This is a genomic window from Haemophilus sp. Marseille-P9675, from assembly GCF_916862695.1.
GTDB classification, from domain to species: domain Bacteria; phylum Pseudomonadota; class Gammaproteobacteria; order Enterobacterales; family Pasteurellaceae; genus Haemophilus; species Haemophilus haemolyticus_K.
Map to the genome: position 1 here is coordinate 57,672 of NZ_CAKASP010000005.1, position 46,049 is coordinate 103,720.

The 46,049-nt window shown below is 38.6% G+C and carries 55 protein-coding genes (1 of these 55 only partly in view); 49 read left to right on the forward strand and 6 right to left on the reverse strand.

Annotation, left to right across the window (positions count from 1 at the left end):
- The 7 genes from LIX50_RS07755 to LIX50_RS07785 form a co-directional block, all read left to right on the forward strand.
- A protein-coding gene (locus LIX50_RS07755) for an ESPR-type extended signal peptide-containing protein (protein WP_226385930.1) crosses the window boundary here: on the forward strand, positions 1-6,746 show its 3' portion. 1,447 nt of this gene lie to the left of the window's left edge; only the last 6,746 of its 8,193 coding nucleotides appear in the window; the start codon falls outside the window, past its left edge; the stop codon is at positions 6,744-6,746.
- Positions 6,747-6,874: 128 nt separating this feature from the next.
- A complete protein-coding gene (gene rmuC / locus LIX50_RS07760) occupies positions 6,875-8,449 on the forward strand; it encodes a DNA recombination protein RmuC (protein ID WP_048953167.1) in 1,575 nt (524 codons plus the stop codon).
- Positions 8,450-8,656: 207 nt separating this feature from the next.
- Positions 8,657-9,589 (forward strand): nucleoside hydrolase, encoded by a 933-nt coding sequence (locus LIX50_RS07765; protein ID WP_048953168.1) that lies wholly within the window; start codon positions 8,657-8,659, stop codon positions 9,587-9,589.
- A 43-nt stretch (positions 9,590-9,632) separates the two neighbouring features.
- On the forward strand, positions 9,633-10,880 hold the full coding sequence (locus LIX50_RS07770; RefSeq protein ID WP_048953169.1) for a NupC/NupG family nucleoside CNT transporter: 1,248 nt from the start codon (positions 9,633-9,635) through the stop codon (positions 10,878-10,880).
- Between the two features lie 82 nt (positions 10,881-10,962).
- On the forward strand, positions 10,963-11,886 hold the full coding sequence (gene rbsK / locus LIX50_RS07775) for a ribokinase (protein WP_048953170.1): 924 nt from the start codon (positions 10,963-10,965) through the stop codon (positions 11,884-11,886).
- 27 nt (positions 11,887-11,913) lie between these two features.
- Positions 11,914-12,918: a substrate-binding domain-containing protein gene (locus LIX50_RS07780; protein WP_048953171.1), complete on the forward strand. Its 1,005-nt coding sequence runs from the start codon at positions 11,914-11,916 to the stop codon at positions 12,916-12,918.
- A gap of 109 nt (positions 12,919-13,027) precedes the next feature.
- On the forward strand, positions 13,028-13,579 hold the full coding sequence (locus LIX50_RS07785; protein ID WP_048953172.1) for a TIGR00645 family protein: 552 nt from the start codon (positions 13,028-13,030) through the stop codon (positions 13,577-13,579).
- 127 nt (positions 13,580-13,706) lie between these two features.
- Here the strand turns inward: LIX50_RS07785 and LIX50_RS07790 are convergent, their stop codons facing one another.
- On the reverse strand, positions 13,707-15,131 hold the full coding sequence (locus tag LIX50_RS07790) for a surface lipoprotein assembly modifier (protein WP_048953173.1): 1,425 nt from the start codon (positions 15,129-15,131) through the stop codon (positions 13,707-13,709).
- A 92-nt stretch (positions 15,132-15,223) separates the two neighbouring features.
- Between LIX50_RS07790 and LIX50_RS07795 the strand changes: the two genes are divergently transcribed.
- Together LIX50_RS07795 and LIX50_RS07800 are read left to right on the forward strand one after the other, a co-directional pair.
- Positions 15,224-15,511 carry a type II toxin-antitoxin system RelB/DinJ family antitoxin gene (locus LIX50_RS07795; protein ID WP_048953174.1) on the forward strand — a complete coding sequence of 96 codons (288 nt, stop codon included), beginning with the start codon at positions 15,224-15,226 and terminating at the stop codon, positions 15,509-15,511.
- Positions 15,511-15,801, forward strand: a complete 291-nt coding sequence (locus tag LIX50_RS07800; protein WP_048953175.1) for a type II toxin-antitoxin system YafQ family toxin — start codon at positions 15,511-15,513, stop codon at positions 15,799-15,801. Before LIX50_RS07795 ends, LIX50_RS07800 begins: the two co-directional genes overlap by 1 nt.
- A gap of 116 nt (positions 15,802-15,917) precedes the next feature.
- Here the strand turns inward: LIX50_RS07800 and LIX50_RS07805 are convergent, their stop codons facing one another.
- The gene (locus tag LIX50_RS07805; RefSeq protein ID WP_215770813.1) at positions 15,918-17,429 is read right to left on the reverse strand and encodes a transferrin-binding protein-like solute binding protein; all 1,512 of its coding nucleotides are present in this window, start codon (positions 17,427-17,429) and stop codon (positions 15,918-15,920) included.
- A gap of 131 nt (positions 17,430-17,560) precedes the next feature.
- Here LIX50_RS07805 and LIX50_RS07810 point away from each other — a divergent pair, with 131 nt between their 5' ends.
- Complete coding sequence (locus tag LIX50_RS07810) at positions 17,561-17,971, forward strand: helix-turn-helix domain-containing protein (protein ID WP_048952540.1); 411 nt, start codon at positions 17,561-17,563, stop codon at positions 17,969-17,971.
- 228 nt (positions 17,972-18,199) lie between these two features.
- On the opposite strand, the gene LIX50_RS07815 is transcribed toward LIX50_RS07810, so the two are convergent.
- Entirely contained in the window at positions 18,200-19,402 is a 1,203-nt protein-coding gene (locus tag LIX50_RS07815; protein WP_048952541.1) for an aromatic amino acid transporter, read from the reverse strand.
- 185 nt (positions 19,403-19,587) lie between these two features.
- On the opposite strand from LIX50_RS07815, the gene LIX50_RS07820 reads away from it, so the two are divergent.
- Both LIX50_RS07820 and LIX50_RS07825 read left to right on the forward strand, forming a co-directional pair.
- Positions 19,588-20,451, forward strand: a complete 864-nt coding sequence (locus LIX50_RS07820) for a YicC/YloC family endoribonuclease (RefSeq protein WP_048952542.1) — start codon at positions 19,588-19,590, stop codon at positions 20,449-20,451.
- Between the two features lie 9 nt (positions 20,452-20,460).
- Positions 20,461-21,300, forward strand: a complete 840-nt coding sequence (locus tag LIX50_RS07825; protein ID WP_048952543.1) for a YgfZ/GcvT domain-containing protein — start codon at positions 20,461-20,463, stop codon at positions 21,298-21,300.
- A gap of 52 nt (positions 21,301-21,352) precedes the next feature.
- Here LIX50_RS07825 and trmL read toward each other — a convergent pair whose 3' ends face one another.
- The gene (trmL, locus tag LIX50_RS07830; RefSeq protein WP_048952544.1) at positions 21,353-21,835 is read right to left on the reverse strand and encodes a tRNA (uridine(34)/cytosine(34)/5-carboxymethylaminomethyluridine(34)-2'-O)-methyltransferase TrmL; all 483 of its coding nucleotides are present in this window, start codon (positions 21,833-21,835) and stop codon (positions 21,353-21,355) included.
- Positions 21,836-21,845: 10 nt separating this feature from the next.
- The gene (gene rsmD, locus LIX50_RS07835) at positions 21,846-22,427 is read right to left on the reverse strand and encodes a 16S rRNA (guanine(966)-N(2))-methyltransferase RsmD (protein WP_048952545.1); all 582 of its coding nucleotides are present in this window, start codon (positions 22,425-22,427) and stop codon (positions 21,846-21,848) included.
- 96 nt (positions 22,428-22,523) lie between these two features.
- On the opposite strand from rsmD, the gene ftsY reads away from it, so the two are divergent.
- The 31 genes from ftsY (at position 22,524) to rplQ (ending at position 39,517) form a co-directional block, all read left to right on the forward strand.
- Positions 22,524-23,870: a signal recognition particle-docking protein FtsY gene (gene ftsY, locus LIX50_RS07840; protein ID WP_048952546.1), complete on the forward strand. Its 1,347-nt coding sequence runs from the start codon at positions 22,524-22,526 to the stop codon at positions 23,868-23,870.
- A gap of 18 nt (positions 23,871-23,888) precedes the next feature.
- A complete protein-coding gene (gene ftsE, locus LIX50_RS07845; protein ID WP_005635730.1) occupies positions 23,889-24,545 on the forward strand; it encodes a cell division ATP-binding protein FtsE in 657 nt (218 codons plus the stop codon).
- 9 nt (positions 24,546-24,554) lie between these two features.
- Positions 24,555-25,487, forward strand: a complete 933-nt coding sequence (gene ftsX, locus LIX50_RS07850; RefSeq protein WP_048952547.1) for a permease-like cell division protein FtsX — start codon at positions 24,555-24,557, stop codon at positions 25,485-25,487.
- A gap of 319 nt (positions 25,488-25,806) precedes the next feature.
- Positions 25,807-26,118, forward strand: a complete 312-nt coding sequence (gene rpsJ, locus LIX50_RS07855) for a 30S ribosomal protein S10 (protein ID WP_001181005.1) — start codon at positions 25,807-25,809, stop codon at positions 26,116-26,118.
- Between the two features lie 16 nt (positions 26,119-26,134).
- Positions 26,135-26,761 carry a 50S ribosomal protein L3 gene (gene rplC, locus LIX50_RS07860; RefSeq protein ID WP_005632753.1) on the forward strand — a complete coding sequence of 209 codons (627 nt, stop codon included), beginning with the start codon at positions 26,135-26,137 and terminating at the stop codon, positions 26,759-26,761.
- Positions 26,762-26,776: 15 nt separating this feature from the next.
- Positions 26,777-27,379 (forward strand): 50S ribosomal protein L4, encoded by a 603-nt coding sequence (rplD, locus tag LIX50_RS07865; RefSeq protein WP_005625901.1) that lies wholly within the window; start codon positions 26,777-26,779, stop codon positions 27,377-27,379.
- Entirely contained in the window at positions 27,376-27,675 is a 300-nt protein-coding gene (gene rplW, locus LIX50_RS07870; RefSeq protein WP_005625900.1) for a 50S ribosomal protein L23, read from the forward strand. Before rplD ends, rplW begins: the two co-directional genes overlap by 4 nt.
- Positions 27,676-27,692: 17 nt before the next feature.
- Positions 27,693-28,514, forward strand: a complete 822-nt coding sequence (gene rplB / locus LIX50_RS07875; RefSeq protein WP_005625898.1) for a 50S ribosomal protein L2 — start codon at positions 27,693-27,695, stop codon at positions 28,512-28,514.
- 25 nt (positions 28,515-28,539) lie between these two features.
- Positions 28,540-28,815, forward strand: a complete 276-nt coding sequence (gene rpsS, locus LIX50_RS07880; RefSeq protein WP_005539416.1) for a 30S ribosomal protein S19 — start codon at positions 28,540-28,542, stop codon at positions 28,813-28,815.
- An 11-nt stretch (positions 28,816-28,826) separates the two neighbouring features.
- Positions 28,827-29,159 carry a 50S ribosomal protein L22 gene (gene rplV, locus LIX50_RS07885; RefSeq protein WP_005625897.1) on the forward strand — a complete coding sequence of 111 codons (333 nt, stop codon included), beginning with the start codon at positions 28,827-28,829 and terminating at the stop codon, positions 29,157-29,159.
- Positions 29,160-29,176: 17 nt separating this feature from the next.
- On the forward strand, positions 29,177-29,884 hold the full coding sequence (rpsC, locus tag LIX50_RS07890) for a 30S ribosomal protein S3 (RefSeq protein ID WP_005625894.1): 708 nt from the start codon (positions 29,177-29,179) through the stop codon (positions 29,882-29,884).
- 13 nt (positions 29,885-29,897) lie between these two features.
- Positions 29,898-30,308 carry a 50S ribosomal protein L16 gene (rplP, locus tag LIX50_RS07895; RefSeq protein ID WP_005625890.1) on the forward strand — a complete coding sequence of 137 codons (411 nt, stop codon included), beginning with the start codon at positions 29,898-29,900 and terminating at the stop codon, positions 30,306-30,308.
- Positions 30,308-30,499 carry a 50S ribosomal protein L29 gene (rpmC, locus tag LIX50_RS07900; RefSeq protein ID WP_005625888.1) on the forward strand — a complete coding sequence of 64 codons (192 nt, stop codon included), beginning with the start codon at positions 30,308-30,310 and terminating at the stop codon, positions 30,497-30,499. Before rplP ends, rpmC begins: the two co-directional genes overlap by 1 nt.
- On the forward strand, positions 30,499-30,756 hold the full coding sequence (rpsQ, locus tag LIX50_RS07905; protein ID WP_005625886.1) for a 30S ribosomal protein S17: 258 nt from the start codon (positions 30,499-30,501) through the stop codon (positions 30,754-30,756). Before rpmC ends, rpsQ begins: the two co-directional genes overlap by 1 nt.
- 232 nt (positions 30,757-30,988) lie before the next feature.
- The gene (gene rplN, locus LIX50_RS07910) at positions 30,989-31,360 is read left to right on the forward strand and encodes a 50S ribosomal protein L14 (RefSeq protein ID WP_005548786.1); all 372 of its coding nucleotides are present in this window, start codon (positions 30,989-30,991) and stop codon (positions 31,358-31,360) included.
- Between the two features lie 10 nt (positions 31,361-31,370).
- The gene (gene rplX / locus LIX50_RS07915) at positions 31,371-31,682 is read left to right on the forward strand and encodes a 50S ribosomal protein L24 (RefSeq protein ID WP_048952548.1); all 312 of its coding nucleotides are present in this window, start codon (positions 31,371-31,373) and stop codon (positions 31,680-31,682) included.
- A 17-nt stretch (positions 31,683-31,699) separates the two neighbouring features.
- Positions 31,700-32,239, forward strand: a complete 540-nt coding sequence (gene rplE / locus LIX50_RS07920; protein WP_005625881.1) for a 50S ribosomal protein L5 — start codon at positions 31,700-31,702, stop codon at positions 32,237-32,239.
- 11 nt (positions 32,240-32,250) lie between these two features.
- Positions 32,251-32,556 (forward strand): 30S ribosomal protein S14, encoded by a 306-nt coding sequence (gene rpsN / locus LIX50_RS07925; protein WP_005625879.1) that lies wholly within the window; start codon positions 32,251-32,253, stop codon positions 32,554-32,556.
- Between the two features lie 36 nt (positions 32,557-32,592).
- Positions 32,593-32,985 carry a 30S ribosomal protein S8 gene (rpsH, locus tag LIX50_RS07930; RefSeq protein WP_005625877.1) on the forward strand — a complete coding sequence of 131 codons (393 nt, stop codon included), beginning with the start codon at positions 32,593-32,595 and terminating at the stop codon, positions 32,983-32,985.
- Positions 32,986-33,000: 15 nt separating this feature from the next.
- Positions 33,001-33,534 (forward strand): 50S ribosomal protein L6, encoded by a 534-nt coding sequence (rplF, locus tag LIX50_RS07935; protein WP_009500767.1) that lies wholly within the window; start codon positions 33,001-33,003, stop codon positions 33,532-33,534.
- Between the two features lie 13 nt (positions 33,535-33,547).
- Positions 33,548-33,901, forward strand: coding sequence for a 50S ribosomal protein L18 (rplR, locus tag LIX50_RS07940; protein WP_005625873.1), 354 nt, complete (start codon positions 33,548-33,550; stop codon positions 33,899-33,901).
- 14 nt (positions 33,902-33,915) lie between these two features.
- Entirely contained in the window at positions 33,916-34,416 is a 501-nt protein-coding gene (gene rpsE, locus LIX50_RS07945; protein ID WP_005625871.1) for a 30S ribosomal protein S5, read from the forward strand.
- A 6-nt stretch (positions 34,417-34,422) separates the two neighbouring features.
- Entirely contained in the window at positions 34,423-34,602 is a 180-nt protein-coding gene (gene rpmD, locus LIX50_RS07950) for a 50S ribosomal protein L30 (RefSeq protein ID WP_005543631.1), read from the forward strand.
- A gap of 3 nt (positions 34,603-34,605) precedes the next feature.
- Positions 34,606-35,040 (forward strand): 50S ribosomal protein L15, encoded by a 435-nt coding sequence (gene rplO, locus LIX50_RS07955; RefSeq protein ID WP_048952549.1) that lies wholly within the window; start codon positions 34,606-34,608, stop codon positions 35,038-35,040.
- A 7-nt stretch (positions 35,041-35,047) separates the two neighbouring features.
- Positions 35,048-36,373, forward strand: a complete 1,326-nt coding sequence (gene secY, locus LIX50_RS07960) for a preprotein translocase subunit SecY (RefSeq protein WP_005625869.1) — start codon at positions 35,048-35,050, stop codon at positions 36,371-36,373.
- 28 nt (positions 36,374-36,401) lie between these two features.
- Positions 36,402-36,515, forward strand: a complete 114-nt coding sequence (gene rpmJ / locus LIX50_RS07965; RefSeq protein ID WP_005625868.1) for a 50S ribosomal protein L36 — start codon at positions 36,402-36,404, stop codon at positions 36,513-36,515.
- A gap of 141 nt (positions 36,516-36,656) precedes the next feature.
- Positions 36,657-37,013 carry a 30S ribosomal protein S13 gene (rpsM, locus tag LIX50_RS07970; RefSeq protein WP_005625867.1) on the forward strand — a complete coding sequence of 119 codons (357 nt, stop codon included), beginning with the start codon at positions 36,657-36,659 and terminating at the stop codon, positions 37,011-37,013.
- A 16-nt stretch (positions 37,014-37,029) separates the two neighbouring features.
- Positions 37,030-37,419 (forward strand): 30S ribosomal protein S11, encoded by a 390-nt coding sequence (rpsK, locus tag LIX50_RS07975; RefSeq protein WP_005543603.1) that lies wholly within the window; start codon positions 37,030-37,032, stop codon positions 37,417-37,419.
- Positions 37,420-37,448: 29 nt separating this feature from the next.
- Positions 37,449-38,069, forward strand: coding sequence for a 30S ribosomal protein S4 (gene rpsD / locus LIX50_RS07980; RefSeq protein ID WP_048952550.1), 621 nt, complete (start codon positions 37,449-37,451; stop codon positions 38,067-38,069).
- Positions 38,070-38,100: 31 nt separating this feature from the next.
- Positions 38,101-39,090, forward strand: a complete 990-nt coding sequence (locus tag LIX50_RS07985) for a DNA-directed RNA polymerase subunit alpha (RefSeq protein ID WP_005625865.1) — start codon at positions 38,101-38,103, stop codon at positions 39,088-39,090.
- Positions 39,091-39,130: 40 nt separating this feature from the next.
- Complete coding sequence (rplQ, locus tag LIX50_RS07990) at positions 39,131-39,517, forward strand: 50S ribosomal protein L17 (RefSeq protein WP_048952551.1); 387 nt, start codon at positions 39,131-39,133, stop codon at positions 39,515-39,517.
- A 139-nt stretch (positions 39,518-39,656) separates the two neighbouring features.
- Here rplQ and lpxH read toward each other — a convergent pair whose 3' ends face one another.
- Complete coding sequence (gene lpxH / locus LIX50_RS07995) at positions 39,657-40,367, reverse strand: UDP-2,3-diacylglucosamine diphosphatase (RefSeq protein WP_048952552.1); 711 nt, start codon at positions 40,365-40,367, stop codon at positions 39,657-39,659.
- A gap of 127 nt (positions 40,368-40,494) precedes the next feature.
- On the opposite strand from lpxH, the gene LIX50_RS08000 reads away from it, so the two are divergent.
- The 6 genes from LIX50_RS08000 (at position 40,495) to hemG (ending at position 45,885) form a co-directional block, all read left to right on the forward strand.
- Positions 40,495-41,217, forward strand: a complete 723-nt coding sequence (locus tag LIX50_RS08000) for a 1-acylglycerol-3-phosphate O-acyltransferase (protein ID WP_048952553.1) — start codon at positions 40,495-40,497, stop codon at positions 41,215-41,217.
- Position 41,218: 1 nt separating this feature from the next.
- The gene (locus LIX50_RS08005) at positions 41,219-42,628 is read left to right on the forward strand and encodes a multicopper oxidase domain-containing protein (protein WP_048952554.1); all 1,410 of its coding nucleotides are present in this window, start codon (positions 41,219-41,221) and stop codon (positions 42,626-42,628) included.
- A 70-nt stretch (positions 42,629-42,698) separates the two neighbouring features.
- Complete coding sequence (locus tag LIX50_RS08010) at positions 42,699-43,172, forward strand: hypothetical protein (protein ID WP_226385931.1); 474 nt, start codon at positions 42,699-42,701, stop codon at positions 43,170-43,172.
- 112 nt (positions 43,173-43,284) lie between these two features.
- Complete coding sequence (locus LIX50_RS08015) at positions 43,285-43,896, forward strand: YigZ family protein (RefSeq protein ID WP_048952556.1); 612 nt, start codon at positions 43,285-43,287, stop codon at positions 43,894-43,896.
- A 10-nt stretch (positions 43,897-43,906) separates the two neighbouring features.
- Positions 43,907-45,370: a TrkH family potassium uptake protein gene (locus LIX50_RS08020; RefSeq protein ID WP_048952557.1), complete on the forward strand. Its 1,464-nt coding sequence runs from the start codon at positions 43,907-43,909 to the stop codon at positions 45,368-45,370.
- On the forward strand, positions 45,370-45,885 hold the full coding sequence (gene hemG, locus LIX50_RS08025; RefSeq protein WP_048952558.1) for a menaquinone-dependent protoporphyrinogen IX dehydrogenase: 516 nt from the start codon (positions 45,370-45,372) through the stop codon (positions 45,883-45,885). Before LIX50_RS08020 ends, hemG begins: the two co-directional genes overlap by 1 nt.
- Positions 45,886-46,049: the final 164 nt, after the last annotated feature.

Consider the following 46,049-nt stretch of genomic DNA (forward strand, 5'->3'; position numbering starts at 1 on the left):
CTAGCGCAACTGTAAGCACAGCAGGCGGCGTAGCATTAGGTCAAGGTTCAAAATCTACTCGAGCTGCATTAGATGGTAAAAACATCACAATTACCTCACAAGGCAACATCGTATCATCAAATCATATTACTGATAAGGATAACAGCCCGGTGAGTGATGTTTATGCCCCAGTTAAATTAATCAATGACTCATCAATCTTAGAAAGAGTAAAAAATACTATTAAAGGTACTGCTGGTGCAGTCTCCCTAGGTAACGACAGCACTACTCGCCAACTCACCAATCTGGCACCAGGTAGTGCAGATTCTGATGCTGTCAACGTGGCGCAGTTAAAGGCTGTTGTGGGTGGTATCGTAAAATATAATGTAACCTCTCCAGATAAATCTATCACTATCGACTCAAAAGATGAAACCACAGATGGAGTTCGTAAAACAACCTTCAATGTAACCATGAACACAACTGCAGTCAAAGATGCAGCTGCATGGAAAATCAAGGCAAATAAAGAGACTGATAATCAAGCCACTAGCGTAAAAGGCGGGGATATAGTTACATTTAAAACCAAGGATGGTGGCAATAGTGGCGACACAATCAAAATAACTCGCAATGGGAAAGAATTAACCTTTGAAGCAAATTTTGCAACTATCCGCACACCGGGCACAGGCATGGTTAATGTTGACGATACAGTTAAAGACAACTGGCTTGCCAAAGCAAAAAATGTTGCTGAAGCCATCAATGCAAGCGGTTGGATTTTACAAGCAAACGGCAATAAAGTTGGTTTAATAAACCCTGGAAATAAAGTAAATATTGCTACAGATGCTAATAGTGGTATTACCATCACCCCGACAAATGAAAATGCCGATGGCGTATCTACCATCAAATTAAAAGCTAACGTAACAGGTCTTACCGCAGGGAACAATGTCACTATTTCAAGCAAAGATGGCAACTATACCATTAACGCAATAGACACCAACACGCAAGCAAGTGTATCGCCAAAAAGTGGTAGCCCTATTACGGTAACAAAAACAACCACCACTCCAAATTCTCCTGATTATGCAGTTGGATTGAATATTGATGATAAAACACTTGAAATCAAAGGTGGAAAATTAGCAGCTAGAACCCAAGCTCAAGCAATCGAATCTGTTGAGAAAAAAGATGTAGAGGACAATATTGCTGAAGTTGATGTTAAATCTGGAAGCACTAAAGGTGCCGCAAATGCCGTCTACACAGTGGCTGTAACAAAAAGTGCGGTAAAAGATGCTGCCGCATGGAATATTAAAGAAGGATCAGAAACGACTTCTACAGCTGTAAAAGGTGGCGATACCCTTACCCTAAGCGATACAAACACAATTGATGTTGTACACAATGGCAAAGATTTCACATTTAATGCCAAAACTGCAACTATACAAACAGAACAAAAACAAGCTATTACTAAAATTGATGTATCAAATGCAGGCATAACTACTAAAACAACTGGAGGTAACAATACCCCAACGGGACGTTTTGTTGTACCAACAGGAAATGATGCTGATAAACATGCCTTAGCTACTGCTTATGATGTGGCAGATAAAGTCAATCAAACAGGTTGGAATTTATACTCTAATGGACTGTCTCCGACTTTAATCAATCCCGGTGATTACGTCAACTTTAAGTCAGGTAAGGCTACTAAAGCAAATATTGTGACCGAAGCAAGTGAAGGGGCAACGATTAGCTATGATGTAAACGTAGATAACACCACAATAAAAATTGACTCTGATGGTAATAAGCTTGCTGCAAATACTGGGGACGTAGATTCGGTAACAAGCACAGAAGGTAATAGCAAAAAAGGACAAGTTGTAATTCATAAAAACCCACTAGAGCCGTCAAAAACTGATTCAGGTAAACTTGCTACTGTTGATACTGTAGTAAAAGCGGTTAATAACGCTACTTGGTATGCGAAAGCGGGTAATGATAAGGATGCTGAGGTATCTGAAGAGGATACCAAAGCAGATGAAACCGCTAACCAATCAGCTGCAATGAAAGCGGGTGAAACCCTAGGCTTAAAAGCAGGTAAAAACCTACGCGTGAAACGTGAAGGCACAAACTTTACCTTTGCCTTAAACAAGACGGTTGATTTAACCAAAGATGGTTCATTAACAATTGGTGGCACCACGATAACTGATGGTGGTGTAACCATTGCAGCTAAAGAGGATGGCAAATCTCCTGTTACTTTAACTGCTAACGGCTTAAACAACGGCGGCAACACAATAACCAATGTTGCAGAAGGTGTAAATGATACCGATGCTGTGAACCTTAAACAGTTGAAAGCCAATATCTCAACCGAATCTGTAGATGCGGCAACGTTAACTGGTGATACTAACATCGCTACTATTACAGTTGCGGATAATAAATCTACAGGTGATAAGAATGCTAAATATTTAGTTGGCGTATCTAAAAACACCGTTAAAGAAGCTGCACGCGAAGCCATCGATGTTAAAGGTGAGAGCTTTATTTCTGTATCAAATGAAACTAAAAATGGCACTGAAATCCACACCGTTAAAGCAACAACAGGTGAGGTATCTGTAGATACTAATACTGGCGCCGCTAACACCACTGATGCAACAGGCTTAACCACTAATAAAGCTGTGGCGGATGCAATCAATGCAAGCGGTTGGAAAATCTCTGAAGGCAGCACCTCAAAAGGCATTGTCAACCCAGGCAATGAAGTAAGCTTTGAGGGCGGTGAAGGCACAACGGTAACCGTTTCAGATGCGACTAATGGCAAACGTACTGTCGCCATCGCTTCAACCGTGAAGCCAAATGAAAAAGGCGTCATTGAAGAAGTCACTACGACAACAACAGGTGACAATGCGAAGAAAAAAGGTCAAGTTCAAGCGAAATCCGGTGATGAGAATAAAGTCACCACTGTTAAAAATGTTGCCAACATGATTAATGCCGCTACTTGGTATGCGAAAGCGGGTAATGATAAGGATGCTGAGGTATCTGAAGAGGATACCAAAGCAGATGAAACCGCTAACCAATCAGCTGCAATGAAAGCGGGTGAAACCCTAGGCTTAAAAGCAGGTAAAAACCTACGCGTGAAACGTGAAGGCACAAACTTTACCTTTGCCTTAAACAAGACGGTTGATTTAACCAAAGATGGTTCATTAACAATTGGTGGCACCACGATAACTGATGGTGGTGTAACCATTGCAGCTAAAGAGGATGGCAAATCTCCTGTTACTTTAACTGCTAACGGCTTAAACAACGGCGGCAACACAATAACCAATGTTGCAGAAGGTGTAAATGATACCGATGCTGTGAACCTTAAACAGTTGAAAGCCAATATCTCAACCGAATCTGTAGATGCGGCAACGTTAACTGGTGATACTAACATCGCTACTATTACAGTTGCGGATAATAAATCTACAGGTGATAAGAATGCTAAATATTTAGTTGGCGTATCTAAAAACACCGTTAAAGAAGCTGCACGCGAAGCCATCGATGTTAAAGGTGAGAGCTTTATTTCTGTATCAAATGAAACTAAAAATGGCACTGAAATCCACACCGTTAAAGCAACAACAGGTGAGGTATCTGTAGATACTAATACTGGCGCCGCTAACACCACTGATGCAACAGGCTTAACCACTAATAAAGCTGTGGCGGATGCAATCAATGCAAGCGGTTGGAAAATCTCTGAAGGCAGCACCTCAAAAGGCATTGTCAACCCAGGCAATGAAGTAAGCTTTGAGGGCGGTGAAGGCACAACGGTAACCGTTTCAGATGCGACTAATGGCAAACGTACTGTCGCCATCGCTTCAACCGTGAAGCCAAATGAAAAAGGCGTCATTGAAGAAGTCACTACGACAACAACAGGTGACAATGCGAAGAAAAAAGGTCAAGTTCAAGCGAAATCCGGTGATGAGAATAAAGTCACCACTGTTGGAAATGTGGCTAGTATGATTAACTCAGCCAAATGGTTCGCTAAAGCAAGCAACACTACTGACGAAGTGACTGATGACAATAAGACTGATGATGCAGAGANTTCAACCGTGAAGCCAAATGAAAAAGGCGTCATTGAAGAAGTCACTACGACAACAACAGGTGACAATGCGAAGAAAAAAGGTCAAGTTCAAGCGAAATCCGGTGATGAGAATAAAGTCACCACTGTTGGAAATGTGGCTAGTATGATTAACTCAGCCAAATGGTTCGCTAAAGCAAGCAACACTACTGACGAAGTGACTGATGACAATAAGACTGATGATGCAGAGAATGCGGACGGTCACGCAATGTCAGCAGGCGATAAGCTAACCCTGAAAGCAGGCAAAAACTTACGTGTGAAACGTGATGGTGCAGACTTTACCTTTGCCTTAAACAACACCGTTGATTTAACCAATGCAGGCTCATTAACGATTGGTGGCACCACCGTAACTAATGACGGCGTGACCATTAAAGCTAAAGAGGCGGGCAAAACCAACGTTACCTTGACCGCTAACGGCTTAGATAACGGCGGCAACAAAATCGTGAATGTGGCAGCTGGTAAGGATGAAACTGATGCAGTAAACGTGGCTCAGTTGAAATCAACTGAACGCCATATTACACCGACCACATACACTTATAATGACACAGATAAATCAGTTACACTGACTTATACCGATGGCAATGGAAAAGTTGTAGCAAACACTGAAGCTAAAATTGATTTAAGCGGCTTAGCAAACAAAATCAAAGATTATAGCTTTAAAACAAATGCAACAGGTTCAAACCTAGTGGGAACAGTAATAGACACCACAGTTGCATCAGGCAAATCAGTCAACTTTGCTGCAAGCGATAACTTGACTTTAAAACAAGACGTGAAAGACGGTAACGTGACTTACACTTACGGCTTGAAAAACCAAGTTGTTGTGGGAGAAAAAGGCACTCCTGGGGCTGATGGCAAACCGGGTAAAGACGGCGTTGATGGATCTATTGGCGTAAACGGTAAAGACGGTTCTGCTGTTGCAATCAACGGTAAAGACGGCTCTATCGGCTTAAATGGTAAAGATGGTAAAAACGGCTTAACCATTAAAGGTCAAGATGGCAAAGTGGGCGTGGATGGCAAAGATGGTGAAACACGTCTAGTTTACGTTGAGAAAGCTGACCCAACTAAACCGGGAAGCTCTGATAAAACTCACGAATTAGCAACGCTTGATGATGGTCAAAAATATGCTGGCGATAATTATGTGGCAGCAAAAGACAATCAAGCGGAAAGTAACGTGATTGCTAAAAAAGCAAATGAGCGTTTGGATATTGTAGGCGGTGCAAAAGGCAACTTAACTGAAGGCAATATTGGCGTGAATGCAAAAGATGGCAAATTACACGTTCAATTAGCTGAAAAAGTGAACTTAGGCGATAAAGGCTCGGTGACCATTGGTGATACTGTGGTGAATAATAATGGTATTACAATTAATTCATCTGCAGACCCGAATGGTGTGACAAATAAAACTGTTTCCTTAACCAACCAAGGCTTAAACAACGGTGGTAACAAAATCGTTAATGTAGCTGAAGGTACTAAAGACACTGATGCTGTAAATGTGAAACAGTTGAAAGACTTCAAATCTGAGGTTGCTGAGGGCGGATTAACTTTCGCAGGTAATAGTGGTGATGCTCATAAAGCGAAGTTAAACTCAACTGTTAATATTAAAGGCGGTGAAGGTAATACTGATGCTGACCAATTTGACAATGGTAAAAATGTAATGACCAAAGTAAATGGCAATACTGTTACTGTTTCCATTAAGAAAACACCTGAAGTTGAAGGCATCAACATCATTGATACAACCGGTAAGGTAAAGGTTAAATTAACTCAAACAGATGAAGGTTTAAAAGTATCTGATGGCAACAATAATGCAACACGTATTACCAATGTAAAAGCTGGTGAAAAAGATACTGATGCAGTAAACGTCAAACAATTAAACGCTGCGAAAACTGAAGTTACCGCAGGGGATAATATTGATGTGAGATCAAGTACAGGTGCTAATGGTCAAACTATCTATAAAGTGAGTGCTAATGATACTTCTGCAGCAGTTGAAGCTGGTTCTGATCACGTTAAAGTGACAAAAGCTGCTAATACGCATAAAGATGGTTCAACAACTGTGACTGACTATACCGTTGATCTTTCAGATAAAACGAAAGGTGATATTGGTAAAGGCGTTAAGGCATACGATAAAGTAACAAACGAAGGTTTAACCTTTAATGCAGATAAAGGTTCGACCGGTGTGAAAAAACTAGGTAGCAAAGTATCTGTCAATGGTGATGGTAAAAACATTACCACGACTGCAGATGAAAACGGTGTGAAAGTATCGATGAAAGATGATATTAAAGTAAACTCTGTCACAGCAAAAGAAGTGAAAGTAGGTGACGTTAATATCAACGAAAACGGTATCAACGCTGGCGGTAAACGTATTACCAATGTTGCTCCAGGTAAAGATGGCACCGATGCTGTGAATGTAAACCAATTGAAATATGTTGCAGGTAATATCAGCAATCAAATCAATAATGTTGATAAAGGCTTACGTGCAGGTATTGCGGGTGCTTTAGCATCAGGTGGGTTATATCATGTTACGACAGCAGGTAAATCTATGGTGTCTGTCGGTGCAGGTACATATCGTGGACAAAATGCGTTGGCGGTGGGTTACTCTCGCTTATCAGATAATGGTAAAGTTGGGGTTAAATTCACAGTAAACAGCAATTCACAAGGCCATGCAGGTGCAAGTGCAAGTGTTGGCTACCAATGGTAATTAACTTGTAAGTAAAATAAAAACCCGGCGAAAGTCGGGTTTTTTATTAATTGAGATTATCGCCCTCAATAGAAGGAGATAGACGGATTTCTATGTTACAATTCAAGCCTTAAATTAAAGGGGGAGTTATGTGGGATATGTCGTTATTATGGGTGATGGGTTTTGTTTCTATTGTCTTGATTTTACTGCTGATTTTGTTTCAGCAGAAATATGCTTTACTTCATAAAACGCTTCATAAAACCACAGAAGACTATAATCAACTGGCATCAAAATTTGATGGGATAAATAGCCTTAAAAATCAATTAGAACAGCAAATTATTAAAGCTCAAACAGAAAGCCAAGGGTTACAAATTCGCTTGAATGAACGAGATGAAAAAATTCATTATCTTACTCAAGAATTAGATGAGGAGCAGGCTCGTCATTCCGCCATCGCGGAGCAAATTACCGCATTAAAAGAACGCTTCGGAATCGCTTCTGCGCAAGCTGAAAGTTTGAATGCCCAGTTGCAACATAGCCAAAGTCAGTTATCTCGTAAAGAACAGGAGCAACAACATTTAATCGAAAAATTGACCGCACTTTCCCAAGAGTTAACAGGATTAAAAACAACGTTAGCAGAGAAAGAAAAACATTTTTCAGCGCAACAACAGAACTTTGAACAATCTAAGCAGCAGTTGGGTGTGGAATTTCAAAATCTAGCCAATCGGATTTTAGATGAAAAAAGTCGCTCATTTAGTCAATCAAATCAAACTGCCTTGGAAACGTTGCTCAAGCCTTTCCGAGAGCAAATTGAAGGTTTCCAAAAACGTGTCAATGAAATTCACTCTGAATCCGTAAAGGGTAATGCAGGCTTGGAAGCTGAAATTAAAAAAGTATTAGAAATCGGTCTGAATATGTCGCAAGAGGCGAGTAATTTAACTTCTGCGTTGAAAGGCGAAAATAAAACGTTAGGCAACTGGGGTGAAGTGCAATTAGAACGAGCGTTGCAACTAGCTGGGCTTGAAGAAAATGTGCATTATCGTGCTCAAGCACATTTTAAAGATGAACAAGGCGGGCGTAATTACCCTGATTTTGTGTTGAATTTACCTGATGAAAAACACTTAATTATAGACAGCAAAATGTCATTGGTTGCTTACGAAAGTGCGGTGAATTCTGAGGACGATTTTGAACGTGAACGTTTACTAAAAGAACATATATCCGCATTGAAAAGTCATATTAATGATCTGCATAAAAAAGATTACAGCAATCTTATTGGCATGCGTAGCCCGAATTTTGTTCTTATGTTTATTGCGGTAGAACCTGCGTATATTGAGGCTTTAAAATCTGATCCTACTTTATTTAATTACGGTTATGAACGTAATGTCATTATGGTTTCTCACACTACGTTAATGCCGATTTTACGTACCGTAGCAAACCTCTGGCGAATCGAACGCGGTAATGCCGAGGCAAAAGAAATCGCTGAAAAAGCGGGTGAAATTTATAACCAAATTTGCTTGGTCGCAGAACGTTTAAGTAAGCTCGGCAATACGCTTTCCACTGTCAGCAATCAATACAACAGCACAGTAACCGCACTTGTTGGTCAACAAGGCTTGGTGGGCAAAGTAGAACGATTTAAAACTCTTTCCGCAAAAGCGAATAAAACGATGCCCGATGTGGAGTTATTGAATAATCAGATCGATTTGGCTAGGTTGGATAAGTTGAACTAAGATAATTTCAAATAATTTATTCTCCGATTAAATGTGAATTTGGTCGGAGAATTTTTTATTTTATCTAATCAAAAAATTTTGTGATTAATATCTCAAATTTGAAATTTCTCAGTTGTTTTTCTGTTTTTGTTCTTTATATTTATCTTATCGAAACGTTTCGATATAGCGGTCAGCAGTTTATGACTATGAAAAATATAGGAGTAAAGAATGCGTAAAAAAATTATTTTAGATTGTGATCCTGGACATGATGATGCGATAGCTATGTTACTCGCTTATGGCAATCCAGAGATTGAACTACTTGCAGTCACTACTGTAGTAGGTAATCAAACATTGGAGAAAGTATCACGAAATGCTTTGGCAATTGCTGAAATTGCTCAAATGAAAAATGTTCCTTTCGCTAAGGGTGCAGACAGACCTATTGTTAGGGAAATTGAGGTCGCACCTAGTATTCATGGTGAATCAGGGTTAGATGGTCCAAAATTACCTGAATCTAATCGAACTTTCAATGAAAAGCATGCTGTGGAATTAATCATTGATCTTATTATGTCTCACCCAGAGAAAACAATTACTCTTGTCCCAACAGGAGGGCTGACGAATATTGCTTTAGCGGCAAGATTAGAACCGAAAATTATTGAGAGAGTAAAAGAAGTTGTATTAATGGGAGGCGGGTATCATACTGGAAATTGGAGTGCCGTAGCTGAGTTTAATATAAAAATTGATCCCGAAGCAGCACATATAGTATTTAATGCTGGATGGAAAGTGACTATGGTTGGATTAGATTTAACACATCAAGCATTAGCCACCCCTGATGTTGTTGAGCGTATCGCAAAAATTGATACTAAGCCTGCCGAATTTGTTGTCGAATTACTTGAATTTTTTGGAAAAATGTATAAACAAGCTCAAGGCTTTAATTATCCTCCAGTTCATGATCCTTGTGCTGTGGCTTATGTTATTGATCCAACATTAATAGAAACAGTAAGTGTACCAGTTAATATTGAATTAACGGGAACGCACACATTAGGCATGACAGTTGCAGATTTCCGTTATCCACCTAAACCTTGCAATACGCAAGTTGCTACAAAGTTAGATAAAGAACGATTTTGGAATTTAATTATTGATGCAATCAAACGATTAAATTAGCAATAAAGTTTATCTTTCCTTTTACTTTCAATGAGGTCAAATTATGGACGCATTTATTAGTATTTTAGGGATTTTTGTATTATTAGGCATAGCCTATCTCCTTTCCAATAATAGAAAAGCTATTCGTGTAAGAACGGTATTTGGTGCATTAGCAATTCAAATCGCTATTGGTGCATTTATTTTGTATGTACCTATTGGCAGAGACTCACTCTTGGGTATGTCTAATGCAGTAAGTAAAGTTATTGCTTACGCAAATGAGGGTATTTCATTTGTTTTTGGTGGATTGGCATCAGGTGAAAGTGTTGGTTTCATTTTTGCTATTAAGGTGCTTCCTGTCATAGTTTTTTTCTCTGCATTGATTTCCTTGCTTTATTATATAGGTGTAATGCAATGGGTCATCAAATTAATTGGAGGTGGATTGCAAAAAGTCTTGGGAACATCAAAAGCAGAGTCTATGTCTGCTGCAGCTAATATTTTTGTTGGACAAACAGAAGCGCCATTGGTTGTAAAACCCTATATTAGCAAAATGACGGAATCAGAGCTTTTTGCTATTATGTGTGGAGGACTAGCATCCATTTCAGGTTCTGTTTTAGCTGGATACGCTGGATTAGGTGTACCTTTAACCTACCTAATAGCAGCCTCTTTTATGGCTGCACCAGCGGGTTTATTATTCGCAAAAATATTATATCCACAAACTGAAAAATTTAACGACGAAATCGAAAATGTTGAATTAGATAAACCATCTAATGCGCTTGAAGCCATTGCTTCTGGTGCTGGTGCGGGAATGACTATGGCATTAAGTATTGGGGCTATGTTAGTTGCATTTATCGCTCTAATTGCACTTATTAACGGTATGTTAGGAGGCATTGGAGAATGGTTTAATCAACCAGAACTCTCTTTAGGTATAATTTTAGGTTGGATTTTTAAACCATTGGCATGGGTTATGGGAGTACCTTGGAGTGATGCTGAAGTAGCTGGTCATATGATAGGTATCAAATTAACCGTAAACGAATTTGTTGGTTATTCTGAATTTTCAACTTACCTAGGTATCAATCCACCAGTAGAACTTTCTGATAAAACAAAGGCTATCATTACTTTTGCTCTTTGTGGCTTTGCTAATTTTGGTTCTATAGCTGTATTAATTGGTGGGGTTGGTGGTATGGCTCCAAATCGTCGTGGAGATATTGCTCGGTTAGGAATTAAGGCTGTTATTGCTGGCTCTTTAGCTAATTTATTAAGCGCAACTATTGCAGGTTTTTTTATTGGCTTAAGTGGTGTCGCTTTAGCTTAAGTTTCAAAAGTGCGGTAAAAATAGCCGCACTTTAGGTTTATAATTGCTTGATATATGCCTACTTTTATAGTGGAGAATAATTATGAAAGGGAAGACTCTCACAATTCTCGGTAGTATCAATGCTGATCATGTTATTTCAGTGCCTTACTTTGCTAAACCCGGTGAAACACTAACAGGTCAAAATTATCAAATTTCCTATGGTGGCAAGGGGGCGAATCAAGCGGTGGCAGCTGCTCGCTTAGGGGCAAAGGTAGCGTTCATTAGTTGCATTGGATCAGATAGCATTGGCGAAACAATGAAAAATGTGTTTGTTAAGGAAGGGATTGATACAACCTATATTAATACCGTTCCACAGGAAATGACGGGAATGGCATTTATTCAAGTTGCCAAGTCTAGTGAGAACTGTATTGTACTGGCTAGCGGTGCAAATGCACATTTGGGGGAGATGGTTGTTCGTCAAAGTGAGGCGCAAATTGCACAATCGGATTGCTTATTAATGCAATTAGAAACCCCACTTTATGGTGTGGAGCTGGCTGCTCAAATCGCTAAGAAAAATGGTGTTCAGGTTGTGCTAAATCCTGCTCCAGCGCAGATTTTATCGGACGAATTATTGAGTTTGATTGATATTATTACACCAAATGAAACAGAAGCTGAAATCCTGACTGGGGTAGCAGTAACCGACGAGCAAAGTGCGGTGAAAGCTGCGAGTGTTTTTCACGATAAAGGCATTGAAACTGTGATGATTACCCTTGGTGCGAAAGGCGTGTTTGTCAGTCGAAAAGGTAAAAGCCGCATCATTAAGGGCTTTTGTGTGCAAGCAATAGATACTACCGCAGCTGGTGATACATTTAATGGCGGTTTTGTTACGGCTTTATTGGAAGAAAAATCCTTTGATGAAGCCATTCGTTTTGGGCAAGCTGCCGCTGCGATTAGTGTGACAAAAAAAGGGGCCCAATCCTCTATTCCAACGCGTCAGGAAACTTTAGATTTTCTTGAACACGCTTAAAGTGCAGTGAATTTTTGAGGTGTTTTTATGGCGACAATGAAAGATATTGCACGACTGGCGCAAGTTTCGACTTCCACAGTTTCGCATGTCATTAATGGATCGCGTTTTGTTAGCGATGAGATTCGTGAGAAAGTGATGCGTATTGTCGCTGAACTGAATTACACCCCCTCAGCTGTTGCACGAAGCCTTAAGGTGCGCGAAACCAAAACTATCGGGCTACTTGTCACCGCAACAAATAATCCATTCTTTGCGGAAGTGATGGCTGGCGTGGAGCAATATTGTCAGCAGCATCAATATAATCTTATTATTGCTACCACGGGTGGTGATGGCAAGCGTTTACAGCAAAATCTACAAACCTTAATACATAAACAAGTAGATGGTGTATTACTGATGTGTGGCGATAGTCGTTTTCAAGCGGATATGGAGCTTGAAGTATCTTTGCCTTTAGTTGTGATGGATTGGTGGTTTACTGAGTTAAATGCAGACAAAATTCTAGAGAACTCAGAATATGGCGGTTATCTTGCAACGAAATCTATGGTTGATGCTGGACACCAGAAAATTGGCATTATTACGGGTAATCTCAGAAAGTCAGTAGCTAAAAATCGTTTGCAGGGATATAAGAAAGCTTTGTCTGAAGCTAATATAGTTTTAAATCCTGATTGGATTGTAGAAAGTCATTTTGATTTTAAAGGAGGGATCGTTGGGGCGCAAAAACTGCTTTCGTTATCTGATAGACCGACCGCTATTTTTTGTTGTAGCGATACTATTGCCATTGGTGCCTATCAGGCAATTCAGAATCAAGGTTTACGTATTCCGCAAGATATTTCTATCATGGGATACGATGATATTGAATTAGCTCGTTATCTTTTTCCTTCTTTATCTACAATCAGTCAACCTAAAGCTGAATTAGGTAAGCTTGCTGTTGAGACTTTATTGCAACGTATACAAGAACCCAATGAAAATTACCGCACTTTAGTGTTAGAGCCGGCCTGTATTTTGAGAGAATCAGTTTCCTCCCCTTCAAATGTATAAATAAAATAACAATAACTCGATTTCTTTATTGCTATTTTCAAAAAAACTGCTATCTTCCTGCAGTTTTTTTATTTATTTAACCAACTATTTAATTTAGGAATAAAATCAGATGGAAGAAAATAAACCTGTTGATCTTTATGCGAAATATAACGAACAATCGAATATTATCGCGAAAATAATTTTTGGTAGTCGCTGGTTGCAAGTACCGATTTATTTGGGTTTGATTGTCACCCTTGCGATCTACTCTTATAAGTTCATTAAAGGCTTGTGGGCATTGGTGATTAATGTCAATGAGATGGATTCCAACACGATTATGTTGGGTGTGTTGAATTTGATTGATGTCGTGATGATAGCAAACTTGCTTGTGATGGTGACTATCGGTGGCTATGAAATTTTTGTATCCAAACTGCGTACGCGTAATCACCCCGATCAGCCTGAATGGATGAGCCATGTAAATGCGACGGTATTGAAGGTTAAACTTTCTATGTCTATTATCGGTATTTCATCTATCCATATGTTGCAAACCTTTGTGAACGCAAGTAATACACCAGAAAAAACGATGATGTGGCAATTATTGTTACATTTGGGCTTTTTGGTGTCGGCAATTGCTTTGGCTTATACGGATAAAATTTTGTATAGCACAAGCCATAAAACGCATTAAAAAATTTATCATGTGATAACATTATTCAAAATTCATCTGTTTAATTATAAAAATCTGCACCTGAATGGTTATTTAGTCCAACATTTAGGTGCAGATCAATCTGTAAACGGTTATTGGTATTCTGAACTTAAAAATCTTTTTCCACAGAAATAAACCATTCCCCACTTTTTCTTGAATAAAATTCTGGAATATTGCTATCAATTTTACGATAACGATAATTCAACTTCGGCACAAAACCTAACCATTGCAAACGGTTATTCCCAATCGACACATTCAAGCTATATTCTTTATCTTGGCGTTTTTTGGTTGGAAAATAAAAATTCTCCGCACGAAAATCTCGCTTCACATAACGTAAGCTAATATGGCTGACAAACTCTTTAAGTTTCCACACCGAACCGATATTTACCCCACGGCGAAGCGAAGATTCCGCTTTATCTTTGCTACGATCAACACTGCCTTCCACACCACTAAAAAGCAACCAATTCGGCTTGGCTTGATAACTTAACGTAAGTGAAACACCGTTCAGATAACCATTATGACGACGAGCGACAGAAGCATCGGCATAGCGTTTTTGTGTATGCGAAAACGATCCTGAAATTGCCCAGTAAGCGGTCAATTCTCGACGAAAATCTGCAACTGCCCCGTAATTTTTGCTATAACGTGGTGAACCGAGCCAGTTCTGTTCAAAAAATGGGGAAAACCCGACCGCTTGCAATGCCGAACGGTAACGATAGCCAAGCGAAGCATAAAGTGATTTTTCGCTGTAATCTTGGTTATCCCAATAATGCACGCCACTAAAGCGACCATTTGCTGTAACAAAATGATTACCGGATATGTTCAATTCTCGGTTTACGCCCACACCGTAGCGGAAGCCGTGTGCCTTTTGTGGTAAAGATTCCTCATCTTTTTTAAATCTCAATCCTCTCAATATAATATCTTGCTGAGAAGATGCGTTATTTACGTTATCGGTTTGGGTATATTGTAGCTCCATATCAGGCTGCCAGCTTTGCCGCTCCGCCATTGCCTGCATATAACGTTCGGTAAGCTGCTGCATTTGTGGTGAAAGTTCGGGTTTAGCATGTTCCAACTCTGCTTTCGCTTGGCGATATTGCTTGTTTTCAAACAACATCACACCCAAATCAAAACGCGGATAAGCCAACTCTGGCTTCTCGTCTAAAATCTGCTGATAAAGTGAAATTGCCTGTGCGTATTCTTTTTCTGCCCACAACATCGCTCCCATTGCGTAACGATAAAGCGTTTCATCATAATTCGCCTGCTGTTGATACAACGGCAGAATCTGCTTCAATAAATGCCATTGTTGCTTTACTACACCATAGTTAATCAACTTCTCGAGCTTGGTTTTGGTGCTGTCTGCATTAGAAAGAGCAAATGAAGATGTGGGTACACTCTCTGCTTTAGACTGTGTTTTTATTTGCGGCTCTGCCTGTTTTGGCAAAACGTTGTTCTCAAAGAATACAGGTTGAGGAGCGTGAAAGGTTTCCGCTTGTGTTGCAAGCGGTAGAATAATAATGAAATTTGCGAGTTTTTTCATAGTAAATTTATTCGTAAGTAAACATTGTTTTACAATGCAAGACATTCTATCTATAATAATTTGTACCGCATTGTTAGACCAAGGAGATAATTATGGCAATAACACAAAATGCATCTTTTAGCTTTCGTTTATCAGAAAATTTAAAACAAGAGGCATTTAATGTAATTGAACATTACGGTTTTACCCCTTCACAGGTGTTTAATTTATTCTTAACAGAAATTGCGAATACAAAAACGATTCCAGTAAATCTTTCTTATTTGAAACCAAATGCTGAAACATTACGTGCTATGCAAGAAGCTGAAAATGGTGATGTTGATATCATTAGTGAAGCAAATTTCGAAGCCAATATTATGGAAAATCTATTAAAATCAGTGAAATAATGGATATGGGATCAGTTAAAACATTAAAAGTAACTGCAACTAAAACATTTCAACGAGATATTAAAAAGCTCACAGCTAAGCAACAATTCTCAGTAGAAATGACCGAGGTTTTGTATCTTTTACAAAGAAATCGACCGCTTCCAAAAAAATACTTAGATCACTCACTACAAGGTGAAATGCAAGGTTATCGTGACTGCCATATTTTTAACGATCTTGTGCTGATTTACCAAATTATTGATGACGAAGAACTAAAGCTCATTCGTATCGGTTCACATTCGGAAATTTCCTAATAGTTAAATGCCGTTTAAATCCACTTTAAACGGCATTTTCTTGTAGGGGTAAATCGCATTTGCTCTAAAACATCGCTGGAATATCAGGGCGAATGTAATTCGCCCCTACAGAAAGGTTATTTTTGAATTTCACCGCGGGTGCCGCCAAAGCCAAACACATCTTTTCCATCAAAGGAAACCTTACCACCAATTTCTTCTGCATTTTTGCCGAAGAAATCTAATGAGTAAGAGCCTGATTTATAGCTTTGTGTTGCAGTAGATGAAATACCTGCTCCAGAAATAGAGCCTTGTGCTAGTGCAATATCATTTCCTAAGCCTGTAATACTGCCTGAACCTGTTCTATCTGCGAAGTTTACCTCGTAAGATAAGTTCCCTTCTTTTGGTGAATCTACAAAGTCGTATTTATCACGAGTGCTACCAAACCATTCTTCAGTGCCTACTTTTTTATACTCTTGTGCTAAAGTGCCATTAAAGGCTTTACCAGTATATGTTGCAGTACCTTCAGTTGGAATTGCGGAAATTTCTGTTTTTAATCCTTTTACATTAATATCAGTAACTCGGTTATCTGAGAAGATATAGCCAGTGTTATTATTGTAAGATACTTGTCCATTATAATCGCCAATAACGACAGAATATTTTTGGTTATAAACCATATTACGAGAAATATTCTCGTTTGTTAGTCTATTGCTAATGCTTTTAGAACCACTGCCATCTCTATGTGTAATACTTCCTTCAGGATATGAATGAGAAGAAATACCTTTTAGTTGATCAATTTCTCGCTGTAATTTTTCTGCTTTATCTTGTTCAACAGCATTATTTAAAGCCGATTGCCACTCTGATTTATCAGTATTTAAATTCGATCCTGCAAATTTTTGAGCTTTATCATCATCTAAACCGGCCTGTTTAGCTAAAGCGGTCAATTCTTCTGTTAATTTAGCAATTCTTGCTTCTTCGGCTTTACGAGCTTCTTCAGCTTTACGAGCTTCTTCGGCTTTACGAGCTTCTTCAGCTTTACGAGCTTCTTCGGCTTTACGAGCTTCTTCGGCTTTACGAGCTTCTTCAGCTTTACGAGCTTCTTCGGCTTTACGAGCTTCTTCAGCTTTACGAGCTTCTTCAGCTTTACGAGTTTCTTCGGCTTTACGAGCTTCTTCGGCTTTACGAGCTTCTTCAGCTTTACGAGCTTCTTCGGCTTTACGAGCTTCTTCAGCTTTACGAGCTTCTTCAGCTTTACGAGCTTCTTCGGCTTTACGAGCTTCTTCGGCTTTACGAGCTTCTTCAGCTTTACGAGCTTCTTCAGCTTTACGAGTTTCTTCGGCTTTACGAGCTTCTTCAGCTTTACGAGCTTCTTCAGCTTTACGAGCTTCTTCAGCTTTACGAGCTTCTTCAGCTTTACGAGCTTCTTCAGCTTTACGAGCTTCTTCAGCTTTGCGAGCTTCTTCAGCTTTACGAGCTTCTTCAGCTTTGCGAGTTTCTTCAGCTTTCTTAGCATCATTTACTTGCTGACGACTTTGTTCATTTTGAGCGGTTGGTTGATTGGTGTTTAGTGTGCTTGAATTGCCACCACTACTTCCACAGCCTGTTAATACAGCTAAAAGTGCTGTTGCAATAGTTACATTTTTTAATTTCATAGAGCCTCAATAAATAAAAGTAGGAGAAAAAATCCAAAACCATTATAATTTGGCAAAAATTATGTACAATAAACCAACAGTTACAGTTAGTTACCTAATTAAGATAACAGTTTACCTTGAGAGGGCAATGTATGAAAATTAATGAGAAAATCCGTCAGTTACGCGAACAACACCAGTTATCGCAAGAAAATATGGCGGATAAATTAGGGATGTCAGTAACGGGATATGGGAAAATTGAACGAGGTGAAGTGCGTTCAAATCTATCTCGTTTAGAACAGATCTCTGAAGTATTTAATATGGATATTTGTGAGTTGCTCTCTATGGGGGGAGCTGAAAAAGTGTATTTTAATAATACAGTAACTGAATCAAGCAACTCAAATAATTTTTTGTTTGCAATTGGAAATGAAAATTTAGAAAAAACTATTCAACAATTACAATTAATATTAAGCCATAAAGATGAATTATTGGTTCAAAAAGATAAAATTATAAATGGGTTAGAAAGAGAAATTGCGTTATTAAGAAAATTAAAAGAAAATCAATGATTTAGTTTTTTATAAAGATAAGTAGCAGCTTATGGTGTAATTTTATTTGTTCTTCGTTTTAATAGCTAATATAAAGTTTGATGATTTCGTTTATTTATTCAAATTCCTTGCCATAAAAATATTCTTCTTTTCAGTCCAAGATTATAAAAAATCTGTACCTCAATTAGTTATTTAGCCTAACTTTTGGGGTACAGATTAATTGAATGATGTTTTTTGATATTTATATTATTAACCCACAACAAATGGCAAGTAGCCCGCACGAATCGCAAATGGAATGGATGTAATGATTACGCCTAATACCAATACGATAATTAAAGTTAGATTTCCTCCCCATACTTTGTATGGCAAATTGGTGTGAGCTCGACGAGCTTTCCAAACAAGACTAACTGGCAATACTACGGCATAGAATGCAAACATTTGACCTGCGTAGCCTAGCGCTAAAATAAAACCTTCAGGATAGAAAAGCGCAAAGACGAGTGGTGGAATGAACGTCATTAAGCCAAGTGAGATACGCCCTGCAGAAATATTAAAGGATCGTTTTAATAAATCTTCGATACATTCCAACAATCCAAGCCCTACGCCTAAGAAAGAAGTAACCAGCGCCAACGTTGAGAATAATTTTACCGCACCTGCGATAATGTTACTGCCAGTGATAGCAAGCGTTGCTTTTACTAAGCCATTTAAGGTGGCATCTTCTTTTAAGATTTGTAAGAACTCATTTTGTGTGAGCAAGCCGTGCGTCGACATTTGCCACAAAATATAAGCGCAAAGGGTAATTGCTGAACCCGCCAAAATAGAAATGCGTAATGCTTTTACGTTGCCATCTAAGTATTTATTTAAACTTGGAATCGAGCCGTGGAAACCAAATGCCGTGAAAAAGACAGGGCTTGCAGAGATAATTAAAGCGTTATCAATTGGCGTCGCCATTAAGTTATCAAATTTGATTTCTGGCAACATTAAGCTTAACACCACGGCAAAGGCTGTAAGCATCACAAAAAATAACACGCGATTAATTTTATCTACGCTATGTGTGCCGATGACAATAAATGAACCAAAAATAACGGTAAATAATAAGATGCTAACTTTATCGCCAAAACTTTCTGGTAATAAATCTTTTAGTAGTGAACCGCCACCGCTGACATAAGCGGCAATTAATGCGTACAAGAAAATAATTAGCACTGCCGTGGCAATAATGCGTCCTGCTTTACCAAAATATTGTTCAGCGAGTGTACCGATACCCGCATCACTTTCCGCAGTTTGATAGAGCTCAACGAATAAAAGAGCGCTAAAAGTTAATAATGCCCAAAGCCCTAATAATAAGACTAAAGTAAAGCCGAATCCGATACCAGCGGAAGTGAGTGGCATTGCCAACATTCCCGCTCCAATCATCGTACCGGCAACGAGAAGTGTGCTGCCTACAGTTTTGTTCATTTTTGTTCCCTTATAGTGTAATGCAAAATTTACATTGATTGTATTTTAAAATTTACATCATGTAAATAACAGAATACAAAATATCTTTATTATTTACCGCACTTTTCTTTTCCCTTTCTGTGTTCATCTCGTTAAAATACTTAGCGAATCAACTAAGACAAAGCTAAGACAAAATAGGAGAGCTTATGATTTACAGTATGACCGCCTTTGCACGCCTTGAAGTGAAAAAAGATTGGGGCGATGCAGTATGGGAAATTCGTTCCGTCAATCAACGTTATTTAGAAAACTTTTTTCGTTTGCCAGAGCAATTCCGAGGATTAGAAAACACATTGCGTGAGAAACTTCGTCAAAATCTTACTCGCGGTAAAATTGAATGTTCTTTGCGCATTGAAACGAAAAAACAAACAAATGCAGAATTGAATTTAAATAAAGAGCTTGCGAATCAAGTGATTCAATCTTTGCAATGGATTAAAAGCCAAGCTGGAGAAGGTGAAATTAATTTGACAGACGTGTTGCGTTACCCTGGTGTGGTGGAAGCGCAAGAGCAAGACTTAGATTCGATTAGTCAAGATTTGTTGACAGCCTTTGATGATTTGCTGACAGATTTTATTGCAATGCGTGGTCGTGAAGGGGAAAAACTGAACGACATTATTCAACAACGCTTAGATGCCATTACGGTGGAAGCGGATAAAGTGCGGTCACAAATGCCGGCAGTTTTACAATGGCAACGTGAACGTTTATTGCAGCGTTTTGAAGATGCTCAAGTGAATCTTGATCCGCAACGTGTGGAACAAGAAATGATTTTATTGGCTCAACGCGTTGATGTAGCGGAAGAGCTCGATCGTTTACAAATGCATGTGAAAGAAACCACGAATATTTTGAAAAAAGGCGGTGCGGTTGGGCGTAAATTAGACTTTATGATGCAAGAATTGAATCGTGAATCGAATACGCTTGCGTCCAAATCCATTAATGCGGATATCACGGCTTCTGCGGTTGAGCTAAAAGTGCTTATCGAACAAATGCGTGAGCAAATTCAGAATTTAGAATAGGAAAGTAGAATGTCTCAATTTATTTCTCTTACTCAATATCAACTGATTGAGGCACATGGTGCGGATGCAGAAAAATATTTGCAAGGGCAGTTAACCACGGATGTTGTTCGATTAGCAAGTGGCGCAACAACACTTACAGCTCACTGCGATCCAAAAGGTAAAATGAATGCAATTTACCGTTTGTTTAAAGTAAGTAGTGAACAATTCTTTTTGCTGATTAAGAAAGATATATTGCCAAGTGGGCTAGATGCCTTGAAAAAATATGCGGTATTTTCAAAAGTTAGTTTTGATTTACGTGATTGGCAAATCATTGGCGTGATAGGTGAAAAATGTGGAAAAATTACACCGCACTTTTCATGGGAAATTGATGGGCAACGTTCAATTTTATTGAATGAAGCCGAATTACCAGTGAATTTTAATGGTAATGAAAAAATTTGGGATGTAGCCGATATTCAATCGGGATTGCCAAATTTAAGCTCACAAACGCAAAATGAATTTATCCCACAAGCGCTAAATTTACAGGTAATTGAGCAAGCCATTTCTTTTACTAAAGGTTGCTATATTGGGCAAGAAACCGTAGCTCGTGCGAAATATCGTGGTGCGAATAAACGCTCAATGTTTGTCTTTAAAGCTCAAACCCAGCAGGAAGTGGAAATTGGCAGTGAAATCGAAATGCAGATTGAATCTAATTGGCGAAAAACCGGCACGATTACAAGTGCGGTTAATTTAGATGGTGTTTTATGGTTGCAAGTTGTGATGAATAACGACACGACAGCTCAACAAAAATTTCGCTTACTAAATGGGGTAGCGCTAGAGTATGTCGTATTGCCTTACTCACTGGGTGAATAAGGCAGTTTAAAAAAACAGGTGATCGAGTTGATTTTATCGATCACCTATTTTTTTATTTGGCTTCAGGTAAATTGATTGCGCCTTCATAGCCTAATTGTCGCCAAGCTTCATAAACCGTTACTGCGACTGAATTAGACAAGTTCATACTGCGACTATTGGCTGTCATTGGAATACGGATTTTTTGTTCCATCGGCATTTCATTTAAAATTGACATTGGAATACCACGAGTTTCTGGGCCAAACATTAAATAATCACCAAGTTCAAACTTCACTTGGCTATGTGCTGGACTGCCTTTTGTTGTAAGTGCAAAGAGACGTTTGGGTTTTTCGCTTTCTAAAAAGGCTTCAAAAGTCTTGTGGCGTTTGATTTCCGCAAATTCGTGATAATCCAAACCTGAGCGGCGTAAGCGTTTATCATCCCAAGTGAAACCTAGCGGTTCAATTAAGTGCAAGCGAAATCCTGTATTGGCGCAAAGGCGGATAATATTGCCCGTATTTTGGGGAATTTCTGGTTCGTATAAAACAATATCTAACATAATTTTTTCTCTAATTTTGATATAAACGATAACTCACCATTCCTGTCGTTTTTTCTTTCAATAACGTCCAGTTTTGAGGTGTGATGAGTGGTTTATCTTTCTCTGTTTCTACGTAAATTAACGCATTGGGTTTTAGCCAATTATTTTCACAAAGCAAATTAATTGCTTGTTCTGCCAAATTAAAATGAAAGGGTGGATCTAAAAACACGATATCAAAGTGCGGTTGATTTTGTGGCTGTTTTAGAAAATCCAAACTACTTTGATTAATCACTGTAGCCTGTTCTGATGAGCATTTGAGCGTTTGCAAATTCTTTTTTAATTGATTGGCGACGGTTTTATCTAATTCTAAAAAAGTCACCTTTTTCGCTTGGCGAGAAAGTGCTTCAAAACCTAATGAACCACTTCCCGCAAAGCCATCTAAACATTCAGACTGATGGATATAAGGCATTAACCAATTAAAAAGCGTTTCTTTCACTCTATCGCCAGTCGGGCGTAAGCCTTCTGAATTTAATACTGGAAGTTTTCGCCCTCGCCATAGCCCAGCAATAATGCGAACCTCGCCCTTTGCATTTGGCGTTTGTATTTTTTTCATAAAGATTCGATTTTTATTGAAAATTGTGCTTAGTTTAGACGATTTTTTGCTAGAATAAACGACATTTTTATCGGATTACAGTTAAGAGAGCATTTTATGGCTGAAGAAAATAAAAAAGGCGGATTTTGGGCGTCGTTATTTGGGCGTAATAAAAAGCAAGATGAACCTAAAATTGAGCCGACAATTGAAGAAGAAAAGATTAAAGATATCGAGCCATCTATTGAAAAACTTGAAACTCATGATTTAGTTGAAGAACCGTCTGAATTAGAGGCAGTAGAAAGTGCGGTGGATTCTAAGCCGTTTTTAGCTGAAAGTATTGAGACGAATGAAATAGTTGAAGAAGAAAAAATACAGGAAATTTCAACCGAATTTGAGCCAGTCGAAGAAATCATCGAATTAAAAAATTTAGAAGATGATCTTCCGGTTACAGAAGCCGTGGTTGAATCTGAAATTGTTGAAGATATTAAAGATGAGCTTCAGCCTGTTGTTGAAATTGAAACTCGCGAAAACCCAAGTGAAGGGGGCTTTTTTAGTCGTTTAGTTAAGGGATTACTGAAAACCAAACAAAATATTGGCGCAGGTTTTCGTAGTTTTTTCTTAGGAAAGAAAATTGATGACGAGTTGTTTGAAGAATTAGAAGAACAACTTTTGATTGCGGATATTGGCGTGCCGACAACAAGTAAAATCATCAAAAATTTGACTGAACATGCAAGTCACAAAGAATTACAAGATGCTGAGCTTTTATATCAACAATTAAAAGCAGAAATGGCGGATATTCTTGAGCCAGTGGCACAGCCTCTTGTGATTGATACTACGAAGAAACCTTATGTTATTTTAATGGTGGGCGTAAATGGCGTAGGTAAAACGACGACAATTGGTAAGCTTGCACGTAAATTTCAGGCTGAAGGAAAATCGGTGATGCTTGCGGCGGGCGATACTTTCCGTGCGGCGGCTGTTGAGCAGCTTCAAGTTTGGGGAGAACGCAATCACATTCCAGTTGTTGCGCAAAGCACTGGCTCTGATTCTGCATCGGTGATTTTTGATGCGATGCAATCAGCGGCTGCACGCAATATTGATATTCTTATTGCGGATACAGCGGGTCGTCTACAAAATAAAAATAACTTAATGGACGAACTGAAAAAAATTGTTCGTGTTATGAAAAAATATGATGAAACTGCTCCACATGAAATTATGCTTACGCTGGATGCTGGGACAGGACAAAATGCTGTTAGCCAAGCGAAGTTATTTAATGAGGCTGTCGGTTTAACAGGGATCTCTCTAACTAAATTAGATGGCACGGCAAAAGGCGGCGTGATTTTTGCCATAGCCGATCAGTTTAAGTTGCCTATTCGCTATATCGGTGTAGGTGAGAAAATTGAAGATTTACGTGAGTTTAATGCCAAAGAATTTATTGAGGCATTATTCGTTCATGAAGAAGAATAAAAAGAATAAGGAAAAATTGTGATTAAGTTCTCAAATGTTTCTAAAGCCTATCATGGTGCAACGCAGCCCGCGTTACAAGGCTTGAATTTTCATCTTCCAGTGGGAAGTATGACTTACTTAGTTGGGCATTCAGGCGCAGGGAAAAGTACATTACTCAAGCTTATTATGGGGATGGAAAAAGCCAACGCGGGTCAAATTTGGTTTAACGGACACGATATTACTCGCTTGTCAAAATATGAAATTCCATTTTTGCGTCGCCAAATTGGTATGGTTCACCAAGATTATCGTTTATTAACAGATCGTACGGTGGTGGAAAATGTGGCATTGCCATTGATTATTGCAGGTATGCATCCAAAAGATGCGCATACACGTGCGATGGCATCTTTAGATCGTGTAGGGTTGCGTAATAAAGCGCACTATTTGCCACCACAAATTTCTGGAGGGGAGCAGCAACGCGTTGATATTGCACGTGCGATTGTGCATAAACCTCAACTCTTACTAGCGGATGAACCAACGGGTAATTTAGACGATGAACTTTCTTTAGGCATTTTTAATTTGTTTGAAGAATTTAATCGCCTCGGAATGACCGTGTTAATTGCTACTCACGACATTAATTTAATTCAACAAAAACCAAAACCTTGTCTTGTACTTGAACAAGGTTATTTACGTTATTAAGGAATAATCATGAGCCGACCAACGGATGCATCCTTTTTTGTTCAAATAGCCTATACTTTGCGTGCAGTATGGACGGATTTATGGCAACGTAAATTTGGCACGCTGCTCACGATTTTGGTGATTGCTGTATCTCTGACAATCCCAACCGTGAGCTATTTAATGTGGAAAAATTTACATTTAGCAACCACTCAATTTTATCCTGAAAGTGAATTGACGATTTATCTTCATAAGAATTTAAGTGAAGAAGATGCGAATTTAGTGGTAGAGAAAATCCGTCAACAAGATGGAGTGGAATCACTGAATTATGTCTCTCGCCAAGAAAGTTTAAAGGAATTTAAAAGCTGGTCTGGCTTTGGTGAAGAATTAGAAATTCTAGATGATAATCCATTACCTGCGGTCGTTATGGTAAAACCAACGAGCGACTTTAATGTTTCAGAAAAACGTGATGAGTTACGTACCAATTTAACTAAAATTAAAGGGGTACAAGAAGTTCGCTTGGATAACGACTGGATGGAAAAATTAACCGCACTTTCTTGGTTAATTGCCCATGTGGCAATTTTCTGTACTGTATTAATGACGATAGCGGTATTTTTGGTTATTGGTAACAGCATTCGCTCTGATGTGTACAGTAGCCGATCAAGTATTGATGTGATGAAATTGCTTGGTGCAACAGATCAATTTATTCTTCGTCCTTATCTTTATACAGGGATGATTTATGCGGTGTTAGGCGGGTTAGTTGCAGCAATTTTTAGTAGCTTTATTATCAGCTATTTTACTTCTGCAGTGAAATATGTAACGGATATTTTTGCCGTTCAATTCAGTTTGAATGGATTAGGCGTTGGCGAATTTGTATTCTTATTAGTGTGCTGTTTAATTATGGGATATGTTGGTGCGTGGATTGTAGCAAAACGACATATTACGCTATTAGATAACCATCATTAATTTTAATATGTGAAGTGCGGTGATTTTTCTAAGTGTTTTTCGATGAGAAAATATGGTGATAAATGACCGCACTTTTTATTTGCTTTGAATAAATCCCTTGCAATTTGTTTAACTTTTGTGTAGTATTTGCAGGCTTTCAATGTGAAAGCCGTTTAATGTAATCATTTATTAAACGTGCATGACGATATGTCACGCTAAACAATGTTTCCGATTTGGAGACTATATAACAGGTAACTTGCACCTCCTTTTCTATTTTGAAGTTAGAATTGTGATTGGTGTTAGTTTTTTATTAGCTAAATTTTATTGGAGCTCTGGTCTAATGCAGAACCAAAGAATCCGTATCCGCTTAAAAGCTTTCGATCATCGTTTGATCGATCAATCTACTGCGGAGATCGTAGAAACAGCTAAACGTACTGGTGCACAAGTTCGTGGTCCAATTCCTTTACCAACTCGTAAAGAGCGTTTCACCGTGTTGATTTCTCCACACGTAAACAAAGACGCACGTGACCAATACGAAATTCGTACTCACAAACGTTTAGTAGATATCGTAGAGCCAACAGAAAAAACTGTTGATGCATTAATGCGTTTAGATTTGGCTGCCGGCGTGGACGTGCAGATCAGCCTAGGTTAATTAAGAGGTTATTACAATGATTGGTTTAGTCGGTCGTAAAGTTGGTATGACCCGTATCTTCAATGAAGACGGTGTTTCTGTACCAGTTACCGTTATCGAAATCGAAGCCAACCGCGTAACTCAAGTTAAAACTCTTGAAAACGATGGCTATACTGCAGTTCAAGTTACTACTGGTTCTAAAAAAGCGAATCGTGTAACTAAACCTGAAGCAGGCCATTTCGTGAAAGCAGGTGTTGAAGCTGGTCGCGGTTTATGGGAATTTCGTACTGAAGGTGAAGAATTCACTTTAGGTCAAGAAATCAATGTTGACATCTTTGCAGATGTTAAAAAAGTAGATGTTACCGGTACTTCTAAAGGTAAAGGTTTCCAAGGTGGTGTTAAACGTTGGAACTTCCGTACTCAAGATGCGACTCATGGTAACTCTTTATCACATCGTGTACTTGGTTCTATTGGTCAAAACCAAACTCCAGGTCGTGTGTTTAAAGGTAAAAAAATGGCAGGACATTTAGGTGCTGAACGTGTAACTGTTCAATCACTTGAAGTTGTTCGTGTAGATGCTGAGCGTAAATTGCTATTAGTAAAAGGTTCTGTACCTGGTGCTATCAATGGCGATGTTATCGTTAAGCCAGCAGTTAAAGCATAAGTCTAGGAGATAGAGATGGAATTACAAGTTGTAGGTGCAAACGCACTAACTGTTTCTGAAACTACCTTCGGACGTGAGTTTAACGAAGCGTTGATCCACCAAGTTGTTGTTGCTTATGCAGCAGGTGCGCGTCAAGGTACTCGTGCGCAAAAAACTCGTGCTGAAGTGTCTGGTTCAGGTAAAAAACCTTGGCGTCAAAAAGGTACAGGTCGTGCTCGTGCTGGTGATATCAAATCACCAATCTGGCGTTCTGGTGGTATAACCTTCGCGGCTAAACCACAAGATCACAGCCAAAAAGTGAACAAGAAAATGTACCGTGGTGCTATCAAAAGCATTCTTTCTGAATTAGTTCGTCAAGACCGTTTGGTTGTTGTTGAAAAATTCGAATTAGATGCACCAAAAACTAAAGTTTTAGTACAAAAATTAAAAGATTTAGCAGTTGAAGATGCATTAATTATCACAGCAAGTTTAGATGAAAATCTATTCTTAGCAGCACGTAACTTATACAAAGTTGATGTACGTGATGTTCAAGGTATCGATCCAGTTAGCTTAATCGCTTTCGATAAAGTGATTGTTACTGTTGACGCTGTGAAACAAATTGAGGAGATCCTAGCATGAGTCAAGAACGTTTGCTAAGCGTGCTACGTGCACCGCACATCTCTGAAAAAGCAACTAACAATGCTGAAAAATCTAACACTGTTGTACTTAAAGTTGCTTTAGATGCGAACAAAGCTGAAATTGCTGCTGCTGTTGCTCAATTATTTGAAGTAAAAGTTGACTCTGTTCGTACCGTGGTTGTTAAAGGTAAAACTAAACGCCGTGGTAGCAAAATGGGTCGTCGCAGCGACTGGAAAAAAGCTTATGTAACTTTAGCCGAAGGCCAAAACTTGGACTTCGTGGACAGTGCAGAGTAATCGGAGGAAATTAGAGAATGGCTATCGTTAAATGTAAGCCGACCTCCGCTGGTCGTCGTCACGTTGTTAAAATCGTGAACCCTGAATTACACAAGGGTAAACCTTACGCACCTCTTCTAGATACTAAGTCTAAAACTGGTGGTCGTAACAACTATGGTCGTATTACTACTCGTCACATTGGTGGCGGTCACAAACAACACTACCGTTTAATCGATTTCAAACGTAACAAGTTAGACATCCCAGCGGTTGTTGAGCGTTTAGAGTATGATCCAAACCGTTCTGCTAACATTGCTTTAGTGCTTTATAAAGATGGTGAACGCCGTTATATCTTAGCACCTAAAGGTCTGTCAGTAGGCGATCAAATCCAAGCTGGCGTAAACTCACCAATTAAAGTGGGTAACTCATTACCAATGCGTAATATCCCAGTTGGTTCAACAGTACATAACGTTGAATTAAAACCAGGTAAAGGCGGTCAAATCGCTCGTTCTGCTGGTGCTTATGTACAAATCATCGCACGTGAAGGCAACTATGTAACTTTACGTTTACGTTCTGGCGAAATGCGTAAAGTATTAGCTGAATGTGTTGCAACAATCGGTGAAGTTGGTAACTCAGAACATATGCTTCGCGTATTGGGTAAAGCTGGTGCTAACCGCTGGAGAGGTATTCGCCCTACAGTTCGTGGTACTGCAATGAACCCAGTAGATCACCCACATGGTGGTGGTGAAGGTCGTAACTTTGGTAAACACCCAGTAACTCCTTGGGGCGTTCAAACCAAAGGTAAGAAAACTCGTCACAACAAACGTACTGATAAATATATCGTACGTCGTCGTGGCAAATAATAGATTAAATTAAAGAGGATTAGCCATGCCACGTTCTCTCAAGAAGGGTCCTTTCCTTGACCTACACTTGTTGAAGAAGGTAGAGAAGGCGGTGGAAAGCGGGGATAAAAAACCAATCAAAACTTGGTCCCGTCGTTCAATGATCATTCCATCAATGATCGGATTGACCATCGCAGTCCATAATGGTCGTCAGCACGTTCCTGTTTATGTATCTGATGAAATGATCGGTCATAAGCTTGGTGAATTTGCACCGACTCGTACATACCGCGGTCACGCGGCAGATAAGAAAGCTAAGAAATAAGAGGTAAATAGATGGAAACTATCGCAAAACATCGTTACGCTCGCACTTCTGCCCAAAAAGCTCGCTTAGTTGCCGATTTAATTCGTGGTAAAAAAGTTGCGCAAGCATTAGAAATCTTAACTTTCACTAACAAAAAAGCAGCAGCTTTAGTGAAGAAAGTTTTAGAGTCAGCTATTGCAAACGCAGAGCACAATGACGGTGCAGATATCGATGATCTTAAAGTTGCTAAAATCTTCGTTGATGAAGGTCCTAGCATGAAACGTGTTATGCCACGTGCTAAAGGTCGTGCAGATCGTATTTTAAAACGTACTAGCCACATTACTGTGGTTGTGTCAGATCGTTAATAAGTAGAGGAATAGCAATGGGTCAAAAAGTACATCCACATGGTATTCGCCTAGGTATTGTTAAACCTTGGAGCTCTACTTGGTTCGCGAATACACAAGACTTCGCTGACAATCTTGAAGGCGATTTCAAAGTACGCAAATTCTTAAATAAAGAATTAGCAAATGCTTCAGTTTCACGTATTACTATTGAGCGTCCAGCTAAAAGTATTCGTGTAACTATTCACACAGCTCGTCCTGGTATCGTAATCGGTAAAAAAGGCGAAGATGTTGAAAAATTACGTAACGCAGTGTCTAAAATCGCTGGTGTTCCTGCTCAAATCAACATTGCTGAAGTGAAAAAACCTGAATTAGATGCGAAATTAGTTGCAGATAGCATCGCTTCTCAATTAGAACGTCGCGTAATGTTCCGTCGTGCAATGAAACGTGCGGTACAAAGCGCAATGCGTTTAGGTGCTAAAGGTATCAAAGTTGAGGTTAGTGGTCGTTTAGGTGGTGCAGAAATCGCACGTTCAGAATGGTATCGTGAAGGTCGTGTACCTCTACATACTCTTCGTGCGGACATCGATTATAACACTGCAGAAGCTCATACAACTTACGGCGTAATCGGCGTTAAAGTATGGATCTTCAAAGGTGAAATTCTTGGTGGAATGGCTGCCGTTGCGCAATCAGAACAACAACCTGCCGACAAGCCTAAAAAGGCTCCTCGCGGTAAAGGTCGTAAGTAAGGAGAAACGCTAAATGTTGCAACCAAAACGTACAAAATTCCGTAAAGTTCACAAAGGCCGCAACCGTGGTATCGCGGGCGGTACTGAAGTTAGCTTCGGTACTTACGGTTTAAAAGCAGTTGGTCGTTGTCGTTTAACCGCTCGTCAAATCGAAGCGGCACGTCGTGCAATGTCACGTGCAGTAAAACGTCAAGGTAAAATCTGGATTCGTGTATTCCCAGATAAACCAATTACTGAAAAACCATTAGAAGTCCGTATGGGTAAAGGTAAAGGTAACGTTGAGTACTGGGTAGCCTTAATCCAACCGGGTAAAGTGCTTTATGAAATGGATGGTGTGTCTGAAGAAGTAGCAAGAAACGCATTTGCATTAGCAGCTGCTAAATTGCCAGTTAAGACCACTTTCGTAACTAAGACGGTGATGTAATGAAAGCTCAAGATTTACGTACAAAAAGTGTTGAAGAGCTGAATGCTGAATTAGTAAACCTTTTAGGTGAACAATTCAAGTTGCGTATGCAGACAGCCACCGGTCAGCTTCAACAAACCCATCAGGCTAAACAAGTGCGTCGTGATATTGCACGTGTAAAAACTGTATTAACCGAAAAGGCGGGTGAGTAATGACTGATAAAATTCGTAGCGTACAAGGTAAAGTTGTTAGCGACAAAATGGAAAAATCTTTCGTTGTTGCTATTGAACGTAAGGTAAAACACCCTTTATATGGTAAATTTATCCGTCGTACAACTAAATTACACGTACACGATGAGAACAATGAAGCCAAAGTTGGTGATACTGTAGAGATTCGCGAATGTCGCCCTCTATCAAAAACCAAATCTTGGACTTTAGTTCGTGTTGTTGAGAAAGCGGTAATCGCTTAATTCACAATGTAACAATAAAAGGCCAATGGTTAATTCCATTGGCTTTTTTACATTTAAGTATTGTAAATTTCAACCGCACTTTTAGTAAATGGGTTTAGAGGATAAAGGTAAATTATCATTGCCTTTCTCTTTTTCTTTTGATAAAATCCGCTACCTATCCGCCGTTCTATCCGAGTAGTGCGGATAGGTTCGTCCCGAAAGGGTGTTTTTTTAATCTTAACGGAGCACTAATATGATCCAAGAACAGACTATGCTGGATGTTGCTGATAATTCAGGCGCTCGCAGCGTAATGTGTATCAAGGTTCTAGGTGGATCGCACCGTCGTTATGCTGCGATTGGTGACATCATCAAAATTACTGTAAAAGAAGCAATTCCACGCGGTAAAGTAAAAAAAGGTGATGTATTAAAAGCAGTTGTTGTGCGCACCAAGAAGGGTGTTCGTCGCCCAGATGGCTCAGTTATTCGTTTCGATGGTAACGCTTGTGTAATTTTAAATAATAACACTGAGCAACCAATCGGTACTCGTATTTTTGGACCAGTGACTCGTGAACTTCGTTCTGAGAAATTCATGAAGATCATTTCTTTAGCTCCAGAAGTACTGTAAGGGGAATGTAATGGCTGCTAAAATCCGTCAAAATGATGAAGTAATTGTTCTTACTGGTAAAGATAAGGGCAAACGTGGCAAGGTAACTAAAGTGTTACCAAACGGTAAAGTGTTTGTTGAAGGTATCAACATTATTACTAAACATGAAAAACCAGTTCCTGCATTAGGAAAAGCTGGTGGTTTAGTGAAAAAAGAAGCTGCAATTGACGTTTCAAATGTTGCGATTTTCAATCCTAAAACAAATAAAGCTGACCGTGTAGGTTTTAGATTCGAAGACGGCAAAAAAGTACGTTTCTTCAAATCTAACAATGAAATTATCTAACAAACTGGAGTAATGCGATGGCGAAACTGCATGATTACTACAGAGATCAAGTAGTAAGCGAATTAAAAAATAAATTCGGCTACAAATCTGTCATGCAAGTCCCACGAATCGAAAAGATTACCCTGAATATGGGTGTGGGTGAAGCATTGACCGACAAAAAATTGCTAGACAACGCAGTAGCGGACTTAGCAGCAATTAGCGGTCAAAAACCTTTAGTAACTAAAGCTCGTAAATCTGTTGCTGGCTTTAAAATCCGTCAGGGATATCCAATCGGTTGTAAAGTAACACTACGCGGTGAGCGTATGTGGGAGTTCTTTGAACGTTTAATTACAATTGCTGTTCCACGTATTCGTGACTTCCGCGGTTTAAGCGCGAAATCATTCGATGGTCGTGGTAACTATAGCATGGGTGTGCGTGAACAAATCATCTTCCCTGAAATCGATTACGATAAAGTAGATCGTGTACGTGGTTTAGATATCACTATCACAACTACTGCTAAGAATGATGAAGAAGGTCAAGCACTACTTGCTGCCTTTAATTTCCCATTCCGTAAATAAGGCAGGTTATAATGGCTAAACAATCAATGAAAGCACGCGATGTAAAACGCGTTAAATTGGCTGAAAAATTCTACGCAAAACGTGTTGAATTAAAGAAAATCATTTCTGATGTCAATGCCTCTGATGAAGATCGTTGGGATGCAGTGTTAAAGTTACAAACTTTACCACGTGATTCTAGCCCATCTCGTCAACGTAACCGTTGCCGCCAAACTGGACGTCCTCATGGCGTTTTACGTAAGTTTGGTTTAAGCCGAATTAAGGTTCGTGAAGCTGCAATGCGCGGTGAAATCCCAGGCCTTAAAAAAGCGAGCTGGTAATATACCACTTTATTTTGGAATCGGAGAAAAAGTACAATGAGTATGCAAGATCCAATCGCAGATATGCTGACCCGTATTCGTAACGGTCAAGCTGCGAACAAAGTTGCAATCAATATGCCTTCTTCCAAGCTAAAAGTGGCAATTGCCAACGTATTAGCTGCTGAAGGTTATATCGAAAGCGTAAAAGTTTTAGAAGGTGCTAAACCTGAATTGGAAATTACTTTAAAATATTTCCAAGGCAAACCAGTTGTAGAAAGCATCCAACGTGTAAGTCGTCCTGGTCTTCGTATTTACAAACGTAAAGATGAATTACCAAAAGTTATGGGCGGTTTAGGTGTTGCAGTTATTTCTACATCTAAAGGTGTTATGACTGACCGCGCTGCTCGTCAAGCAGGTTTAGGCGGTGAGATCATCTGTTATGTAGCTTAATAGAGAGGTAGGAAAATGTCTCGTGTTGCAAAGGCACCTGTTAATATTCCTGCCGGCGTTGAAGTTAAACTCGACGGTCAGCTATTAACAGTAAAAGGTAAAAATGGCGAGTTATCTCGCACAATTCATGAATCAGTTGAAGTAAAACAAGATAACGGACAATTTACGTTCACTCCACGTGAAGGTTTTGTTGAAGCAAATGCTCAATCGGGTACTGCTCGTGCATTAGTTAATGCTATGGTTATCGGTGTTACTGAAGGTTTCACTAAAAAATTAGTATTGGTGGGTGTAGGTTACAGAGCTCAACTTAAAGGCAATGCAATTGCATTAAGTTTAGGCTATTCTCACCCAGTAGAGCACACTTTGCCGGCAGGTATTACTGCAGAATGTCCATCTCAAACCGAAATCGTGTTGAAAGGTGCAGACAAACAGTTGATCGGTCAAGTTGCAGCAGATATTCGTGCTTATCGCCGTCCTGAACCTTATAAAGGTAAAGGGGTACGTTACGCTGATGAAGTGGTACGTATCAAAGAGGCTAAGAAGAAATAATTAAGGTAACACTATGGATAAGAAATCAGCTCGTATCCGTCGTGCAGCTCGTGCTCGTCATATGATGAGAGAGCAAGGTGTAACTCGTTTAGTTATTCACCGCACTCCACGTCATATTTATGCACAAGTTATTGCACCAAACGGTTCAGAAGTGCTTGCCGCTGCTTCAACTGTTGAGAAAGCAATTCGTGAGCAAGTAAAATACACCGGTAATAAAGATGCTGCTGCTGCAGTAGGTAAAGCTGTTGCAGAACGCGCATTAGCAAAAGGCGTTCAAGCTGTTGCTTTTGATCGTTCCGGTTTTAAATATCATGGTCGTGTCCAAACTTTAGCGGACGCTGCACGTGAAGCTGGTCTACAGTTCTAATGAGGTAAATTGAGATGTCAAACATCGAAAAACAAGTTGGTGAACTGCAAGAGAAGCTAATCGCAGTAAACCGTGTATCAAAAACTGTAAAAGGTGGTCGTATTATGAGTTTCACTGCATTAACTGTGGTGGGCGATGGTAATGGCCGAGTAGGTTTTGGTTATGGTAAAGCACGCGAAGTTCCAGCAGCGATCCAAAAAGCAATGGAAAAAGCACGTCGTAATATGATTAACGTTGCTTTGAATGAAGGTACATTACAGCATCCAGTTAAAGGTGTTCATACTGGTTCACGTGTATTTATGCAACCAGCAAGCGAAGGTACAGGTATCATCGCTGGTGGTGCAATGCGTGCAGTATTGGAAGTTGCAGGTGTACGTAACGTTCTTTCTAAAGCGTATGGTTCTACCAACCCAATTAACGTTGTTCGTGCAACTATTGATGCATTAGCAAACATGAAATCACCAGAAATGGTTGCTGCAAAACGCGGTAAAACTGTTGATGAAATCTTGGGGTAATGAATAATGGCTAAAACTATTAAAGTAACACAAGTTCGTAGCTCAATTGCTCGTTTACCGAAGCATAAAGCTACCTTGCGTGGTCTTGGTCTTCGCCATATGCACCACACTGTTGAGTTAATTGATACGCCTGCAGTACGTGGTATGATTAACCAAGTTTCATACATGGTTAAAGTGGAGGAGTAAGAGATGCGTTTAAATACTCTATCTCCGGCTGAAGGTGCAAAGCATAGCGTTAAACGCCTCGGTCGTGGTATTGGTTCAGGTTTAGGCAAGACTGGTGGCCGTGGTCATAAAGGTCAAAAATCTCGTACTGGTGGCGGTGTTCGTCGCGGTTTCGAAGGTGGTCAAATGCCGTTATACCGTCGTTTACCAAAATTTGGTTTTACTTCAATGAAGGCTGCAGTAACTGCAGAAGTTCGTTTGAATGAGTTAACCAAAGTTGAAGGTAATGTAGTAACCTTAGAAACATTAAAAGCAGCAAATATCTTAACTAAAGATATCCAATTCGCTAAAGTAGTTTTAGCGGGTGAAGTGAAATCTGCAGTAACAGTTCGTGGTTTGCGTGTAACTAAGGGTGCAAAAGCAGCAATTGAAGCTGCTGGCGGTTCAGTTGAGGAATAATTAGCAAATGGCTAAACAACCAGGTTATCAAGCAAGAAGTACTAATAGCGGTAAAGGTGAATTAAAAAGCCGATTACTTTTCGTTTTAGGTGCGCTTATCGTTTACCGAATTGGTTCTTTCATTCCGGTTCCTGGTATTGATGCGGCTGTGCTAGCTCAATTAGTTGAACAACAAAAAGGCACCATCATTGACATGTTTAACATGTTCTCTGGTGGTGCATTAAGCCGTGCATCTATCTTAGCATTAGGTATTATGCCGTATATCTCGGCATCTATTGTAATTCAGTTGCTTGCAACGGTTTCTCCTGCTTTAGCAGAATTAAAGAAAGAAGGTGCTGCTGGTCAACGTAAAATTTCTAAGTATACTCGGTATGCGACAGTTGTTTTTGCGACCATTCAGGCAGTAGCTATTTCAACAGGTTTACCAAATATGTTACCTGGCTTAGTGCCAAATGTTGGATTTGGCTTTTACTTCACTTCAGTTGTTAGCTTAGTAACTGGAACTATGTTCCTCATGTGGTTAGGTGAACAAATTACTGAAAGAGGTATTGGTAACGGTATTTCAATTCTTGTTTTTGGCGGTATCGTAGCTGGTTTACCATCAGCTATACTTCAAACTATTGAGCAGGCTCGTCAAGGACAGATGCATCCATTAGTGCTTCTTCTGATCGCAGCTATTGTATTTGCAGTAACTTATTTCGTTGTTTTTGTTGAAAGAGGACAGCGCAGAATTCGCGTTGAATATGCAAAGCGTCAACAAGGTCGTCAAATTTTAGGTGGTCATTCGACACATTTACCATTGAAAGTAAATATGGCAAACGTAATGCCGGCAATTTTTGCCTCAAGTATTATTTTATTTCCAGCTACCTTAACTCAATGGTTTGGACAAAATGATAAGTTTGAGTGGTTAAATAACTTATCTATGTTGTTGAATCCTGGTCAGCCTCTTTATTTACTTGTTTATGCTGTAGCAATTATTTTCTTTAGCTTCTTTTACACTGCAATGCAGTATAATCCGCGAGATACAGCAGATAATCTAAAAAAATCTGGTGCATTTATTCCAGGAATTAGACCAGGGGAACAAACCTCTCGTTATATTGATAAAGTTATGACTCGTCTTACACTGATTGGCGGTCTTTATGTAACGTTTGTGTGTTTAGTTCCTTATATTATGACATCGGCTTGGGATGTTAAATTTTACTTCGGTGGAACATCTCTTTTAATTGTAGTCGTTGTAATTATGGATTTCATCGTGCAGGTTCAGAGTCACTTAATGTCGTCTCAATATGAGTCTGCGTTGAAAAAAGCAAACCTTAAAGGTTTTGGACAATAATTGTTCATTTAGTAGAAAAGGATAAGCAATGAAAGTTCGTGCTTCCGTAAAGAAAATGTGTCGTAACTGTAAAATTGTTAAACGTGAAGGTGTTGTACGTGTATTGTGCAGCGATCCTAAGCATAAACAACGTCAAGGTTAATTCATATTTTTTCTTGCAAAGAACCAGTTGAGCAGTTATACTGCTCAACTCATTTATGTCCTTGGTATTCTGTTTGAGTATCCTGAAAACGGGCTTTTCAAGATCAGAATACCAAATTAGTTAAAATAATAGGAGTGCATAGTGGCCCGTATTGCAGGCATTAACATTCCTGATCACAAACACGCTGTAATCGCTTTAACTGCAATTTACGGTATTGGTAAGACTCGTTCAAAAGCTATTTGTGCTGCAGCGGGTATTGCTGAAGATGTTAAGATCAGAGAATTGTCTGAAGAGCAGATTGACAAACTGCGTGACGAAGTTGGTAAATTTACCGTTGAAGGTGATTTACGTCGTGAAGTAACACTAAACATCAAACGTCTTTTAGACTTAGGTTGTTATCGTGGTTTACGTCACCGTCGTAGTTTACCGGTACGTGGTCAACGTACTAAAACTAATGCGCGTACCCGTAAGGGTCCACGTAAGCCGATCAAAAAATAGTCGGGGTAAATAAAGAATGGCTAAAACACCAGTTCGTGCACGTAAACGTGTAAAAAAACAAGTCGTAGATGGCGTAGCACATATTCACGCATCTTTCAATAATACAATCGTTACTATTACTGACCGTCAAGGTAACGCTCTAGCATGGGCGACTGCAGGTGGTTCAGGTTTCCGTGGTTCTCGTAAATCTACCCCGTTCGCTGCGCAAGTTGCTGCTGAACGTTGTGCTGAAATTGTTAAAGAATTCGGCTTAAAGAACTTGGAAGTTATGGTTAAAGGTCCGGGTCCAGGTCGTGAATCTACAATTCGCGCGTTAAACGCAGCGGGTTTCCGTATCACGAATATTACTGATGTGACTCCGATTCCTCATAACGGTTGTCGTCCACCGAAAAAACGTCGCGTTTAAGACGTATATAGGATAGTTGGAGAAAGAAAATGGCAAGATATTTGGGTCCAAAACTCAAGCTCAGCCGTCGTGAAGGTACTGATTTATTTCTTAAATCAGGCGTGCGTGCGATTGATTCAAAATGTAAAATTGATACAGCACCTGGTCAACATGGTGCTCGTAAACCGCGTTTGTCTGACTATGGTAGTCAATTACGTGAAAAACAAAAAGTTCGTCGTATCTATGGTATTTTAGAACGTCAATTCCGTAACTACTATAAAGAAGCAAACCGTTTAAAAGGTAACACTGGTGAAAATTTATTAGTGTTATTAGAAGGTAGATTGGATAACGTTGTTTATCGCATGGGATTTGCTGCAACTCGTGCAGAAGCTCGCCAATTAGTGAGCCATAAAGCGATTGTTGTAAATGGTCGTGTTGTTAACATTCCATCTCTCCAAGTTTCTGTAAATGATGTTGTTGCTGTTCGTGAGAAATCTAAAAAACAAGCACGTATTAAAGCATCATTAGAATTAGCAGAACAAAGAGAAAAACCAACATGGTTAGAAGTTGATTCTGCAAAAATGGAAGGTGTGTTCAAACGTGTTCCTGAGCGTTCTGATTTATCAGCAGATATTAACGAACATCTGATCGTTGAGCTTTACTCTAAATAATAGTTAAGCTTAAAAGCAAAGAGAGGATAAAATGCAGGGTTCTGTTACAGAATTTTTAAAACCACGTTTAGTAGATATTGAACAAATTAGTTCAACTCATGCTAAAGTGATCTTAGAGCCGTTAGAGCGTGGTTTTGGCCATACTCTAGGTAATGCATTACGTCGTATCCTTCTGTCTTCAATGCCAGGTTGTGCTGTAACTGAAGTGGAAATTGATGGCGTATTGCACGAATATAGTAGTAAGGAAGGTGTTCAAGAGGATATTCTTGAAGTTCTTTTAAACCTTAAAGGTCTAGCGGTTAAAGTACAGAATAAAGATGATGTTATTCTGACACTAAATAAATCTGGAATTGGCCCTGTTGTTGCAGCGGATATCACCCATGATGGTGATGTTGAAATTGTGAATCCGAATCATGTAATCTGTCACTTAACTGACGAAAATGCATCAATCAGTATGCGTATTCGAGTTCAGCGTGGTAGAGGATATGTTCCAGCTTCAGCTCGCACTCATAGTCAAGCAGAGGAGCGTCCAATTGGCCGCTTACTTGTTGACGCTTGTTATAGCCCAGTTGATCGCATTGCATATAATGTTGAAGCAGCTCGTGTTGAACAACGTACTGATCTAGATAAACTTGTTATTGAGTTAGAAACTAATGGTACGCTTGAGCCTGAAGAAGCAATTCGTCGTGCTGCAACAATCTTAGCAGAGCAACTCGATGCATTCGTTGATTTGCGTGATGTTCGTCAACCTGAAATTAAGGAAGAAAAACCGGAATTTGATCCGATTTTATTACGTCCTGTAGATGATTTAGAGTTGACAGTTCGTTCTGCTAACTGTTTGAAAGCAGAAACAATTCATTATATCGGTGATTTAGTACAACGTACAGAAGTTGAATTATTAAAAACACCTAATCTTGGTAAGAAATCTCTTACTGAAATTAAGGATGTGCTCGCTTCACGTGGCTTGTCACTTGGTATGCGCCTTGAAAATTGGCCACCAGCAAGTATTGCTGAAGACTAGTTTGGTCATAGGTTAAGATTTTTCTGAGAAGGATAAGATCATGCGCCATCGTAAGAGTGGTCGTCAACTAAACCGTAATAGCAGCCATCGCCAAGCGATGTTTCGTAACTTAGCAAGTGCTTTAGTTAGTCATGAAATCATTAAGACTACTTTGCCTAAAGCTAAAGAATTACGCCGTGTAGTTGAACCGTTAATTACATTAGCAAAAGTAGATAGCGTTGCAAACCGTCGTTTAGCATTCGCTCGTACTCGCAACGTTGAAACTGTTGCAAAATTATTCAATGAATTAGGTCCACGTTTTGCTCAACGTGCAGGTGGCTACACTCGCATCTTGAAATGTGGTTTCCGTGCAGGTGATAATGCTCCAATGGCATATATTGAGCTAGTTGACCGCCCAGAAGTTGTTGATGCAGCATCTGCGGAATAGTAGTTGATATTTTAAGAAAAACCCACTTTATAGTGGGTTTTTTTATATATTTAGAGAATTAATGATATAAAGTAGAAGAGCGTTAGTTTCTAATATGTTTTTATGGATTTTTAGAAAATTATTTAATAGTCCATGATTATTATTTCTTAAAATGAATGAGAGAATCTTCTCTTAACTCTAAGATAGATGCATATTCCTTGCGCCAGTCTCCCAGCACAATTCTAGTCATTCCCTCTTCTTTATGAATATTTTCTCTATGGGTATGTCCGTGAATTAGCAAATCCACATTAAACTCCTGCATTTTTTGTATAGTGAATGTTTTATTTACATCCATGATTTTTACTGATTTTTTTTGTTTATCTTGATTACTTTTAGAGCGGATTTTTTCAGCAATTTTTATTCGAAGTTTTAATGGTAAACATAGAAATGTTCGTTGTAGCCACTTATTATTAACTTTGTTACGAAATTTCTGATAGGCAGTGTCATCAATACAAAGGCTATCACCATGACATAGTAAGATATTTTTTCCGTAAAGATTGATGAGCTTGTATTCTGGTAATAATTCAACTCCCGTTTCTTTTGAAAAACGCTCTCCAATAAGAAAATCGCGATTTCCATGTTGGAAATAACATTGCACTCCTTTATCATGCAAGGATTTTAGTAGGTTCTTTATTTTTATAATTAGTGGGGACTGTTCATCATCACCAACCCAGAAATCGAATAAATCACCTAATATATAAACTTGTTCAGTTTCTGGTTCGATGTTTTGTATAAAGCTTATAAAAAGTGCGGTTAATTCAGGTTTTGTTTCACTTAAATGCAAATCAGAAATAAAATAAGAATGTTTCATAAATATTCCATTAATCTCTTCTAGATAGACGTAAACTATAACTTAATTTGTTATAATTTGAAAAATATAACTATATTTTAGTTTATTAACTATAGATGTGAATTAAAAAATTAAATAGGATCAAGATATGTTAAAACTGCTTAGAATTTTTATTGTTACAGTTTGTTGTATTCTGATTTGTGTATTGGGTACAGTTTATTCATTTATTAGGTTTAAAAATCCGAGTAATGTAGGGATTATGGCTCGTTGGTTTGGGCGCTTACATCCGTTGTTTGGTTTGAAAGTAGAATATCGTTTTCCAAATTCTATCAATAAATTAAGTCCAGCTATTTATATTGGCAATCATCAAAATAATTATGATATGGTGACGATATCTTATATGGTTCGTCCGAGAACTGTGAGTGTTGGTAAGAAAAGTTTAATTTGGATTCCTTTTTTTGGGATCCTATATTGGATTACAGGTAATATATTTTTAGATCGTGAGAATCGGACTAAAGCTCATAGTACTATGGCGCAACTTGCTCACCGGATTAATGAAGACAATTTGTCTATTTGGATGTTTCCAGAGGGTACTCGTAGTCGAGGCCGTGGGTTATTGCCTTTTAAGACAGGGGCGTTTCATGCAGCAATTTCTGCGGGGGTACCAATTATTCCAGTTGTTTGTTCAACAACACACAATAAAATTAATTTAAATCGTTGGAATAATGGAATAGTGATTTGTGAAATGTTAGATCCTATTGATGTTTCAGGTTACAACAAAGATAATGTGCGTGATCTTGCTACTTATTGTCATGATTTGATGGAGAAACGCATTGCTGAACTAGATATGGAAATTGCGAAAAGGAATTAAAATGCAAACTTTCTCTCGTCGTCAATTATTAAAAAATACTACTATTTCAGCTGCACTTTTTAGTTTACCAATGCCATTATGGGCTGCTGTACGTGATAAATTAATTGTTCCACCTTTGATAGAAGTTCGTCGAGGACGTCCAATAGTGCTTACTATGCAGGAAGTTAATTATGAATTAGATGGAAAGCATAATGTAACAGCATGGGGATTCAATGGCAATTATTTGGGGCCAACGATAAAAATCAAATCAACTAATTTTGCCAAACTAAATTACCATAATAATTTGCCGCAATCGATAGCTTTGTCCATTCAAGGGTTGCAGGCTTCAGGGGAGCTTTTTGGAGGTGCTGCTCGGGTATTAAAAAAAGACGAGACTTGGGCTCCGATAGTACCGATTGAGCAAGCTGCGGCAACGTGTTGGTACCGTTCTTCTATATTAGCGAATTCGGCTTATCAAACATACCGAGGGCTTGTAGGAATGTGGTTAGTTGAAGATGAGCAAAGTATTCAGGCGAATATTCCTCATAAATATGGTGTAGATGATATCCCTTTGATTTTACAGGATATGTCATTTAATAGTAATGGCCTTCAACTTTTTAAGCAAAATCAACCAAATTTTGTTGGAAATCGTTTATTAGTTAACGGTATAGAAGCACCCTATTTAAATGTTGTTCGTGGTTGGGTTCGTTTACGATTATTAAATGCATCTTTAGCGCGAGCTTATGATTTACGTCTAGATAATGAGCAGAGTATGCTATTGATTGCTAAGGATCTGGGGTTTTTACCTAAGGCAAAAAGTATTCAGTCTGTGATTCTTGCTCCAGGAGAACGAGTTGAAGTACTTATTAATATGAGTGAGGTTGATTCTGTTTCATTGATTGATGGTAAAAAACGAGACGTGTTAGATAAGATAAAAAATATTTTTAGCAGTGGTGATGATTTACTGGATAATACAGTTATTGAGTTACGAGCACAAGGTGAAGCTACAGTTTTTAGCAAGACATTAAATCTTACTTTTGATACAGATGCACCAGAAATGTTAGTTCAACCTATAGCGCAAATTCGTGAGTTCAATATTGATGTGACGAATGGGCTAATTAATCAAAGACGTTTTGATCCTAGAAGAATTGATGTAGTGGTTCGAAAAGGTACGGTAGAGCGTTGGATTTTAAATGCTAATTTACCTGTGGGGTTTACTATTCAGGGGGCAAAATTTGTCGTAGAAAGTCAGGATGATCATATTTATCAAGCGGATGAGTTAGCCTGGAAAGATACTGTTTGGGTAAAAGGAAAAACACATATATTAGTTCGGTTTGATCAGGTTTCTTCAAATAATTACCCATTTTTATTTGGTGTATCGAATTTAATGTTAGCTGATATGGGATGTATTGGTGTTATGGTTGTTCAGTAAGTGAAATGAAAGTGCGGTAGATTTTTGTGCGATTTTTTGTATAATCAGTACCTCTATTAAGAGGGGTATAATGATGAAAAAAGCTTTAATTATTGCTGCATTATCAGCAAGTCTAAGTGCTCAGGTGGCTCTTTCTGAAACACCAAATGCTCAAGAACAACAATCTCGTCTTTATTTAGGTGTTTATGATGTATCAAGTAAACTGCCAGTTTTATTGGATAAATTAGAAATTTCACGTTCTTCTAAAAAACAACAATTATGCTGGCGAATAAATGGCTCATTTGGAAAGAAAGTTCAAGCCACAGAGATTTTTACATCTCCAGCTAAAGCAAATTTTTATATTTCATCAGATATAGGAATGGTAACTTCATCTGAAGATAAAAAAACACATACAATAACGAGTCAGCGCGATTCCTTAAACGATGGGAAATTAGTAATAAATTGTTGGAGTTTTGATCAAAAAGATCCTCGAGGTAAATATACTATCTTTATTAAGTTAGGAGAGATGGAATATGGTCCTTTAACATTTACGGTTGTGAAATAATTAGATGATAACCCAGGTTTTACTGGGTTTTTTTATTATTGTGAATATATCGTATTTGATAAATTACTTGTTTTAGTGACGACCGATGTAATCAAAAATGAACAAAAATAATATGTTTGCGTATCTTGTTCCTAAAAGTTCGGTTATTTTTGAAGAAGAAATTAAGAAAAGCCGTTTTATCACTTATTTACAGAGGACTACAGGGATCGCTGAAGCTAAAGCTTTTTTGGAAGAGATTAAACGAGAGCATAGAGCAGCGCGCCATCATTGTTGGGCTGCGGTAATGGGAAATCCAGTAGATTCTTTACAATGTGCTTTTTCTGATGACGGCGAACCATCAGGTTCGGCGGGTAAACCAATGCTTAGTGTTCTTCAAGGTAGTAATATTGGTGAAATTAGCGCTATAGTGGTACGTTATTATGGTGGAATTTTGTTAGGTACAGGAGGATTAGTTAGAGCCTATAGTAATGGAGTACAGCAAGCATTGAAATTATTAGAAACAGAAATAAGAGTAGAACGTTCCCTTTTTGGTTTAGATTGTCATTATAGTCAATTGAGTCTAGTACAGTTACTTTGTGATAAGTATGAAGTAGAAATATTAGCTCAAAATTTTCAGTCCCAAGTATTTTTAACATTGGGTATTAGTAAACAAACGGTTGAATCTTTTGTTAGAGAATTGAGAGATAAATCAATGGGAAAACTAGTGATTAAATCAATTGAATAGGCGAATAACTGTGCATATTTTATCTATAATACGAATTATTGGTATCCTGATTATCTGTTTTTCCGGAACGATGCTTATTCCGGCATTCATTGCATTGATTTATGGTGATGGAGGCGGAAAAGCTTTCATACAGGCATTTACTTTTAGCTTGACTGTTGGCGTACTGCTCTGGTGGCCTTGCCATCACTACAAACAAGAATTGCGTTCTCGTGATGGTTTTTTAATTGTTGTCGCATTTTGGTTTGTTCTAGGTGGTTTAGCGACGTTACCATTTTTATTATTTGATGTACTAAATTTAACAGTTGCTTCAGCAGCATTTGAAGCCTTTTCTGGATTAACGACAACTGGTGCAACAGTGATGAGAGGATTGGATAACCTTCCAAAAGCGATGTTATTTTATCGTCAATTTTTGCAATGGCTTGGTGGAATGGGAATTATTGTACTCGCAATAGCTATCATTCCATTATTAGGTGTGGGGGGGATGCAACTTTATAGAGCTGAAATGTCGGGGCCAATGAAAGAACAAAAAATTAGACCAAGGATTACTGAAACAGCAAAAGTTCTTTGGGTGATTTATATTTCTTTAACTGTTTTTTGTGCATTAGCATATTGGTTGGCTGGGATGGGAGTTTTTGATGCTATAACTCATAGCTTTTCTACTGTTTCAATCGGTGGCTTTTCAACTCATGATGCGAGTATCGGCTATTTCAATAGTCCATTAGTTAATTTGATCACCGTATTATTTTTACTGATTTCCGCCTGTAATTTTGGATTACACTTTCGTGCGTTTTCGACCATTGGCCATGAGAATTTTTTTAAGATTTATCTACGTGACCCTGAATTTCGTTTTTTTATAAGTATCCAGACTATACTAGTAATAATCTGTACATTAGTGATGTGGAGTCATAATTATTTTACTTCATCATGGAAAGATTTTGAGCAAGTATTGTTCCAGACGGTATCTATTTCAACGACAACGGGCTATACAACTTCTGATTTCACTGTTTGGCCTTCTTTTGTACCTGTTCTTTTAATATTGGCTTCATTTATGGGCGGTTGTGCTGGTTCTGTCGGTGGTGGTTTACGTGTTGCGCGTATACTTGTACTGTATTTACAAGGGAAACGAGAACTTAAACGTGTTGTTCACCCTAATTTAGTTTATCCCATCAAGTGGGGAAGAAATGTGTTAGATGAAAGAGTGATTGGTAGTATTTGGGCATTCTTTTCAGCTTATCTTCTAGTGTTTATTATCTGTTTACTTGGTGTCGTTGCTTGTGGTGTTGACCCTTTTAATGCCTTTAATGCCGTATTGGCAACCCTAAATAATTTAGGACCTGCACTAGGGGAAGTAAATAGTAATATGGTGAGTATACCCGATAGTGCTAAGTGGATTTTAATTATCGCAATGGTATGTGGGCGACTTGAAATTTTTACTCTTCTCGCTTTATTTACACCTACTTTTTGGAAAAACTAATGAAAACGTTAATATTATATTCAAGCCATGATGGACAGACGAAAAAAATTGCTGATTTTTTATCTAGATATATTGATGGAGAGGTTTATGTAGATGCATTAATGGAAAATTATACGATTGAGTCTTTTGATCGTGTAATAGTTGGTGCATCTATACGATATGGGCACTTTAATAAAGCGCTTTATCGCTTTGTTGAAAGCAATCGTTATCAACTTGAACAAAAAAGTGCGGTTTTTTTTGGGGTTAATTTAACTGCTCGTAAAGAAGGCAAAGATAATCCAGAAAGTAATACTTATGTACGTAAATTTTTACAACGTACAGAATGGAAACCTAAATTAGCCGCAGTATTTGCAGGTGCACTCTTTTATCCACGATACAGATGGATTGATCGTGTTATGATTCAGATTATTATGAAAATTACTGGTGGCGAGACAGATCCTAAGAAAGAGATCGAATATACAAATTGGGATAAAGTGAAGAAATTCGCTAATCAAATTAATGAAATGGGCGTTTAGCTTTGGAGAAAAATTTATATAAATTGATTGAGGTTTAATCAAAAGATCATTTTTTTAAATATTTTTACAAAAAAGTACTTGCAAGGGTTTTGAAAATCTCTATAATGCACCGCACACAACGACGCACTGTCGTGAAGTCTTTAAGTTTCCAAGTGCGTCGTTGT

Coding starts and splice junctions, on each gene's coding strand:
- LIX50_RS07810 (WP_048952540.1), top strand. CDS start 17,561: ATGAAAATTAATGAGAAAATCCGTCAGTTACGCGAACAACACCAGTTA.
- rpsJ (WP_001181005.1), top strand. CDS start 25,807: ATGCAGAACCAAAGAATCCGTATCCGCTTAAAAGCTTTCGATCATCGT.
- LIX50_RS07805 (WP_215770813.1), bottom strand. CDS start 17,429: ATGAAATTAAAAAATGTAACTATTGCAACAGCACTTTTAGCTGTATTA.
- rmuC (WP_048953167.1), top strand. CDS start 6,875: ATGTGGGATATGTCGTTATTATGGGTGATGGGTTTTGTTTCTATTGTC.
- rpsQ (WP_005625886.1), top strand. CDS start 30,499: ATGACTGATAAAATTCGTAGCGTACAAGGTAAAGTTGTTAGCGACAAA.
- rpsK (WP_005543603.1), top strand. CDS start 37,030: ATGGCTAAAACACCAGTTCGTGCACGTAAACGTGTAAAAAAACAAGTC.
- trmL (WP_048952544.1), bottom strand. CDS start 21,835: ATGTTAGATATTGTTTTATACGAACCAGAAATTCCCCAAAATACGGGC.
- hemG (WP_048952558.1), top strand. CDS start 45,370: ATGAAAACGTTAATATTATATTCAAGCCATGATGGACAGACGAAAAAA.
- LIX50_RS07795 (WP_048953174.1), top strand. CDS start 15,224: ATGGCAATAACACAAAATGCATCTTTTAGCTTTCGTTTATCAGAAAAT.
- LIX50_RS08005 (WP_048952554.1), top strand. CDS start 41,219: ATGCAAACTTTCTCTCGTCGTCAATTATTAAAAAATACTACTATTTCA.
- rplP (WP_005625890.1), top strand. CDS start 29,898: ATGTTGCAACCAAAACGTACAAAATTCCGTAAAGTTCACAAAGGCCGC.
- rpsE (WP_005625871.1), top strand. CDS start 33,916: ATGTCAAACATCGAAAAACAAGTTGGTGAACTGCAAGAGAAGCTAATC.
- secY (WP_005625869.1), top strand. CDS start 35,048: ATGGCTAAACAACCAGGTTATCAAGCAAGAAGTACTAATAGCGGTAAA.
- LIX50_RS07815 (WP_048952541.1), bottom strand. CDS start 19,402: ATGAACAAAACTGTAGGCAGCACACTTCTCGTTGCCGGTACGATGATT.
- LIX50_RS07765 (WP_048953168.1), top strand. CDS start 8,657: ATGCGTAAAAAAATTATTTTAGATTGTGATCCTGGACATGATGATGCG.
- rpsD (WP_048952550.1), top strand. CDS start 37,449: ATGGCAAGATATTTGGGTCCAAAACTCAAGCTCAGCCGTCGTGAAGGT.
- LIX50_RS07785 (WP_048953172.1), top strand. CDS start 13,028: ATGGAAGAAAATAAACCTGTTGATCTTTATGCGAAATATAACGAACAA.
- rplR (WP_005625873.1), top strand. CDS start 33,548: ATGGATAAGAAATCAGCTCGTATCCGTCGTGCAGCTCGTGCTCGTCAT.
- rplB (WP_005625898.1), top strand. CDS start 27,693: ATGGCTATCGTTAAATGTAAGCCGACCTCCGCTGGTCGTCGTCACGTT.
- ftsX (WP_048952547.1), top strand. CDS start 24,555: ATGAGCCGACCAACGGATGCATCCTTTTTTGTTCAAATAGCCTATACT.
- rplC (WP_005632753.1), top strand. CDS start 26,135: ATGATTGGTTTAGTCGGTCGTAAAGTTGGTATGACCCGTATCTTCAAT.
- LIX50_RS07820 (WP_048952542.1), top strand. CDS start 19,588: ATGATTTACAGTATGACCGCCTTTGCACGCCTTGAAGTGAAAAAAGAT.
- rpsN (WP_005625879.1), top strand. CDS start 32,251: ATGGCTAAACAATCAATGAAAGCACGCGATGTAAAACGCGTTAAATTG.
- LIX50_RS08010 (WP_226385931.1), top strand. CDS start 42,699: ATGATGAAAAAAGCTTTAATTATTGCTGCATTATCAGCAAGTCTAAGT.
- rpsC (WP_005625894.1), top strand. CDS start 29,177: ATGGGTCAAAAAGTACATCCACATGGTATTCGCCTAGGTATTGTTAAA.
- LIX50_RS07800 (WP_048953175.1), top strand. CDS start 15,511: ATGGATATGGGATCAGTTAAAACATTAAAAGTAACTGCAACTAAAACA.
- rpmJ (WP_005625868.1), top strand. CDS start 36,402: ATGAAAGTTCGTGCTTCCGTAAAGAAAATGTGTCGTAACTGTAAAATT.
- rplV (WP_005625897.1), top strand. CDS start 28,827: ATGGAAACTATCGCAAAACATCGTTACGCTCGCACTTCTGCCCAAAAA.
- LIX50_RS07790 (WP_048953173.1), bottom strand. CDS start 15,131: ATGAAAAAACTCGCAAATTTCATTATTATTCTACCGCTTGCAACACAA.
- rpmD (WP_005543631.1), top strand. CDS start 34,423: ATGGCTAAAACTATTAAAGTAACACAAGTTCGTAGCTCAATTGCTCGT.
- rpsH (WP_005625877.1), top strand. CDS start 32,593: ATGAGTATGCAAGATCCAATCGCAGATATGCTGACCCGTATTCGTAAC.
- rbsK (WP_048953170.1), top strand. CDS start 10,963: ATGAAAGGGAAGACTCTCACAATTCTCGGTAGTATCAATGCTGATCAT.
- rplF (WP_009500767.1), top strand. CDS start 33,001: ATGTCTCGTGTTGCAAAGGCACCTGTTAATATTCCTGCCGGCGTTGAA.
- LIX50_RS07770 (WP_048953169.1), top strand. CDS start 9,633: ATGGACGCATTTATTAGTATTTTAGGGATTTTTGTATTATTAGGCATA.
- rpmC (WP_005625888.1), top strand. CDS start 30,308: ATGAAAGCTCAAGATTTACGTACAAAAAGTGTTGAAGAGCTGAATGCT.
- rplE (WP_005625881.1), top strand. CDS start 31,700: ATGGCGAAACTGCATGATTACTACAGAGATCAAGTAGTAAGCGAATTA.
- lpxH (WP_048952552.1), bottom strand. CDS start 40,367: ATGAAACATTCTTATTTTATTTCTGATTTGCATTTAAGTGAAACAAAA.
- rplN (WP_005548786.1), top strand. CDS start 30,989: ATGATCCAAGAACAGACTATGCTGGATGTTGCTGATAATTCAGGCGCT.
- ftsY (WP_048952546.1), top strand. CDS start 22,524: ATGGCTGAAGAAAATAAAAAAGGCGGATTTTGGGCGTCGTTATTTGGG.
- rsmD (WP_048952545.1), bottom strand. CDS start 22,427: ATGAAAAAAATACAAACGCCAAATGCAAAGGGCGAGGTTCGCATTATT.
- LIX50_RS08000 (WP_048952553.1), top strand. CDS start 40,495: ATGTTAAAACTGCTTAGAATTTTTATTGTTACAGTTTGTTGTATTCTG.
- rplD (WP_005625901.1), top strand. CDS start 26,777: ATGGAATTACAAGTTGTAGGTGCAAACGCACTAACTGTTTCTGAAACT.
- LIX50_RS07985 (WP_005625865.1), top strand. CDS start 38,101: ATGCAGGGTTCTGTTACAGAATTTTTAAAACCACGTTTAGTAGATATT.
- rplW (WP_005625900.1), top strand. CDS start 27,376: ATGAGTCAAGAACGTTTGCTAAGCGTGCTACGTGCACCGCACATCTCT.
- LIX50_RS07780 (WP_048953171.1), top strand. CDS start 11,914: ATGGCGACAATGAAAGATATTGCACGACTGGCGCAAGTTTCGACTTCC.
- rpsS (WP_005539416.1), top strand. CDS start 28,540: ATGCCACGTTCTCTCAAGAAGGGTCCTTTCCTTGACCTACACTTGTTG.
- LIX50_RS08015 (WP_048952556.1), top strand. CDS start 43,285: ATGTTTGCGTATCTTGTTCCTAAAAGTTCGGTTATTTTTGAAGAAGAA.
- rplX (WP_048952548.1), top strand. CDS start 31,371: ATGGCTGCTAAAATCCGTCAAAATGATGAAGTAATTGTTCTTACTGGT.
- rplQ (WP_048952551.1), top strand. CDS start 39,131: ATGCGCCATCGTAAGAGTGGTCGTCAACTAAACCGTAATAGCAGCCAT.
- LIX50_RS07825 (WP_048952543.1), top strand. CDS start 20,461: ATGTCTCAATTTATTTCTCTTACTCAATATCAACTGATTGAGGCACAT.
- rplO (WP_048952549.1), top strand. CDS start 34,606: ATGCGTTTAAATACTCTATCTCCGGCTGAAGGTGCAAAGCATAGCGTT.